Source organism: Amycolatopsis sp. GM8, assembly GCF_021653975.1.
In the GTDB taxonomy this organism is placed as follows: Bacteria; Actinomycetota; Actinomycetes; order Mycobacteriales; family Pseudonocardiaceae; genus Amycolatopsis_E.
In genome coordinates, this window is sequence record NZ_JAJKFK010000009.1 from 1 (window position 1) to 55311 (window position 55311).

Below are 55311 nucleotides of genomic sequence, written 5' to 3' on the forward strand. Positions count from 1 at the left end.
CGTGAGTGTTTCGGTGGTTTTGGCGGTGGGGAAACGCCCGGTCCCATTCCGAACCCGGAAGCTAAGCCCACCAGCGCCGATGGTACTGCACCCGCCAGGGTGTGGGAGAGTAGGACACCGCCGAACTCAAATTGAGAAGCCCCGGGGCTTCGGTCGAGAATCGAGAATTCTCCCGAAGCCTCGGGGTTTTTCTATTGCTGACCCGACAGTATTGCGTCGAGATCCGTGCGGAGGGCGGCCAGCCGGGTAGCTGCCACCGCCCTCGCCTCCGACAACGCCGCTGAAGGCGGCTCGGTCACCTGCAAATACGTCTTGAGCTTCGGCTCGGTACCGGACGGCCGGATCACCACTCGAAGGCCATGACCCGAGATACGGACCGCATCGGTCTCCGGGAGCAGGTCTTCGGTCGAGACGGGGACGCCGGCCAAGGCCACTGGCGGAGCGGTGCGCACCGCTTCGAGCACTGTCGCGCGCACGCTCAAATCCGTCACCCGCAAGGACAACTGCTCGGTCAGGTGCACCCCGTGCCGGACCGCCAGCTCATCCAGCACATCGAGCAGCGACCGGCCCGTCGCTTTCAGCGTCGCGGCAAGATCACAGGCCAGCGCGGCCGCGGCGATCCCGTCCTTGTCCCGCACGAAGTCCGGGTTCACGCACAGCCCCAACGCTTCCTCGTACGCGAACACCAGCCCGTCGCCGGCGCGCGTCAGCCACTTGAACCCGGTCAGTGTCTCCGCATACCGGGCACCGTGCGCCGCGGCGATGCGGCCCAACATCGACGACGACACGATGGTCGTCGCGACCAGCGGATCCGCGGCGCGAGTCGTGTTCAGCACGTGCTCGCCGAGCAGCACCCCGGTCTCGTCCCCGCGCAGCATCCGCCACGAGCCGTCCCGGTCCCGGACGCCGAGCGCGCACCGGTCGGCGTCCGGGTCCAGCGCGATCGCCAGGTCCGCGTCGACCTCCGCGGCCAGCGCGAGCAGCCGATCCGTCGCACCTGGCTCCTCGGGATTCGGGAACGACACCGTGGGGAAATCCGGGTCCGGTTTCGACTGCTCCGCCACCAGGTGCACATCCGTGAACCCCGCACCGGCCAGCGCCCGCTGCAACACATCCGCGCCGACCCCGTGCAGCGCCGTCGCCGCCACCCGCAACGCCCGCGACGTGCCGGCCGGGATCGCCGCGACCCGCGCCAGGTAGGCATCGACGATCTCGTCACCCAGCACCGGAACACCGGTCCGCCGGGCCACATCCACCGCTGGTGGTGCCGCGGCGATCGCGGCCTCGATCTCGCCGTCCGACGGCGGCACGATCTGCGAGCCGCTGTCGTCGTAGAGCTTGTACCCGTTGTCCGCCGGCGGATTGTGCGACGCGGTGATCTGCACACCCGCCGCCGCGCCCAGGTGCTTCACCGCGAAGGCGAGCACGGGCGTCGGCAGTGGACCGGGCAGCAATCGGGCGTCGAACCCCGCCGCGTACAACACCTCGGCCGCTGCCAGAGCGAACCGTTCGGAACCGTGCCGCGCGTCCCGGCCGACGACCACCGTCTGGCGGTCCTTCCCGTGCGCCGCAAGCCAAGTAGCTACCCCCGCAGTGGTCCGGACCACGACGGCGGTGTTCATCCCGTTCGGTCCAGCACGCACCGGACCACGCAGGCCCGCCGTGCCGAACGTCAACGGGCCGCTCATCCTGTCCGCGAGATCCACCAGCGCGTCCGACGATCCGTCCATCGCCTGTGCCAGCACGGTTTCCAGCTCCTGCCGGGTGCCGGGCTCGACGTCTTCGGCAATCCAGGCGAGCGCCGCTTCGCGCAGCCTGTCGTTCACGCCCGCGCCACCAGCTCCCGCAGGAGCGTGCCCATCCGCTCGGCCGCGGCGCGACCGGCCTCGATGACCTCGACGTGGCTCAGCGGCTCACCGGTCATGCCGGCGGCCAGGTTCGTCACCAGCGACAGCCCGAACACCTCGACCCCGGCCGCCCGCGCGGCGATGGCCTCCAGCACCGTCGACATGCCGACCAGATCCGCGCCGACCGTGCGCAGCATGCGGATCTCGGCCGGGGTCTCGAAATGCGGCCCCGGCAGCCCGGCGTAGACGCCCTCCGCGAGGCTCGGGTCGATCTCGCGGGCGAGGTCGCGCAGCCGGTGCGAGTACAGGTCCACGAGATCGACGAAGTTCGCACCGGTGATCGGCGAGGTCGCGGTCATGTTCAGGTGATCGGAGATCAGCACCGGCTGGCCGACTTGGAACCCCTCGCGCAGCCCGCCCGCCGCGTTCGTCAGCAAGACCGTCCGCACCCCGGCGGCGGCCGCCGTCCGCACGTTCTGCACGACCCGGCCGACACCTTTGCCCTCGTACAGGTGCGTGCGGCCGAGGAACACCAGCGCGCGATTGCCGTTGATCCCGACCGAGCGCACCGTGCCGCCGTGGCCGACCGCCTCGGGCTTCTCGAAGCCGGGCAGCTCGCCGAGCGGGATCTCGGTGTCGCCCTCGCCGATGACGTCGGCCGCGGGCCGCCAGCCCGAACCGAGGACCACGGCGATGTCGTGCTTGGCATGCCCGGTGCGCTCGGCGATGGTGGCCGCCGCGGCTTCGGCCAGGTCGGTTTCGCTCATGCCGCGAGCTTAGAGCGGGTGCACACTGCCCTCGCCGCACCGCCCTGTTCGCAATAGGAAGTTAGGGTATCCATATCGAGTAGATTCACAGGAGGGTGCTCGACGATGCGGATGGCGGAGCTGAGCGCGCGGTCCGGCGTTTCGATCGCGACGATCAAGTATTACCTACGCGAGGGACTGCTCCCGCCCGGCGAGCTGACCAGCCCCAACCAGGCGCGCTACGACGAGGCGCACGTCCGCCGCCTCAAACTCGTTCGCGCCCTGCTCGAGATCGGCGGCATGTCCCTGGCGGACGTCCGGGACGTGCTGGACGCGGTGGATCACCAGACCTCGACCCACCAGATCCTCGGCGTCGCGCAGCACGGGCTGCCGACGCCGAAGATGCCGCTCGACGACGAAGACCGCGCGTGGGCGCTGGCCAAGCTCGAACCGATCGCCGAGGCGCACGGCTGGCACCTCAGGCCGGGGGATCCGCTCGTCGAATCACTGCTCGGCACGGTCGCCGCGTTCGAGCATCTCGGCCGCACCGAGCTGCTCGACACGCTGCCGGACTACGCCGAGCTGGCCGAGCGGATGGGGGAACTCGACGTCGGCGTGGTGGCCGAACTGCCCTCGACCGAGTCGATCGTCGAAGGCGCCGTCGTCGGGACCGTCCTCGGCGACGCGTTGTTCGCCGCGCTGCGGCGGATCGCCCAGCGGAAGGCGTCCGAGGGCCGGTTCACCCCGTGATCGAGAACGTCGGCGCCATCCGCTCGTACAGCTCGGCGCGCGCGGTGTTCTCCTGCTCCGTCGGCACCGTCACGCTCACCGCCCACAGGCTTGCGTTGAAGCGGAAGACCTCGGCGAACGTCGTACGGCTGATCTGGCTGCCGTTGCTGCCCTTGTCGAACGTGCGGTAGGTCAGCGCGTAGCCGTCCTTGCCGTCGGTCAGCCGCTCGGCCGGGCGCACCTGGCTGTACGCGAGCCCGCGGCTGGACGCGAGGCCCTTGAGGTACTGGTCGATCGTGTAGCCGGGGAAGAAGCCGCCGATATGGTCGACCGCGAGCATCTGCGCCCCGTCCGGGGAAACCCACTCGACCAGCGTCGACGGGGGCAGGTTGTCCCCGACGCCGGAGCCGGTGAAGCGGGTCCAGTCCTGCGGCACCTCGACCGAGAACGTCGCGTCCTGGCCCCGCACGCTCGACGCGTCACCGGTGCGGCGCTCGAACTTCGTCGGCGGCGGTTCGACGGTCGTCGAGCTGCTCTGCTTCGTCGGCGGGCCGACCGGTTCGGCGCCGATCACCCGGGCCGCGACGAACCCGCCGGCCGCCGAGATCAGGAACAGCAGGATCGTGACGGTCGTCAGCACGGCGGTCGCGGTCACGCCGCGTCCGGGCGCGGCGGGTTTCGGCGCGGGAGCGGGGCCGAAGGGGAGCGGGCCCGGGTCCGACGCCAGTTCCTGGCTCTCCCCCGCGGTCGGCTTGGCCGCGGGCTTCGGCGCCGGCGACATCTCGCGCGTGTCCGTCGCGTCCGCGCGCCGGCCCGCCGCCTGCTGGAACATCTCGGGGCTGAACAGCACCCGCGGCGCCTTGGTGAGCATCGGGTACAGCTGCTGGCGGACCTCCCGCAGCGACAACCGGTCGCGCGGCTCCTTCGCCATCAAGCCGGCGATGACGTGCGCCAGCGGCCCCGGCGACGGCCGCGGCACCTCGCCCTTGACGACCTTGCCGATCGTCTCCAGCGGGTCGCCGTCGGCGTCGTACGGCGGGTGGCCTTCGAGCGTGTTGAACAGCGTTGCGCCCAGGCCCCACAGGTCCGCGCTCGGCGTGACGGCCTTACCCGAGGCCACTTCCGGCGCGATGTAGGCCGGCGAGCCGAGGGTCATGCCCGTGCGGGTCATCGTCGCCTCGGAGACGTTGCGCGCGATACCGAAGTCGGTGAGCTTGATCCGGCCGTCGTCGGCGACCAGCACGTTGCCCGGCTTGACGTCGCGGTGCGTGATCCCCGCGGCGTGCGCGGCCTCCAGCGCGGCGGCGACGGCATCGCCCACGGCGGCGGCCTGTTCCACCGTCAACGGCCCGTGCTCGCGGATCAGCTCGGCCAGGCTGTGCGACGGCAGCAGCTCCATCACGACGAACGGCTCGCCGTCCTCGCGGGCGACATCGTGCAGGATGATCACGTTCGGGTGAGACAGCACGGCGATCGCGCGGGCCTCGCGCAACGTGCGTTCGCGCAGCTCATCGGCCTGCCCGGCGGTCCCGCCGGGCGGCAGGCGGATCTCCTTGACGGCTACCGGGCGTTGCAGGAACTCGTCGTAGGCCGACCAGACGGTACCCATCGAGCCCGAACCCAGCACCGAGCGCAGCCGGTAGCGTCCGGCGATGACGCGGGAGTCCTCGCTCTCGGTGGGCACCCGCATATTGTGGCGGATGCCGCCGGAGGTCACCGCGAGCAGGCTCACACTTGCCGGTCCGGGCGGGCCCCTACCATCGTTGACTATGACTCAGGCTGGGACAACGGGGCCCGATGAGCTGGCACTTGCCGCCGAGTTCGCCACGCCGGGGCGCGCGGAGTGGCAGGAGCTCGTCGCCGGGGTACTCCGCAAGAGCGGGGCGCTGCCGCCGGACTTCGACGGTGCTCCCGAGAGCCTGCTGACCACCGAAACCTACGACGGCATCGACATCCAGCCGCTGTACACCGCGGATGACGAGGCCGGGCACGCCGGATTCCCCGGGATCGCGCCGTTCGTGCGCGGTGCCCGGCCCGAGGGGGTCGTGGACACCGGCTGGGATGTGCGTGTCCTGCACGAGAACGCGGACAACCAGGCCATTCTCGCGGATCTGGAGCACGGCGCGAGTTCGGTGTGGTTGCGTGGCGTGGCGCCGTCTTCGCTGGCCGACGCCCTCGACGGCGTCTACGTCGATCTCGCCCCCGTGGTGCTCGACGCCGGTGCGGACTACGAGGCCGCTGCCGACGCCCTGCTCGCGGTGCTCGCCGAGCGGAACATCCCCGACAGCGAGGTCATCGGCAACCTCGGCGCGGACCCGGTCGGCCTGCGCGCCTGCACCGGCGCCGCGCACGATCTGGCCCCGGCCGCCGAGCTGGCCGCGCGGCTCGCGGCGAAGCACCCGAAGCTGCGGACGATCGTCGTCGACGGGCTGCCATATCACGAGGCCGGTGGTTCGGACGCGCAGGAGCTGGGCGCGGCGATCGCGGCGGGCGTCGCGTACCTGCGGGCGCTCACCGACGCCGGGCTGAGCGTCGACGACGCGGCCGCGCAGCTCGAATTCCGTTTCGCCGCAACGGCGGACCAGTTCCTGACGATCGCGAAACTGCGTGCCGCGCGGCGGTTGTGGTCGCGCGTCACCGAGGTGTCGGGCGGCACGGCGCGCGGGATGAAGCAGCACGCCGTCACGTCGCCCGCGATGCTCACCCAGCGCGACCCGTGGGTGAACATGCTGCGCACGACCGTCGCCGCGTTCGCAGCGGGGATCGGTGGTGCGGACGCGGTCACCGTGCTGCCGTTCGATTCCGCGATCGGCCGGCCCGACGCGTTCGCCCGCCGGATCGCGCGGAACACGCAGGCGATCCTGATCGAGGAGTCCCGGCTCGCCGGCGTGATCGACCCCGCCGGCGGCTCGTGGTACGTCGAGAACCTGACCGACGCGCTGGCGAACGCCGCGTGGCGTGAGTTCACCGAACTGGAGCGCGCGGGCGGGATCGCCGCCGCGCTGGACTCCGGCTTCCTGAGTGATCGGCTCGCCGAAACCTGGGAGAAGCGTTCGCGGCGACTGGCGACTCGCCAGGACCCGATCACGGGAGTCAGCGAGTTCCCCGATCTGGCCGAGAAACCCGTCACGCGGCCACCGATCGCGTCCACTGTGGACGGTGGGCTGCCGAAGCACCGCTACGCCGAGGGGTTCGAGCAGCTGCGTGATCGCTCGGACGCGCACCTCGCCGAGCACGGCCAACGGCCGGCGGTGTTCCTCGCGACGCTCGGACCCGTGGCCGCGCACACCGCGCGGGCCATGTTCGCGTCGAACCTGTTGCAGGCCGGCGGGATCGAGCCGGTCAACCCGGGCGCCGTCGACGACCCGGTGGCGGCCTTCCGGCAGAGCGGCGCGACCGTCGCCTGCCTGTGCGGAAGCGACCGCTCGTACGGCGAACAGGCTCGCGAAGTCGCCGCGGGACTGCGTGCGGCCGGGGCGAAAGCCGTGCTGCTGGCCGGAAAACCGGACGAGTCGTACGGTGAGTTCACCGGGTTCGTCCACATCGGATGCGACGCACTCGCCGTGCTGACCAGCACCCTGGACACGCTGGGAGTCAACTGATGACCATCCCCGACTTCTCCGGTATCGAGCTGGGTGTCCCCGAACCCGGCGGCCAGACCGACTGGGCCGAGGCGCTGCACGCGAGCACCGGCAAGGGGCCCGACGCGCTGACCTGGGAGACACCCGAGGGCATCGGCGTCAAACCCGTCTACACCGCCGACGATCTGTCCGATGTGGACTTCCTGAAGACCTACCCCGGGGTCGCGCCGTTCCTGCGCGGCCCGTACCCGACGATGTACACCACGCAGCCGTGGACCGTCCGCCAGTACGCGGGGTTCTCCACCGCGCAGGAGTCCAACGCCTTCTACCGGCGCAACCTCGCCGCTGGGCAGAAAGGGCTTTCCGTCGCGTTCGACCTGGCCACCCACCGCGGCTACGACTCCGACCACCCGCGCGTCGCCGGGGACGTCGGCATGGCGGGCGTGGCGATCGACTCGATCTACGACATGCGCCAGCTGTTCGACGGCATCCCGCTGGATAAGATGAGCGTGTCCATGACCATGAACGGCGCCGTGCTGCCGGTGATGGCGCTCTACATCGTGGCCGCGGAGGAACAGGGTGTCGCGCCCGAGCAGCTCGCCGGGACCATCCAGAACGACATCCTCAAAGAGTTCATGGTCCGCAACACCTACATCTACCCGCCGCAGCCGTCGATGCGGATCATCTCCGACATCTTCGCGTACACCTCACAGCGGATGCCGCGGTTCAACTCGATCTCCATCTCCGGTTACCACATGCAGGAAGCCGGGGCGACCGCCGATCTCGAACTGGCGTACACCCTCGCCGACGGCGTCGAATACATCCGCGCGGGCCTCGACGCCGGGCTCGGCATTGACAAGTTCGCACCGCGGCTGTCGTTCTTCTGGGCCATCGGCATGAACTTCTTCATGGAAGTCGCCAAAATGCGCGCCGCCCGGCTGCTGTGGGCCAAGCTGGTCAAGCAGTTCTCGCCGCAGTCGAGTAAGTCGCTTTCGCTGCGCACGCACTGCCAGACCTCCGGCTGGTCGCTGACCGCGCAGGACGTCTACAACAACGTGGTGCGCACCTGCGTCGAGGCGATGGCCGCCACCCAGGGGCACACGCAGTCCTTGCACACCAACGCCTTGGACGAGGCACTGGCCCTGCCGACCGACTTCTCCGCCCGCATCGCGCGCAACACACAACTGTTGCTGCAACAGGAATCCGGCACCACGCGCGTGATCGACCCGTGGGGTGGCAGCGCTTTCGTAGAACGGCTCACCTACGACCTCGCGCGCAAGGCATGGGGGCACATCGACGAAGTCGAGTCCGCCGGGGGCATGGCGCGCGCGATCGACGCGGGTATTCCGAAGCTGCGCATCGAAGAGGCCGCGGCCCGCACGCAGGCCCGCATCGACTCCGGGCGGCAGCCCGTGATCGGCGTCAACAAATACCGCGTCACCGAGGACGAACAGGTCGACGTGCTCAAAGTGGACAATGCCGGGGTGCGGGCCCAGCAGCTGGAGAAACTGCGGCGGCTGCGCGAAGAACGCGACGCCGACGTCGTCGAGGACGCCCTGCGGCGGCTCACCGCTGCGACCGACGCCGGAGGCAACCTGCTGGAGCTGGCCGTGAACGCGGCTCGCGCGAAGGCGACCGTCGGCGAGATCTCCGAGGCGCTGGAAAAGGTGTGGGGGCGGCATTCGGGTCAGATCCGTACGATCTCGGGCGTGTACCGGGACGAGGTCGGCAGGACCGCGAACGTCGACAAGGTGCGCGCCCGCGTCGAGAAGTTCGCCGAGAACGAGGGGCGCCGCCCGCGGATCCTGGTCGCCAAGATGGGCCAGGACGGGCACGACCGCGGCCAGAAGGTGATCGCGACCGCCTTCGCCGACCTGGGCTTCGACGTCGACGTCGGGCCGCTGTTCTCCACCCCGGCCGAGGTCGCACGGCAGGCGATCGAAGCCGACGTGCACGTGGTCGGCGTGTCCTCGCTGGCGGCCGGGCACCTGTCGCTCGTGCCCGCGCTGCGCGAGGAGCTGGCGAAACTCGGCCGCGAGGACATCATGATCGTCGTGGGCGGGGTCATTCCGCCGCAGGACTACGACGAGCTGCGCGCGGCCGGCGCGGCCGCGATCTTCGGGCCGGGCACGGTCATCGCGGACGCGGCGCTGGGCCTGCTCGACCAGCTGGAGCAGGCCTGAGTGGCTCGCCCGGTTGACGTCAGCGCCTACGCGAAGGGCGTGCTCACGGGCGACCGGGGCACGCTGTCGCGCGCGATCACGCTCGTCGAGTCGAACCGCGCCGACCACCGCACGCAGGCACAGGAGCTGCTCGTCGAACTGCTGCCGCACGCGGGCGGGGCGCGCCGGGTCGGCATCACCGGGGTGCCCGGAGTCGGCAAGTCGACCTTCATCGACCAGCTCGGCACCGACCTCACCGAGGCCGGGCACCGGGTGGCCGTGCTCGCCGTCGACCCGTCGTCCACCCGCACCGGCGGCAGCATCCTCGGCGACAAGACCCGGATGGCGCGGCTCGCGGTCGACCCGGCGGCGTTCATCCGCCCGTCGCCGACGTCCGGCACGCTCGGCGGCGTCGCCCGCGCGACCCGCGAGACGATCGTGCTGATGGAGGCGGCGGGCTACGACATCGTGCTGGTGGAGACCGTCGGCGTCGGCCAGTCCGAGGTGACCGTGGCGAACATGGTCGACACCTTCCTGTTCCTGACGCTGGCGCGCACCGGCGACCAGCTGCAGGGCATCAAGAAGGGCGTGCTGGAGCTCGCCGACGTGATCGCGGTGAACAAGGCCGACGGCGAGCACGAGCTCGGCGCGAAGCGGGCTGCGCGTGAGCTGGCCGGGGCGCTGCGGATGATCTACGGGCCGGACGCGTCGTGGACACCACCCGTGCTGACCTGCAGCGGGTTGCACGACATCGGGCTCGACGCGGTGTGGCAGCAGCTGGAACGGCACCGCGCGCAGCTGCTCGAATCGGGCGAACTGGACGCCAAGCGCAAGCAACAGCAGGTCGACTGGGTCTGGTCGATGGTGCGTGAGCAGCTGCTCGGGCGGCTCGCCGAGCACCCCGGGGTACGGGCGATCGTGCCCGAAGTGGAACAGGCTGTGCGCGACGGCGCACTCACCGCGACACTCGCCGCGCAGCGAATCCTGGAAGCGTTTTCTTCCCGGACGTGACGGTGTTTGTCGACCGGGTGCCTGACCAGGCAGACTATGTCCTGTCGAGGGAAAGGGCATGGACATGACGAAGCTGCGTGGCGTGCTGGCCGCGCTGATGCTCGGGGTGCTGCTGTCGTTCACCGCGCCCGCCGCCGCTGTCGCCGCACCGGCCCCGGTGCCGACTTCCACCGTCGTACCGCTCGCCGAACAGGCGCAGCCGGGACCGGTCATCGATCCGGCCGACAACGCCCGCGCGAACGCGCAGAAGACGAAAAGCAAGATCGTGGTGGGGGTCATCGCGGCCGTGCTTCTCGGCATCGTCCTGTGGGGACGCAGTATCCGCCGGAAGAAACGCAAGAAGTCCGCCGACCAGGCCAAAGGTAAGTGAAACGGCAACGCTAGTACAGATGGGCCGAAGTACCCCATGCCGTTCAACGCAGATCCACTACCGGCCGTCCCGAGCCCCCCGCAGAGGCGGGGTTGTTGCCCCCTGCATCGTGCAATATTGCGGCAAATGGGTTACACGCTTTTTGCATTTGGAGGTTCGGTGTGACCGTGCTGGACTCATGGCGGGGGCTTGCGGGAAACCCGGACGGGCGCGCGGCCTCTTTCGGGGTATCGGACGCGCTGATCACCGAGGACGGCGTCAGCATGGCACCCGTGACCGACCTCGGTGCGGGGAGAGGACCGTTCTGGCTGGACGCGTGGCTCGGGGAGCACTCCGGTGACCTCGTGGCCTGGCGCCGCCACATCCACGCCAACCCGGAGCTGTCGCGCGAGGAGTTCGCGACGACCAAGATGATCTGCGCCGTGCTGCGCTCGGCGGGCCTCGACCCCCAGGTCCTGCCCGGCGGTACGGGTGTCATCTGCGAGGTCGGCAGCGGGCCCGGCTGTGTGGCGTTGCGGGCCGACATCGACGCGCTACCGCTCACCGAGGCGACCGGGCTGGCGTACGCGTCCGCCACGGACGGTGTCGCGCATGCCTGCGGGCACGACGCGCACACCGCGATCGTGCTGGGCGCCGCGATGGCGCTCGCGTCCGCGCCCGACCTGCCCGGCCGCGTGCGGTTCATCTTCCAGCCGGCCGAGGAGGTCATGCCGGGCGGCGCGCTCGACGTGATCAACGCCGGCGGGCTCGACGGGGTCGACCGCATCTTCGGGCTGCACTGCGACCCGCGGGTGCCGGTCGGCAAGGTGGGCTCGCGGGTCGGGGCGCTGACCTCGGCCGCGGACCTGATCGAGCTGCGGCTGACCTCGCCCGGCGGGCACACGTCGCGGCCGCACCTGACGGCCGACCTCGTGCACGCGCTCGGCGTGATCATCACTGCGCTGCCGTCGCTGCTGTCCCGGCGGGTCGACCCGCGCTCGGGGACCGTGCTGGTCTGGGGCGCGGTGCACGCCGGGCAGGCGGCCAACGCCGTGCCGCAGGACGGCACCCTGCGCGGGACGCTGCGCACGGCCGAGCACGAGGTGTGGAAGGCGCTGGAGCCGCTGGTCCAGTCGTCCGTCGAGTCGCTGCTCGCGCCAACCGGGGTCGGGTTCCAGCTCGACTACCGGCGCGGGGTGCCGCCGCTCGTCGGCGACGAGGACAGCACGGCGATCCTGCAGGCCGGCGTCGAAGCGGCGCTCGGCGAGCATGCGCTGACCGGTACCGAGCAGTCGTCCGGTGGCGAGGACTTCGCGTGGTACCTCGAAAACGTGCCCGGCGGGTTCTTCCGCCTCGGCGTCTGGAGCGGCGAAGGCGAGATGTGCGACCTGCACCGCCCGACGTTCCAGCTCGACGAGCGAGCACTCCCGGTCGGCGTCCGCTGCATGGTCCACACCGCCCTAACCGCCCTAGCCTGACCCCTTCCGCGGCGTGTTTGCCGCTTGCGCTGGCATGTTTGCCGGCCGCGTCAGTGAGTTGGCCGTGTGCGCGGCAAACACGGCTACGCAGCCGGCAAACACGCGGTTTTGCGGCTGTCCACATTGGGTTGGGTTGTCCACAGATTTGGTTGGGGGCCGCCACGACACCGCTGCCAGCATCCAGTCTGAATACGTGTTTGACATTCCGAATTCAGAACATGGGGCAGCGCGGCGGCGGGATCTCGTCAAAGCCCTCGGCGAACACGCGCTTCGCGGCGCGTTGAAGGACGGCGTGCTCGTCCAGATGTGGCGCGGAGTGGTGGTTGACGGGAAGCGGGTGCTCGACCCGGTCACGCGCGCGTCAGCCGCATTGCTCGTAGCGGGCACGGACGCGGTGTTGTCTCGGAATACAGCGGCATTCCTGCATGGCTGCACTGTCGCCGCATCCCTGGATGTCCACGTCACCGTCCCGTACTCGAGCTGGGTCCGCTCCTCCGTCGGCTTGGTTGTTCATCATGACCGGTTCGATGAGGAGGACGTCGTCCAGCGGGCTGGATTACCGATGTTCTCCTTGGACGCGGTCGTCGCCGAACTGTTGTGTTCCGAAGTCCGTTGGAAGGCCCTTGCGTGCCTTGATCAGGCGCTCGCAGGCCTGTCCGGCCGGGACGCGAGCGCGTTCACCAATGCGGTCGATCTGCATTTGATGCGGCGTGATGATCGCCGGGGGCTGCGGAACGCCGAATCCTTGCTGGCGCTGGGAGCACCGGGCGCGGAGTCGCCCCAGGAAAGCCGGCTGCGGCTGCTCCTGGTCGACGCGGGGTTTCCGAATCCGGTGACGCAGCACCCGATTCTCACGTTGAGTGGTGATCTGCTGTACCGGCTCGATTTGGCTTGGCCGGAACTCCGAATCGGCGTCGAATACGACGGCTACGAGGCGCACGAAGGACGAGATGAGTACGACGCCGAGCGCGACCGCCGATTGGCCGGCCGCAGCTGGTCGATCATTCGCGCCCGCAAGGAAGACTTGGCCGATCCTGCCCGGGTTCTCGCCGAGATCAGGCGAGCTTTCTCAGACCGGCGTTACCCGATCAGCGCGTGACGAGCCAACTCACCGACGCAGCGGGCCAACTCGCCGACGTGGGGCGCAAACACGGCGACGCAGCGGGCCAACGCGGGGGGTCAGGTGGCGATGCCGCGGCAGGGGCGGGTGCGCAGGTCGTCGACGTAGTCGGTGGGGGCGCCGGCGGCTTCGGCCGCGTCGGCGAGTACGCCCAGGTAGCGGGCGGAGGGGAGGCCGCCCTCGTAGGCGTCCACGACGTAGAACCAGGCCACGACGGAACCGTCCATCGTCTGTACGCGCAGCCGGATCTTGTTGTGCAGTCCCAGCTCGCCGCCTTCCCAGCGGTCGAGCAGGGCTTCGTCGAGCGGGGTGACGTCGTAGAGCACCACGAAGACCCGCGAGTCCGGATCCTCCACGATGGTCGCGAGCGCGCCTTCCCAGCCGAGGTCCTCGCCGCCGAAGGTCAGCCGCCAGCCTTCCAGCCAGCCCGTGCCCGACGTCGGCGAGTGCGGGGCGCGTTCCATCATCTGCGCGGGTTCCATGTTGGACCCGTAAGCGGCATACAACGGCACCGCGACAGACTAACCGCCCAGCACTCACCCGACCGGACGTACTCCGGGTACGCCCTCCTAAGGTGGACACAGCGGTGCGACGAGGAGGGACAGACGTGACCAGGATCGTGATCATGGGCGGTGGCCCCGCCGGCTACGAGGCGGCGCTGGTGGCCGCTCAGCACGGCGCGAACGTCACGGTGGTCGAACGGGACGGGCTCGGCGGCGCTTGCGTGCTGTACGACTGTGTCCCGTCCAAGACCTTCATCGCCTCCTCCGGCGCCCGCGCGAGCATGCACGGGCTCGCCGAGCTGGGCGTCGTCACCGACATGGCTGACACGAGCATCGATCTGCGCACCGTGCACGGCCGGGTCAAGGGCCTCGCCCTCGCCCAATCGGCTGACATCCGCGCCCGCGTCCAGCGCGAGGGTGTGCGGGTGATCATCGGCGAGGCGCGCTTCCACGACGAGGAACAGGGCCTCGCCCAGCACAAGGTCCTGATCACCCCGCGTTCCGGCGAGCCGGAGGTGCTCGACGCCGACGTCGTGCTCATCGCGACCGGCGCCACCCCGCGCGTGCTGCCCGGCGCGGTGCCCGACGGCGACCGCATCCTCGACTGGCGCCAGCTCTACGACATGCGCGAGCTGCCCGAGCACCTCGCCGTCATCGGTTCCGGCGTGACCGGCGCCGAGTTCGCCTCCGCGTACACCGAGATGGGCGTCAAGGTCACCGTGGTGTCCAGCCGGGACCGCGTGCTGCCGCACGAAGACGCGGACGCCGCCGCGGTGCTCGAGGAGGTCTTCTCCCAGCGAGGCACGTCCGTCGCGAAGCACGCGCGCGCCGACCGCGTCGAGCGAACCGAGAAGGGCGTGTCCGTGCACCTGACGGACGGCCGGGTGATCGAGGCGAGCCACGCGCTGATGACCGTCGGGTCGATCCCGAACACCCAGGACATCGGCCTCGAACGGGTCGGTATCGAGCCTGGCCCGGGCGGGTTCATCACGGTCGATCGGGTGTCGCGCACGAGCGTGCCGGGCGTCTACGCGGCCGGCGACTGCACCGGCGTGCTGATGCTCGCGTCGGTGGCGAGCATGCAGGGCCGGATCGCGATGTGGCACGCGCTGGGCGAGGGTGTCGCGCCGATCAAGCTCAAGACGGTCGCCGCGAACGTGTTCACCCATCCCGAGATCGCCACGGTCGGCATCTCGCAGCACGCGATCGACTCCGGCGAGGTGCCGGCCCGCACCGTCATGCTGCCGCTGGCGACCAACGCGCGGGCCAAGATGGAGGGGCTGCGTCACGGGTTCGTCAAGCTGTTCTGCCGTCCCGCGACCGGTGTGGTGGTGGGCGGTGTGGTCGTCGCACCGTCGGCGAGTGAGCTGATCCTGCCGATCGCGCTGGCCGTGCAGAACCAGCTGACCGTCGAACATCTGGCGCTGACGTTCTCGGTATACCCGTCGCTGTCCGGGTCGATCACCGAAGCCGGCCGCCAGCTGATGCGCCACGACGACCTGGACTGACCCGTCACGGTTCGATGTCGGCAGGCAACCGCTGACCTGGCCGAACGCCTTCACGGAATCATCGCTCTACCGCCCGTGAGGCAACCATGAGATGCACGATCCTCGCCGCCGTCCTGATTCCGGGTCTGGTCACTCTGACCCCCGTGGCCGCGGCCGAAACCACCACCCAGCCGTCCCTGCCGGTGTACCTGCGGCTGTCGGCGTACAGCGGGCACGCGGGGGAGAAGGTGTCCGTCGCCGCCGCGTGTGACGCGGACGCGAGCCCGTTGACCACGTCGGCACTGAGCGTGACGCAGCCGTTGGCCCGCAATGCCGAGGGGCATCAGCCGTGGGCCCTTTTCGCCGAGACGGTCATTCGCGACGTCCGCCCCGGCTCGTACCCGGTGTCGTTCCACTGTGGAGGCGACCCCGTCACGGTGCATTTCACCGTGCTCGCAAGGGAAAAGCGGGCGCAGGTACCGGTGGTGCCCAAGGGTGCGCCACAGGCCGGAGACGGTTCGCTGGCGCCGGCCTGACCCGATCGGGGTCGCTCGGCCCTGTTTTTGTCGGTGCTCGGTGCAAGACTGTGGCTCGTACCACAAGCCCGACCGAAAACAGGAGGTCGACCATGACCACTCGTGACACGCCCTGGCCCGAAGGCACCCCGTGCTGGGTCGATGCGATGGTGCCCGATCCCAAGCGTGCGGCCGATTTCTACGGCCCTCTGCTGGGCTGGAACCTGATCGACCAGGGTGGTGACTACGGCAACTACCTGATCGCCCAGGTCCAGGGCAGAGGCGCGGGCGCGATCGGGCCGAAACCACCGGGCATGGAGGAGATGCCGTCCGTGTGGACCACGTACCTGGCCACCGACAACGCCGACGCGACTGCCGCGAAGATCACCGCGGCGGGCGGCCAGTTGATGATGCCGCCCGGCGACGTGGGTCCGGCCGGGCGGATGGCGATGGCGATCGACCCGACCGGCGCGGTGTTCGGCATCTGGCAGGCCGGGCAGACCACGGGTATCGAGATCGCGAACATCCCGGGCACGCTCGTCTGGAACGAGTGCATGACGCGCGACTTCGAAGCCGCGAAAGCCTTCTACACCAGCGTTTTCGGCTACGAGTACGACGACATGTCCGGCGACGGGTTCCACTACGCCACGGCGAAGGTGAACGGCAACGTCGTCGGTGGGGTCGGGCAGTTGCCCGCGGAGGTACCGGCCGAGGTGCCGCCGCATTGGAGCACCTACTTCGGTGTCACGGACACCGACGCCGCGGTCGCGAAGGTCGGTGAGCTGGGCGGTTCCGTGCTGCGCCCCGCACAGGACTCGACGTACGGGCGGATGGCGCAGGTCACGGACGACCAGGGCGTCCCGTTCAGCGTGATCTCCGTGTCCACCCAGAGCTGACTGGCGGCCGGTGTCGCGCGGGGAGACGGGAGCGCGCGAGGCCGGCCTTCTCAATCCGAAGGGAGGTGCTCGAAACGCTCATCGCAATCGAGGGTGTGCCGCGTGAGAGCGTGGCGGTGCCGGGTCAGGAAGTGTGAGCGTCGTGCTTCTCGCGGTTGGCGAGGACCTGGTCCATGTGGGTTTGTGCCCAGTGCCTGAGGTCGCGTGTCAGGTGGTGGAGTGAGAGGCCGAGGTCGGTCAGCTCGTAGGTGACGGTCACGGGGACGGTTGGCGTCACCGTGCGGGTGAGGAGGCCGTCGTGTTCGAGTGCGCGCAGGGTCTGGGTCAGCATCTTCTGGCTGACTCCCGCCAGTAGGCGCGAGATCTCGGAGTAGCGCATCGCGCGTGCGGCATCCGGGGCACCGGGCTGGTCAGGTTTGTCTGCTGTGTCGCCGCCTAGTGCGCACAGGATCAGCACGACCCACTTGTTCGAGATCCGGTCGAGGAGCTGGCGGCTGGGGCAGGCCGCCAGAAACGCGTTGTACTCCGTCTTCGCCTGCGCCCGCTGGGCGGCCTTCGTTGGCTTCACTGATTCCGCCTCTCGCCTGTGGGTGAGTTACGCACTTCAGAGTGCCTACTCCCCAACGGGAAGTAACTCTCCCATAATCGTCCAGGGAGGCCGAAGACGCCACCCACGGCGAAACGCGAAAGGCACAACGATGAACGCGCCCACCACATCACTTCCCGGCGGCACCTGGACGCTGGGCAACGCAACCATCACCCGGTTCGGTTACGGCGCTATGCAACTCGCCGGCCCGTGGGTCATGGGGCCTCCCGCCGACCACGACGGGGCCCTGGCGGTATTGCGCGAGGTGGTCGCGGCCGGTATCACCCATGTCGACACCAGCGACGCGTACGGACCGCGCGTCACCAACGAGCTGATCGCTGAGGCGCTGCGTCCCTACCCGGAGTCGCTGTTCCTCGCCACCAAGGTGCGGGCGAACCGAGACGCGCAAGGTGGCTGGCCCACGGCCCGGCGACCCGAAGATCTGCGCAAGCAGGTCCACGAGAACCTCCAGTCCCTCGGGGTCGAGACCCTCGATCTGGTCAACATGCGCATGGGCGATGCCGAAGGCCCCAAGCCTGGTTCGATCGCGGAGGCGTTCGAGACGCTCGTCGAACTCCAGCGAGAGGGTCTGATCCGTCACCTCGGGGTCAGCAACGTCACCACCGAGCAGGTCGCCGAGGCGCACGGTATCGCCCCCATCGTGTGTGTGCAGAACATGTACAACCTCGCCCACCGCCACGACGACGACCTCATTGACACGCTCGCCGCCGATGGCATTGCCTACGTGCCGTTCTTCCCGCTGGGGGGCTTCACACCGCTACAGTCCGATGCGCTCTCGGGGGTCGCGGTCCGGCTCGGGGCGACGCCGATGTCGGTCGCGCTGGCCTGGCTGTTGCAGCGCTCACCGAACATCCTGCTCATCCCCGGCACGTCATCGACAGCCCACCTGCGCGAGAACATCGCCGGCGCTGGGCTCTCCCTCTCCGATGAGGACCTGGCCGACCTGGAGAGCATCGGCCACTGAACGACACGCGGGCCGCGCCAGGGGTAGCGACAGGCACGTCACTTCCGCCGGCTCAACGAGCTCGGGCTGGTGGCTGCAGACCACCGCATTGAACCCGGTCGAGCGGTGGTGTCGGCGGTACGGCTGCGAGGGAGCCCCACGCGACACCGTGACACGACGGCTGGCGCAGGAGCCGCTTGAGTGGCGAGCGCAGCTCCGCGCTGGGATTTCGCACGGAGGTGCTCAAAAACCCAAGCCACACAACTGAAAACGGAGCCACTCCCGCGAGGGGAGTGGCTCCGCCGGAACACGATTGCGCTCACTCGACCCAGTCGAAGGTCTTCGTGACCGCCTTCTTCCAGTTGTGATACTGCGCCGCGCGGGTCTCCTCGGCCATGGCCGGAGTCCACTCCTTGTCCTGGGCCCAGTTGTTCCGGATGTCGTCTTCGCTTTCCCAGAAGCCGACCGCCAGCCCGGCCGCGTAGGCCGCGCCGAGCGCGGTGGTTTCGTTGACCACCGGCCGGATCACGGGCACGCCCAGGATGTCCGCCTGGAACTGCATCAGCAGCTCGTTGACGACCATGCCGCCGTCCACCTTGAGCGACTTCAGCGGCACGCCGGAGTCGGCGTTCATGGCATCGATGACCTCACGCGACTGGAACGCCGTGGCCTCCAGCACGGCGCGAGCGAGGTGACCCTTGTTGACGAACCGCGTCAGCCCGACGATCGCGCCGCGCGCGTCGGAGCGCCAATAGGGGGCGAACAGACCCGAGAAGGCCGGCACGAAGTACGCGCCACCGTTGTCCTCGACCGAGCGGGCGTGCTCCTCGATCTCGGCGGCGGTGCTGATCATGCCCAGGTTGTCCCGCAGCCACTGCACGAGCGAGCCGGTGACCGCGATCGAGCCTTCGAGCGCGTACACCGTGTCCTTCGAGCCGATCTTGTAGCAGACCGTGGTGAGCAGGCCGTTCTGCGACATGACCTTCTCGGTGCCGGTGTTGAGCAGCACGAAGTTGCCCGTGCCGTAGGTGTTCTTGGCCTCGCCGGGGGACAGGCAGGCCTGCCCGAACGTGGCCGCCTGCTGGTCGCCCAGGATCCCGGCGATCGGCACCCCGGCCAGCACGCCGCGCTCCCGGACCCGGCCGTACTCCTCCGAGGACGAACGGATCTCCGGCAGCATCGACATCGGGATGCCCATGTCGGCGGCGTGGCCCTGGTCCCAGTTCAGGGTGTCGAGGTCCATCAGCAGCGTCCGGGAGGCGTTCGTCGGGTCAGTGACGTGCACCCCGCCGTCCGGGCCGCCGGTCATGTTCCACAGCACCCAGGTGTCCATGTTGCCGAACAGCAGGTCACCGGCCTCGGCTCGGGCACGGGCGCCGTCCACGTTGTCCAGGATCCACTTGATCTTCGGACCCGAGAAGTACGTGGCGAGCGGCAGCCCGCTCTTGCCCCGGTAACGCTCCTGCCCACCGCCGAGAGCTCCGAGCTCCTCGACGATCTTGTCCGTCCGGGTGTCCTGCCAGACGATCGCGTTGTAGACCGGCTTGCCGGTCGTGCGGTCCCACACCAGCGTCGTCTCCCGCTGGTTGGTGATACCGATCGCGACGATGTCCGTCTGATGCAGGTCGGCCTTAGCGAGCGCGTCGGCCGTCACCGTCCGGGTGTTCGCCCAGATCTCTTCGGCGTTGTGTTCGACCCAGCCAGCCTGCGGGAAGATCTGCTCGTGTTCCCGCTGGTCGGAGGCGACCACCCGGCCCGAGTGGTCGAAGATCATCGCCCGGGTCGAGGTCGTGCCCTGGTCGATGGCGGCGACATAGGAAGTCGGCATAGTGCCCTCCTTGGGGCTGATGGGAATGGGGAAGGTTCATCCGGCGGACTCGTCCTCGGGAATCCGGCCGGGCTCCGGCGCGCTGGCCCGTTCCGCCAGTACCTGACCGATGAGCAGGTCGTAAATCAGAATCCCGACGACACCGCCGACGAGGGGACCGGCTATCGGTATCCACCAATAGTTGCTGAACCAATCACCATCACCCGGAAACGCCTTACTTCCCCAGCCTTCGAAGAAGGTCAGCAGGCGAGGGCCGAAGTCACGGGCCGGGTTGATCGCATAACCGGCGTTGGTGCCGAAGGACAGCCCGATGGCCACCACGACGAGCCCCACCGTGACGGGGGCGAAGTTTCCGCGCGGCGCCTGGTTCCGCACATCGATCAGTGCCGCGATGATGCCGACGAGCAGGGCCGTGCCGACGATCTGGTCCACCAGTGGGCCCCACACCCCGTTGCCGAAGTACTTGGCCGGGAACGTGGCGAAGATCGAGAACGTCGAGAGGGAGTCCGGCCGGGTCACCGGCGGGTGCTGCGCGGCGTTGTAGGCGTCGATCGCGTCGTGGTACACGGCGAAAACCACCGCCGCACCAGCGAAGGCGCCGACCACCTGCGCCACCCAGTAGGGGACCACTTTCCGCCACGAGAATCCACGGCGGACCGCCATGGCGAGGGTCACCGCGGGGTTGAGGTGTGCGCCGCTCACACCCCCCGAGACGTACACGGCGAACATGACGGCAAGGCCCCAGCCCCAAGAGATGATCAACCAGTTGGCGGCTCCGAAATCAACGGTTTGCCGGCCCGAACCAGGCAGGCCGACGACGGCGACGGCGACCGAACCACAACCGAACAGGATGATGATCGCGGTCCCGAGAAATTCTGCGAGCAACTCTCCACCGGTGTTCTGCCGCAGGCGGGTCCATGCCCCCTGCTGCCGATGCGAAACCTGATCGCTCATGGCGCACCTCCGGTTTCCGAGGCATCTTCGCCTCTGGATCTTTCATCGTCCTGCACCTGCCGGGGTTGGACAAGTTGCCCGCAGGTCCGACACGAGCGGACGTGCCATGCTGGTATCGATAGGACGGCCGTACGAAGGGAAGCCAGAGTGACTGAGGCGGAGCTGGGACCGGCCGCACGCGAGGAAACCTGGCGGCGGCTGGCCGAGGAGAAGTTCGACATCGTGGTGGTCGGCGGCGGCGTGGTCGGGGCCGGTACGGCGCTCGACGCGGCGACGCGTGGTCTGCGGGTGGCGCTGGTGGAGGCGCGCGACCTGGCTTCGGGCACCTCGAGCCGGTCGAGCAAGCTGTTCCACGGCGGGCTGCGGTACCTCGAACAGCTCGAGTTCGGCCTGGTCCGGGAGGCACTGCACGAGCGCGAGCTGATGCTGACGACGCTCGCGCCGCACCTGGTGAAGCCGGTGAGCTTCCTGTATCCGCTGTCGCACCGCGTGTGGGAGCGGCCCTATACCGCGGCCGGGCTCTTCCTGTACGACACGATGGGCGGCGCGCGTTCCGTGCCCGGGCAGAAGCACCTCACCCGTGCGGGTGCCCTGCGAATGGTGCCGGCACTCAAACCGAACGCGCTCATCGGCGGAATCCGTTACTACGACGCGCAATCCGACGACGCGCGGCACACCATGACGGTGGCCCGCACCGCGGCCCACTACGGCGCGGTGGTGCGGAATTCCACCCAGGTGGTCGAATTCCTCCGGGAGGCCGACCGGGTGTCGGGCGTGCGGGTGCGGGATGTCGAGGACGGCCGGGAGACAGAGGTCCAGGCCAATGTGGTGATCAACTGCACCGGGGTGTGGACCGACGAACTGCAGCGCCTGTCCGGCAGCCGCGGCCGGTTCCGGGTGCGGGCCAGCAAGGGTGTGCACATCGTCGTGCCGCGGGACCGGATCGTGTCTGAGTCCGGGCTGATCCTGCGGACCGAGAAGTCGGTGCTGTTCGTGATTCCGTGGCGCAATCACTGGATCGTGGGTACGACCGACACCGACTGGAATCTCGACCTGGCGCACCCGGCCGCGACGAAGAACGACATCGACTACATCCTCGACCACGTCAACTCGGTGCTCGCGACACCACTCACACACGATGACATCGAAGGCGTGTACGCGGGCTTGCGGCCGTTGCTGGCGGGGGAGAGCGAGGAAACGTCGAAGCTGTCGCGCGAGCACGCGGTGGCGCGGGTGGCGCCCGGCCTGGTCGCGATCGCGGGCGGCAAGTACACGACGTACCGCGTGATGGCCGCGGACGCGGTGGACGCCGCGACGGTCGACCTGCCGGGCCGGCCACAGTCGTCGATCACCGACAAGGTGCCGCTGATCGGTGCCGACGGGTACCACGCGCTGGTCAACCAGGCCGACCACCTGGCGGCGCAGCACGGCTTGCATCCCTACCGGGTGCGGCACCTGCTCGACCGCTACGGCTCGCTGGTGCACGAGGTGCTCGCGAGTGCGGACGGGAAGCCGGAGTTGCTGCGGCCGCTGGAGAGCGCGCCGGACTACCTCGCGGTGGAAGTGGTTTACGCGGCGAGCCACGAGGGTGCGCTGCACCTGGAGGACGTGCTGGCGCGGCGGACCCGGATCTCCATCGAGTACCCCCACCGCGGGGTGGACTGCGCCGCGCAGGTCGCGATGCTGATGGGGCAGGTGCTGGGCTGGTCGGACGCGACGATCGAGCGCGAGGTCGAGGTCTACACGGCGCGCGTCGAGGCGGAGCGTGACTCGCAGACCCAGCCGAACGACGAGGCCGCGGACGCGAGGCGGTCCTCGGCCCCCGAGGCGAGGGCGCGGCTCACCGAGCCGGTGGGGTAGCCCAGCGTCGGACTCGGCGTCGCGGGCGTCGGACTCGCCGTCTTGAGCGTCCGACTCGGCGTCGTCAGTGTCCGACTCGCGGTTCTGGGCGTCGGGCTCGGCGTCGCGGGTGTCGAATTGGCTGTTCCGAACGTCCGACTCGGCGTCTTGAGTGTCGGACTCGGCGTCGTGGGTGTCGGACTCGCGGGGGTCAGCTTGGGGCGGGGGAGCCGGCGGCGCTCGGGACCGTTTCCGGGGCGCGTTCGTGCAGCACGATCGTGTCCCCGGCCAGGAGGGCCTTCACCGTGACGCGGTTGCCGATCGGGTGCGACATGGGCGCGATCAGCAGCACCCGCTGCGGTCCGTCGGGATGCGGCTGGACCGTGCGCGCCATCTCCTCGTACTCGTCGCTGTAGGACACGAGCCGGCCGTCGTCGGTCGGGAACAGGGTCTCCACAGCGCGCGGCATGACGATGTCCCCCTCGCCCGCCTTCGTCCCGCGCCCTTCGACGAGCAGCGGGCAGTCCGGGTCGGACGACAGCACGTGGTCCGCCTCGATCGTGTCCGCATCGCAGGACAGACCATCGCGGTGCAGCACGCGCGCCCCGCGAAGCTGTGCCGCGATTTGCAGAAGAATTGTTTCCGGCATGTTTCCACCGGTAACCGTGACCGTTTCCCCCGGTGTGACGCCCTCGTTTTTCAGCGTCGTATGCAACCGCCGTAATGTGTCAAAGGTCTCCTGGTAACTCATCGACCGGCTGCGATGGGCGAAGGCGATCTTGTCGCCGCCCTCGCACAGCACGTCGAGGATACGAGTCAGGAACAGACTGGAGCCGCCCACGTTTCCCCCGTTCGGCGCTGAAGCAAGGTTACGAATCCAGATCATCACAAGATCAGACAACGCGAAAGGAATTGTGTCACCCGGCACAAGAGGAAATCAGTTCGAAATCCGATTGTTCAGGTCTGTACCCAAGTTACCAGCTGCTCGCCCGGTTGGTTGGGATCGTCCCCGAGGCCGACGTGCGTGAAGCCGCAGCGTTTGGCGACCGCCGCCGACGCGGAGTTGTCCGGATGGTGCCGGTACAGCACTTCACGCAGTTCGAGCGCGCCGAATCCGAAGCGCACCGCCGCGTTGACGGCCGCGACGCTGATCCCGCGGCCGCGCGCCGACGGGTGCACCCACAGCGCGACCTCGGCGCTGCCATCGGTCAGATCCAGCTCCTTGAGCCCGATCTCGCCGAGCAGCGCGCCCGTCGTCGGCTCGGCGATCGCCCACGAGCAGCGCTCCTCGCGCCGCCATTCGGCCGTCCGCTGCTTCACGTACTGGCCGGCTTCGGCGAGGTTCCGCACGTTGTAGTTGACGATGTAGCGGGAGTGCTCCTCGTCGGCGAACGCTTCGACCAGCGCGGGCCGGTCGTCGAGGCGGTCGTCGGCACGCAGCTGGCGCAGGTAGTACCCGCCCGCGTTGATCTCCACCGGTTCCATGGGGCTAGCGGGACCTCGTTCCGTAGACGAACGCGACCACGACGGGGATGAGGAACACCAGCCACAACCCGCGGGCCACCGTGAAGAACAGCAGCAGGGCGACGATCGCGGCGATCGGCACCGCGCTGGCGCCGAACCGCCGAACGGGTGGCGCGGGCCGAGGGGGCCGAGGGGACACCTGAGGCGCCTTCAGCACGCTGGGATGGGGCTCCGGCAGATCCTCGAACAGCGGCGCCAGATCCGCTCGTGTCCTGGCCGCGGTGACCTTGGCCGACCGGGTGCCGTACTCGTCGAGGTCCAGTCGCCCGGTGCGGACATGCTCGGACAACGCCTCGATCGCTTCGTCGCGCTCAGCGTCGCTGAGCCGCATGTCCGCCACAGACCGATCCTACGACCGTCGGCGGTCGCGATACTCGCGGCGGCGCTCACGTTCGCGATGCCGATCCTTATCCCAGTCCTTGCCCCACAGGCCCTGGCCGATCGCGCCGAACACGAACGGCACCGCGATGAACCACCAGATGTGCGTGGTGATGCCCAGGATGACGGCGCCGACGAACAGCAGCGGGAGCACTCCGGCGGCGAGCCGCTGGCCGAGCGGCCGGTCCATGTAGGAGACCTGGCCGGGCGGCTTCGGGACCGGGGCGGGGGCCTGTTTCGGCGGCTCCCCGAACACCGGATGCGGCGCGGGCAGGTCGGTGAACAGGCCGGCGAGTTCGCCGCGGGTCTTGGCGGCGGCGACCTGGGCCGACCGGTCGCCGTACTCGTCCAGCGTGATCCGGCCGGCGCTCATGTGGTCGCCGAGTGCCTTCATCGCGATTTCCCGGTCGGCGTCACCGATCCGCATTTCGGGTTGGGGTACCTCCACACCACAGATGGTATGCCCCGTCCGGGCGGTTCAGTCCTTGATTTCGAGAAGCGCCGCACCCTGCGTGACCGCGGAACCGACTTCGACGGACAAACCGGTGACCGTCCCGGCCTTGTGCGCGGTGACCGGGTTCTCCATCTTCATCGCCTCCAGCACGACGACCAGTTCACCGGCCTCGACCTGCTGGCCTTCCTCGACGGCGACCTTGACGATGGTGCCCTGCATGGGCGCGGTCACCGCGTCGCCGCTGACCGCGGCCTTCGTGCCGCCGGCCCGCTTGCGGGGTGCCGCCTTCGCCGCCTTCCGCGCGCCACCGCCGCCGAGCGCCAGGTCGCCGGGCAGCGACACCTCGAGCCGCCGGCCGCCGACCTCGACCACCACCGTCTGCCGCGGGTCGGCATCCTCCTCGGCGTCGGCGCCGCCGGTGAACGGCTCGATCTGGTTGTCGAACTCCGTCTCGATCCAGCGGGTGTGCACGCTGAACGACTCGCCGTCACCGATGAACGCCGGGTCGTGCACGATCGCGCGGTGGAACGGCAGCACGGTCGCCATGCCGTCGGCGACCATCTCGTCCAGCGCGCGACGGCTGCGCTCCAGCGCGTTCTCGCGGTCGGATCCGGTGACGATCAGCTTGGCCAGCATCGAGTCGAACTGCCCGCCGATGACGCTGCCGGTCTGCACGCCGGAGTCGACCCGCACGCCGGGGCCCTCGGGGAACACCAGCTTCGTCACGGTGCCGGGCGCGGGCAGGAAGTTGCGGCCGGCGTCCTCACCGTTGATGCGGAACTCGATCGAGTGGCCGCGCGGCTGCGGGTCCTCGGTGAAGCGGAGCTTCTCGCCACGGGCGACCCGGAACATCTCGCGGACCAGGTCGATCCCCGTGGTCTCCTCCGACACCGGGTGCTCGACCTGCAGCCGGGTGTTGACCTCCAGGAACGAGATCGTGCCGTCGGTGCCCACCAGGTACTCGACGGTGCCGGCGCCGGAGTAGCCGGCTCCCGCGCAGATCGCCTTGGCGGAGCTGTGGATCGTGGCGCGCTGCTCGTCGGTGAGGAACGGCGCGGGCGCCTCCTCGACGAGCTTCTGGTGCCGCCGCTGCAACGAGCAGTCGCGGGTGCCGACGACGATCACGTTGCCGTGCTGGTCGGCGAGTACCTGCGCCTCGACGTGCCGCGGCTTGTCCAGGTAGCGCTCGACGAAGCATTCGCCGCGGCCGAAGGCGGACACGGCCTCGCGGGTGGCGGATTCGAACAGTTCGGGGATCTCTTCGATCGTGCGGGCCACCTTCAGCCCGCGGCCGCCACCACCGAACGCGGCTTTGATCGCGATGGGCAGGCCGTACTCGTTCGCGAAGGCGATGATTTCGTCGGCGTTCGCCACGGGTTCTTTGGTGCCGGGCACCAGCGGCGCGCCGGCCTTCATCGCGATGTGCCGCGCGGTGACCTTGTCGCCGAGATCGCGGATCGCCTGCGGGCTCGGCCCGATCCAGGTCAGGCCCGCGTCCATGACCGCCTGCGCGAAGTCGGCGTTCTCCGACAGGAAGCCGTAGCCGGGGTGCACCGAGTCCGCGCCCGACCGCTTCGCGACGTCGATCAGTTTGTCGATGACGAGGTAGCTCTCCGCCGCGGTGGTGCCGCCGAGCGCGAACGCCTCGTCGGCGAGCCGCACGTGCGGGGCGTCGCGGTCCGGGTCGGCGTACACGGCGACGCTGGTCAAGCCCGCGTCCTTGGCCGCTCTGATCACCCGGACCGCGATCTCGCCCCGATTGGCGATCAGGATCTTGGTGACCGGTCCGCCGGTGGCCTGCTCGGGCACGCGCTACCTCCGATGAGTCTCCGTCCGCACCCCGGCGCGGGTTCGCTACCAGCGCGTCCGTGGGCTTCTCCCGAAGTTTACGAGGCGGGTGTCCCCGTGCGGTGAGAGGCGGCTCACGCTTACCCTGACGGGCGGGGGAAGGAGTGGTAGGTGGCAGTACCTCGGTCGGTGGTGGTGACGGCGGTCGTCGCCGCGCTGGTCACCGTGGGTGCGCTGGCCGGCGTCGCTTCGCTGCGCAGCCGTGACCAGGGGCCGCGGCTGGAGGCCGCCGCGCCGGTGGCCGCCCCGCAGAGCGCCGTGGCCGAGTGCGGCGACGGGTTGTGCCGGACACTGGTCACGCAGGCCGTCAACGGCGCCCAGGTGGCGCTGCTCGCGGACGAACAGGGTGGCAACGGCCGGTTCCAGGTCGGCGGCCAGCTGGTCCAGACCAGTATCACCGAGCTGGGCGCGCGAGTCGACGGGAACTCGCTTTCCTGTGTCGCGGCGTCGGTTTCGGCCTGCCTGGTGAGCGCGCCGCTGAACGGCGGGCGGATCGGCGAGGTGCTCGTCGAGCGCGACGGCGACTGGAACCCTGTCGACAAGCCGTATTTCGCCGCCGCGGGCGTCATCGCGCTGAACAACGTGACGGGCACGGACGCGCCGGAGGTGACCGTCGTCGAGTCCTCCCCGGTGCTGGCGCGGGTCTACGCCCTCGACGGGACGCTGACCGGCTGCACGAAGAAGTACTCCTCTTTTTCGCAGATCCGCGGCTGGCCGAACGTCCGACTCATCGCGTCGGACCTGCGGACCTGCTCCTAGGCCGCCCAGAGGTCGATCACGGAGACGCCGACTTCGGCGAGCAGGCGCCGGGTCAGCGGCAGGCTGATGCCGATCACGCTCGACGGGTCGCCGTCGATCCCCTCGACGAACCAGCCGCCGAACCCGTCGAGGGTGAACGCGCCCGCGACATTGAGCGGCTCGCCGGTCGCGATGTAAGCCTCGATCTCGTCCGGCGACATGCCGGCGAAGCGAACGTGGGTCGTGTGGCTGCCGGTCGCCCGCCTGGTCGGCTCACCGTTTTCCAGCCGCAGCACGGCGTGCCCGGTGAGCAGGTCGCCGGTCCGGCCGGCCTGCTGGAGCCAGCGCTTGCGGGCCACCTCGGGTGTGCCCGGCTTGCCGAGCATCTCGCCGTCGATCGACAGCATCGAGTCGCAGCCGACGATCACTGCGTCCGCGTGCGTGCCCGCCACCGTCGCCAGCACCGCCTCGGCCTTCGCGGCCGCGAGCGCGGTGACCAGTTCGCCGGGCGTGGGATCGGTCAGCGTCGCGGCCACGGCGTCCTCGTCGACGCCGGAGACCACGACACTGGGTTCGATCCCCGCCGCGCGAAGGACGCCGAGACGGGCAGGGGACTGGGAAGCGAGAACGAAACGCACGCCCGGAGACTAGCCGCCGGCGCTTCAGGCCCTCGCGGGCTCCGGGTTCGCGGGCACCGGATCCTGGCGGGTGACCCGCTTCATCGCGATCGCGGCGACGGCACCGAGGAGCAGCACCGCGACCGGCAGGATCAGCGCTTCACGCGCCGCGTCGGTCAGCGCGGCGGGCACGTTGCCATGGTTGGCGGCCATTCCCGCGGTGATCCGGGCCTGCAGCAGCACACCGATCGCCGCGCTGCCGAACACACCGCCGACCTGCCGGGACGTGTTGAAGATGCCGGACGCGGCACCCGCGAGCGAGCGGTCGACGGAACTCATCGTCACGTTGCTCATCGGTGCGAAGATGCACCCCGTGCCGAGCCCGGCCAGCAGCAGCGCGGGAGTCAGCGCCCACGGGTTCATCCCGGGCTCCGCCTGGAGCGCGATCACGCCGATGCCCGCGGCGAGCGCGACGAACCCCAGCATCACCAGGTACTTGGCGTTGACCTTGTCCGAGAGACGGCCGACGAACGGCGCCACGATGCCCGAGAGCAGCGACATCGGCGCGGTCAGCAGACCGGCCCGGGTCGGGGACAGGCCCAGCACCTCCTGCACGAACAGCACGATCGGGATGAACATGCCGGTGATCGAGAAACCGATCGCGACCGCGGTGACGGTCCCGGCGGAGAAGTTGCGGCTGTTGAAGACCCGCAACGGGAGCAGCGGCTCGCGCGTGTTGAACCGTTGCCACACAACGAAAGCCACCAGCAGTAGCACGCCGGCGCCGATGATCTCGAAGATGTTCACCGGGCCGAAGACGTTGCCCCAGTTGTATTGCTGGCCGTTCTGGATACCGAACACGAGACAGAACAGGCCGGCGGCCGACAACACGATGCCCAGGATGTCGAAGGAATGCGACTGCTTCGGTTGCCAGTCCGGCACGAGAATCGTGGTGAGCACGATCGCGATCACGCCGATCGGCACGTTCACGAAGAAGATCCACTCCCAGCCGAGCCCGTCGACCAGGATGCCGCCCAGCAGCGGGCCGGCGATCGTGGCGAGACCCGCGACGCCGCCCCACATGCCCATCGCCGGGCCGCGCTTGGCCGGTGGGAACAGGTGCGTGATGAACGCCAGCGTCTGCGGGGTCAGCAGCGCGGCGCCGATGCCCTGCACCGCGCGGGCGGTGATCAGCATTTCGACGTTGCCGGACAGGCCGCACCACAGCGACGCCAGGGTGAACACGGCGAGCCCGGCGAGGAACACGCGTTTCGGGCCGAAGCGGTCACCGAGGCGGCTGGTGAACAGCATCGGCACGGCGTAGGTCAGCAGGTACACGCTGAGCACCCAGACCACGGAGTTCAACGAGGTGTTCAGGTCGCGGACCATGGCGGGAATCGCGATGGTCACGATGGTGGTGTCCAGTAGGATCATGAAGAAACCCAGGCACAGCGCGGAAAGCGCGGCCCACGGGTTAGGCTGTCTGGTCATTCTCGACTTCCTCCACAATGGACAGATGAGTGAGGTGGTCCGGCTTCGCCGCGTTGCCGGGCCAGGGGAGCCGGCCGGATTCGAGATCGGCGACGAGCTGCTCGGTCCAGGCGAGTTCGGACTTGCGCTGGTCGTGGATGAACGCGTAGTCGATCCACCACATCCGGGGCAGGTCCCGCTCCAGAACCTGGCTGATGATGACCTCGTCCGAGGCGATGCGGGCCTTGAGGGCGGTCACGCGCATCTTGAGCTGGTCGACCGCGTCGTCCTTGTCCAGCTCGCTGGCGGCGGAGAGCGCGACCGGGTACTGCGGGTATTCCTGCGCCGGTGTCGCGATCATGTCGCGCGTCTGGTTGGCGAAGGTGTCCCGGCCCTTGCCGGTCATCGCGTAGACGGTGCGTTCCGGGCGGCGCCCGTGCCGCTGAGTGTCGACGACCTCGATGAAGCCTTGGGCCTCGAGGCGCTCGACGGTGTGGTACAGCGAGCCGGGCCGCAGCTTGACCCGGTAGTCGACGCGGCGGTGCCGCATGACCTGGGTCATCTCATAGGGGTGCATCGGCTTCTCGTGCAGCAACTCGAGGATCGCCATCGCGAGAGGCGTGAGCATCTGCTTCGCCGCGGCCACAGTTGGTTAGCCCCTTTCGAAGAATCCCTCCCGTATATTCCACGTGGACTATACGGGAGGGACTGAGGCCCTGTCGAGCTTGGCCTCACGCACCCCCGCCCCCGGCCGCGAGTCCGACGCCTGCGTCGGCGAGTCGGACGTTCGCGTCGGCGAGTCGGACGTCTGGCGCGGCACGAGTGTCGAACTCACCGTCGCGAGTGTCGAGTTCGGCGTCCTGAGTGTCGGACTCGCGGTCTTGGGGGTCGGACTCGCCGGTACGTGCCGGTCGCGCCTGGTGTGTTTGCCGGTCACGCGGGTGAGTTGGCGCCTCGCGCGGGTGAGTTGGCCGCGTGCGGCGCCAACTCACCGACGTGGGCGGCCAACACGCCCGCGTGGCGGGCCAACACGCCCGCGTGGCGGGCAAACACGCCGGTCAGGCGGCGCGGTGGAGGAGGCGGGCCGTTAGCGCGGGAAGGCTGAGGCGCGCCAGGAGCCCGCGCCCGGGTGCAACGGTTGCCGCAGGGAGCGGGCCCGGTCGGCCCAGCGCGATCGGGGCTCGTCGGAAGCGGGCGGGGCCGGTGCGAGAGAGGCCGCCGCCACGACCGCTGTCAGGGCCGCCAGTTCGTCATCGTCCGGGTTGCCCCGCACGATTCGCAGCACCGGCCGCTGCTCGCCGCTCACAGGGGGATGTTCCCGTGCTTCTTGGGCGGCAGCGTTTCGCGCTTTTCGCGCAGCACCGCGAGTGCGCGCACGATGTGGCCGCGGGTGTGGGCGGGCGCGATGACCGAGTCGACGTACCCGCGCTCGGCCGCTTCGTACGGGTTGAGCAGCGCGTCCTCGTACTCCTGGATCAACTCCGCCCGCACCGCATCCACATCGCGACCCTCATCGGCCGCCTTCGCGAGTGTCTTGCGGTACACGATGTTCGCCGCGCCCTGGGCGCCCATGACCGCCACCTGCGCGGTCGGCCACGCGAGGTTCAGGTCCGCGCCGAGGTGCTTGGAACCCATCACGTCGTACGCGCCGCCGAACGCCTTGCGCGTGATGACCGTGACGAGCGGGACCGTGGCCTCGGCGTAGGCGTAGATCAGCTTGGCGCCGCGGCGGATGATCCCGTTCCACTCCTGGTCGGTGCCCGGCAGGAACCCCGGCACATCGACGAACGTCAGCACCGGCACGTTGAACGCGTCGCAGGTGCGCACGAACCGGGCGGCCTTCTCGGACGCGTCGATGTCGAGGCAGCCGGCGAACTGGGTGGGCTGGTTCGCCACGACCCCGACCGCGTGCCCGTCGACCCGGCCGAACCCGACCAGCACGTTGGGCGCGAACAGCTCGTGCACCTCGAGGAACTCCCCGTCGTCCAGGACGCGGGTGAGCACCTCGTGCATGTCGTACGGCTGGTTCGGTGAGTCGGGGATCAGCGTGTCCAGCTCCCGGTCGGCGTCGGTGACACCGTCCGCAATGGACTCACCGGCCGCTTCGGACGAGCCGTAGACCGGCGGGTCGGACAGGTTGTTCGAGGGCAGGAACGACAGCAGTTCCTTCACGTACGCGATCGCGTCTTCCTCGTCCGAGCCGAGGTAGTGCGCGTTGCCCGACTTCGTGTTGTGCGTGCGCGCGCCGCCGAGCTCCTCGAACGTGACCTCCTCACCGGTCACCGTCTTAACCACGTCCGGACCGGTGATGAACATGTGCGAGGTCTGGTCCACCATCACCACGAAGTCCGTCAGCGCGGGGGAGTAGACGTGCCCGCCCGCGTTGGCGCCCATGATCAGCGAGATCTGCGGGATCACGCCCGAAGCGTGGGTGTTGCGGCGGAAGATCTCGCCGTACAGGCCGAGCGACACCACGCCTTCCTGGATGCGCGCGCCGCCGCCCTCGTTGATGCCGATGATCGGGCGGCCGGTCTTGATCGCCAGGTCCATCACCTTGACGATCTTCTCGCCGTACACCTCACCGAGTGAACCGCCGAACACGGTCACGTCCTGGCTGAACACGCACACCGAACGGCCGTCGATGGTGCCGTAGCCGGTCACCACGCCGTCGCCGTAGGGCCGGTTCTTCTCCTGCCCGAAGTTCGTCGACCGGTGCCGCGCGAGCTCGTCCAGCTCCACGAACGAACCCGGGTCCAGCAGCAGGTCGATCCGTTCGCGGGCGGTCTTCTTGCCCCTCGCGTGCTGGCGTTCCACCGCGCGGGCCGAACCGGCGTGCACCGCTTCCTCGTACCGCAGGTAGAGGTCGGCGAGCTTGCCGGGCGTGGTGTGGATGTCGGGCTCGTCCGGCGGTGGCGTCCCGATCGGCTCCGTCGCGCTGCTGCTCATACGTCCGGAGCTTAACTACGACGCAAGGGGCGCGTGTGTGGCGTGAACCTCACCGCTGGGCGAGCGCCGACGCGAACAGCTCCTTCAACCGGGCCGGCCACGCGGCCAGTTCCGTGTCCGCCCGCTCGGCCGGCACGACGTGGGTCAGCTCCACGCGGGTGCCGAAGTCCGGATCGGCGAACAGTTTCCAGCGGACGCCTTCGATCGGTTCCAGCGATTTCCGCACGATGGGCTGGGCTTCCTCGACCGGCTTCCACACCAGGTCGAGGGCGAAGTGCAGCTCGGCCCTGTCGGCGATGTCGACGCGGGTTCCTTCGGCGAGGCCGAAGACGTCGAGGTAGTGCTCCATCGCGGGGAGCCACTCGGTGAACGGCTCCGCCTCGCGCCCTTCGAGTCGCGCGTCCAGCGCGCCGAGGCAGTGGTCCCAGCCCGCCGCGTTGCGACCAGCCGCGAGGCGACCGAGCTCGCCACCGCCGAGCGTCTGCGAGAAGTAGAGGACACAGCCGTCACCGTCCGGCACGAGTTCGAACCGCAGCACGTCCTTGTTCCACCTGAACGCGTACACCTTCGGCGGGTCGAGTTCGAGGATCTCGCCGCCGCGGTCACCGTCGATCGGGGCCGCGTCCGGGAAGGTGAAGGTCATCGGCGCGCCGATCTTCAGCTCGGTCTCGACGGCGGCCGGGAACCAGTGCGTCATCTCTGCCGGGTCGGTGATCGCCCGCCACACCTTCTCGACGGGATGCTTGAACCGCCGCTCGAACCGCAGCACCGTGCTCTCGTCGAGGGTCTCCATCTTCGCGTCCATCTACTCGTCTCCTTGCTGGTCCAGGTGTCGTTCGAGGGCGTCGAAGCTGGCTTCCCACATCCGCCGGTACGGGGCGAGCCAGGAATCCAGCTCGACCAGCGGCTGCACCCGCAGCCGGTACCAGCGGCGTTGCGCGTCCTGTCGCACCTCGACCAGGCCCGCCTCACGCAGGACCTTCAGGTGTTTCGACACGGCGGGCTGGGTCAGCGAAAGCCGCTCGACCAGGTCGCCCACCGGGCGCTCCCGCACGCGCAGCAGGTCGAGGATCTCGCGGCGCCGGGGTTCGGCCAGCACCTCGAACGTTGATGCCATGACGGTAATATAACTACTGAGGCATGTTCGCTGTCAAGAACCGGCCCGGCGTGAGGCCGTAGTAGCGCTTGAACCAGCGCGTCAGGTGACTCTGGTCGGCGAAGCCCGCGCTCGCCGCCGCTTCGGCGGGCGTGTGGCCGTCGACGAGCAACCGCCGCGCGGCGCGCAGACGGAGCTGGCGCTGGTAGTCGCTCGGCGCAAGTCCATAGGCAGCAACAAAAGCGCGGTGCAACGCGAAACGGCTGCAGCCCGCGGCCTCGGCGAGATCGTCCGCGCGAAGGTCTTCGGCGCAGGCGGCGTCGAGCAAATCCCGTGCCCGCTTGACTTCCACGGGCAGGTACCGGGTGCGCGCGGGACGGGTCGAGCCGCGGCGGACCAGTGCGCGGACGGCCGCGTGCACGGCTTCGTCCTGTGCCAGCCGACTTTCCCCGAGTGTCCCGTGTAGATGGTGGAGGGTGTCGGCGAGCACGGTGTCGTCGAGTACCGGCTCGGCGAACAACGGCAGACCTGTCGGCCGATCTGCCGTGTCCCGCAACACATCCGCGATCAGCTGGGGTCCGATGTGGACCATTCGGTAGGTGAAGCCCGCCGGTAGCGCGGCCTGGCCGTCGTGCGGATCGTCCGGGTTGAACGCCATCACCATCCCGGCCGCGCTCGTGCGTGCCGCACCCCGGCAGGTGAACGCCTGCGCGCCGGACTCGGTCACGCCGAACGAGTAGGTCTCGTGGCTGTGCCGGTGATACACGTGCCGCTCGAAATGGGCGTGCATCGCCTCCAGCGGCCGGTCGCCCGCCCGCCAGTAGCTCGCCCAGTCGGTCACCCGCCCATTGTCCCGCACGAGCGTTCAAGACGGCCGGGTCTCAGCGGGACGACGATGCCGGCATGAACACGAAGATCGCCGTGGTGGTGCGGGAAGACCTCGCTCAATGGCAGCGGCTCAACGTGACGGCGTTCCTGGTCAGCGGGGTCGCCGCGCGGTTCCCGGAAACGGTCGGCGCCGAGTACGGGGACGCGTCGGGGCAGCGATACCTGCCGATGTTCGGGCAGCCGGTGCTCGTGTACCAGGCCGATGCCGGCGCGGTGAAAATCGCACACCAGAAGGCCATCGAGCGGGAGCTGGCCGTCGCGGTCTACACCGAAGAACTGTTCGCCACCAGCAATGATGTCGACAACCGAGCCGCTGTGCGCGCTGTGCCGACCGAAAAGCTTGCGCTCGTCGGCATCGCGATTTACGGCGGGCGGAATGCGGTCGACAAGGCACTCAAGGGGCTTTCGTTGCATCCTTGAAACCGCGGAGGAGGAGTTCCAGCCCCTCGCGGAATTCCTCCTCCGCCCGGATCCCGCGGGCGGCCTTCGCCGTTTCCGCCAGCACCGGGAAATGCTTCTGCTCGCTCAAAACCGTCGTGCCCGCGCCGTCGAGCGGGCTGTAGTAGCCGGTCTGCAGGGCGCCGAGCACGTAGCTCAGGTACGCGCGGAACGCGATCGCCCGGTTCTTGCCGGTGAATCCCGCTTCGCCGAGTACGCCGAGCACGATCTCGCCCCATTGCCGCGAGACGATGGAGTTCTGCCGGTGGATCAACAGCAGCGGCACGACGGCCGGATGCGCGCCGACGGCCTGGCGGACCCGTTCGCCGAGGATATGCAGCCGCGTGAACGGGTCACCCGCCGGTAGTTCGAGTTCGGTGTAGCTGAGCACGCTGTCGACGACGAGTTGTTCGAGTTCGCCACGGTCGTTGACGTAGCGGTAGAGCGACATCGTGCCCATGCCGAGTTCCTTCGCGACCGCGCGCATCGACAGGCCGTCGAGCCCGTCGCGGTCGAGGACCGTAAGGGCTGCGGCGGCCAGCTGGGTCGGGTTGAGCGAGCGAGGTCGTGGCATGGCGCTTGACAGCGTACAGGGTACGCGTAACGTCGTAAGCGTACAGCGCACGCCTACGAGGGAGTCAGCATGCGAGAGTTCGAGACCGTCACCGGCGGGCAGATCACCGTCCCCGACCCGGATTGCCTGGTACATCTCCAGTTCCGCCGCTTCGCCGGATGCCCGGTGTGCAACCTTCACCTGCAGTCGGTGCGGCGGCGGCACGACGAGATCGTCCGGGCCGGGATCCGTGAGGTCGTCTTCTTCCACTCGCCGGTCGACGAGCTGCGCGAACACGTGACCGAGCTGCCGTTCGCGGTGGTCGCGGATCCGGACAAGCGGGTTTATGTCGAGTACGGCGTGGAATCCGCGCCGCGTGCGCTGCTCGACCCGCGAGCGTGGGGCCCGATCGCGCGCGCGATCTTCCTCGGGCTCGTGCGCCGGGCGCCGCTGCCTTCGCGCAGCCCGGTGGGCGGCCGGCTCGGTTTGCCCGCGGACTTCCTGATCGCCCCGGACGGTGCGGTCGTCGCGAGCAAGCACGGCGAGCACGCGTACGACCAGTGGTCCGTCGACGAAGTTCTCGCGTACGCCGATGAGTTCCGGGCCGCGCGCGAGTCCAACCGGAAAAGGACCGACGAATCGAGGAGCAGAGGATGAGCCTGCCGCAGGTCGTTTCCCGGGAAGACTGGCTGGTCGCACGCAAGGAACTGCTCGCACGGGAAAAGGCCGCGACGCGGGCGCGCGACGAGCTCAACGCCGCGCGGCGCGGCCTGCCGATGGTCGAGATCGAGAAGGAATACGTGTTCGAGGGCCCGTACGGGCAGGTCAGCCTGCTGGACCTGTTCGAGGGGCGCCGGCAGCTGATCGTGCAACATTTCATGTTCGGCCCGGATTGGGATTCCGGCTGCCCGGGTTGCACGGCGGGGAGTGACGAGATCTCGGCCGGCCTGCTCGCGCATCTCGGCGCGCGGGACACCACGCTCGCCGCGATCGCTCGTGCGCCCTGGGAAAAGGTCTCGGCTTACCGGGCGGAGCGCGGCTGGCAGTTCCCGTTCTATTCTTCGTACGGCAGCGATTTCAACTACGATTTCCATGTCACGCTGGACGATTCGGTGCTGCCGGTCGAGTACAACTACCGCACCGCGGCCGAACACCGGGCGGCGGGCACGGCCGGTTATGTCGACGGTGACCAGCCCCTCGAACGCCCCGGTCACAGCTGTTTCCTGCGGCTCGGTGACGACGTCTTCCACACGTATTCGACGTACGGCAGGGGAGACGAATCACTCGGCGGTTCGTACTATTTCCTCGACCTCACGGCGCTCGGTCGTCAGGAGGACTGGGAGGAACCAAAGGGCCGCGCGGAAAGCGTCAGAGCGGCGATTCCCGATTTCGCGGAGTGACGTTTCCCAAGGCCGTTATCGGCTGCGGGCCTTTACGTGCATTCGCTCTCCCTGGGGGCCGAACAGGCTCAGGAACTCCGCCGGGCGGGAGTCGGCGTTGCCGAACCAGTGCGGCACATGCGTATCGAACTCCACGACCTCGCCCGCGCGCAGGACGACGTCGTGTTCCCCGAGTACGACGCGCAGTTTGCCGTTCAACACGTACAGCCACTCGTATCCCTCGTGCGTCCGCAGGTCCGGCTCGGTGCGGCTGCCGCCGGGCAGGATGTGCTTGAACGCCTGCAGCCCGCCCGGGTTCCGGCTCAGCGGCACGATCGTCATCCCGCCCCGCACCATCGGCCGCAGGTGCACCCGCGGATCCCCGGTCGGCGGCGCGCCGACCAGCTCATCGAGCGGCACCCGGTGCGCCCGCGCGAGCGGCAGCAACAGTTCCAGGCTCGGCTTGCGGCTGCCCGACTCCAGCCGCGAAAGGGTGCTGACCGAGATCCCCGTCGCCTCGGACAGTTCCGCCAGCGTCGCCCCGTTCTGCTTGCGCAGCGCCCGCAGCCGGGGGCCGACGGCGGTGAGCACCTGATCGAGTTCGGTCATCCTGCTATTGCAGGTTCGGCAAGTCGTTTTGTCAAACGACGCGGTGTGGCCTACGAGACACCCGGCGCGGGAAGGGATTCCCGGCGGGCGGATGTTGTGCGAATTGGACGCCGGGAAAGGCCCCGGCCGTCCGAGCCGCCCAGGCCGCTGGTGGACCTGCCCGACTCGCATACGAGATGGTGATGCCGCCATTCGTGGCGGCGTGGAGGTTTTCGGCAATGTCTGTCAACGCGCGTTACGGAATCAACGTACTCGGTATTCTCGCCGGTGCTTTCGTCGCGATCGCAGCCGTGGCATTCACGGCCCCGGTCGCCGGCTGGCTCGGGTTCGGTGTCTTCACCGGGCTGACCGTCATCGGCGCACTCGGTGCGGTGTTCGCCAAGCGGGTGTCCGCGCGGATCGGGCACGGCGTACTCGGCCTGGTGGGCCTGTGGTCGCTGATCGCGGCACTGGTCTTCACCACCCCGGCGCTCGTGTTCGCCGACGCGCTCGCCGTGGTCCTGGTCGCGCTGGTGGACCTGACCGTGCACGAGCTGTCGACCGAGCGGGTCGTGCACCAGCTGGAGGTCCGGACCACCGAGCCCGTCGCGAAGGCTGTTGCCTGACGCTGTCCCCGGAAACGCCCGGCGCCGTCGACGCGCCGGGCGTTCTCATACCCCGGTCGTCGAGCCAGGACGCACGATCATCAGCACCACCACGACGGCCCACGTCAGCGCGAACAGCCCGGTCACCATCGCGAGGTTCGGACCACTGACCTCCGCGTCGTGTTCCAGCGCCGCGAGTACCCGCCGCTGGCCCGGCACGATCACCACGGCGAGCAGGACGGCCGCGATCGCGGTGAGCGCCATGGAAATCAGCAGCCACGTCTCGGTCAGCACATGCATCTGCGCGGCGAGCCCGATCCCGAAGATCGGCACCGCGAGACCGGCGACCGCATAGCCGCTGCTGATCCGGTGCAGCACCCGCAGCACACCGATTTCCTTGGTCCGCGCGTGCCGCGGGAACAGGCTCGCGGCGACGGTCACCGGTCCGATCAGCACGATCGAGGCCAGCACGTGAATGCTCAACATGACCTTGTTCATGGTCCACCTCCTGGTTTCAACCAGACTGTATCTGATGGTTTGAGCCTGCCTGAAACCGGACGGTCTGCGAAGATGCGAGATGTGACCCAGCCGCCCGCCGCCAGTCCCGCGATGCTGCTCGTCCTGCTCGGCCGGCGGCTGCGCACGCGGATGGACGATGCGTTGCGGGAGCAGGGGTTGTCGCTGCGGCATCTTTCGGCGCTGGGACATCTGGCCGGGCTGCCCGGCCTGTCCTACAGCGAACTCGCTCGCCGGGCCGGGATCACGGTGCAGAGCATGCAGTCGACGCTCGCGCAGCTGGAAGCGCTGGACGCGATCGAGCGCCGCAGCGAACCCGGTCGCGGTCGGACGGCTGAACTGCACGTGACGCCCGCTGGTGAGGCGCTGCTCGCCAAGGGGCGCGACATCGTGCGTGCTGCCGATGAGGCTTTGCTTTCGGCCTTGGGGGAGGACGAGGGTGCTTTGACGATGATGTTGTTACGTGGACTGAGGGCTGTCGACTAGAAACCCGCAGTGTCTTATATTGGGTACCGTGAGTTTCTTAACTGACGGGAGACGGCATGCGCGCCAAGGGCATCACGTACGACACCGGGTTCATCAATCTCGGCACGAACACCCGTGACCGGTTCGATCCCGAGGTGGTCGAGCACGAGATGCGGGTGATCCGCGACGAGCTGCGCTGCACGGCGGTCCGGGTCACCGGCGGCGATCCGGACCGCTTGGAGCTCGCCGCGAAGCACGCCGCCCGCCTGGGGCTCGAAGTGTGGTTCTCGCCGTTCACCTGCGACCTGACCCAGGACGAGATGCTCGACCTGCTCGCCGACTGCGCGGATCGCGCCGAGCGCCTGCGCCGCGAAGGCGCCGAGGTCGTGCTCGTCACCGGCGCCGAGCTGAGCCTGTTCAACGTCGGCTTCCTGCCGGGCGAGACGTGTATGGACCGCATCGACGCCCTGCTGAAGCCCAACCCGGACCTGCCGCGCCTGCTGGCCGGGCTGCCCGCGCAGGTCAACGAGTTCCTCGGCAAGGCCGCGGCGCTCGTGCGGGAGCGGTTCGGCGGGCGGATCACCTACGCCTCGATCCCGCTGGAACGCGTCGACTGGGCACCGTTCGACTTCGTCGCGGTGGACGCCTACCGGTCCGCCGACGTCGCCGGCCAGTACCGTCACGGGATCAGAACCCTGGTGGCGCAAGGAAAACCGGTCGCGATCACCGAGTTCGGCTGCGCGACCTACCGGGGTGCGGCGGACCAGGGCGCCCGCGGCGGCATGATACTCACCGACGAGGGCAAACGTCTCGACGGCGAGTACCTCCGCGACGAACACGAGCAGGCGACCTACCTGCGCGAACTCCTGGACATCTTCGTGGACGAGGGCGTCGACTCGGCGTTCGCCAACACCTTCGCGTCCTACCATCTCCCGCATCGCGCCGAGCCGCGGGAGGACCTGGACCTGGCGAGCTACGGCGTGGTGAAGGTGCTCGAAGACGGTACGTGGCAACGGAAAGCGGCGTTCGGGGCGCTAGCGGGCGAGTAGCTCCCGCAGTGCCTTGATCACCTCGGCCGGCGACTCCTCCGCCATGAAGTGGCCCGACGTGACGGTGCGATGGTCCAGGTCCGGCGCCCACGCGCGCCAGATCGCGGCGGCCTCGTAACCCAGGGCCGCGCCCCAGTCCTGCTGCAGCACGGTCACCGGCATCCGCAACTGGGTGCCGGTCTGCCGGTCGGCCGTGTCGTGCGCGACGTCGATACCGGCCGAAGCCCGGTAGTCGGCGACGATCGAGGCGACCGCATTCCTCGACGCCGCAAGGTAAGCGGCGCGCACGTCGGCGGGAAATGGGCGCTTGCCCCAGCTGTCGAGGAAGTGCTCGAAGAACGCGTCCGCGCTCGCGCTGATCATCGTCTCGGGCAAGCTCGGCGGCTGCGCCATCAGGTACAGGTGGAATGCGACGGCCGCGTTCGCCCCGTGCAGGACGTCCCACATGTCCAGTGTCGGCAACACATCCAGCGACGCGAGATGCGTGACGGCGTCTGGATGGTCGAGGCCCGCGCGGATCGCGACGAGCGCGCCGCGGTCGTGCCCAGCGAGGGCGAACCGCTCGTGCCCGAACGCACGGGCGACCGCGACGACGTCCGCGGCCATGGTGCGCTTCGCGTAGGTCTCCCCAGTGTCGGCGGGCTTGTCGCTGTCGCCGTAGCCGCGCAGGTCGGGGCAGATTACGGTGTGGTCGCCCGCGAGGTCGGCGGCCACATGCCGCCACATCAGGTGGGTCTGCGGGAAACCGTGCAGCAGCACGATCGGGCTGCCCGAACCGCCCACGGCGACGGTGAGGGCGACACCGTCGGCGACCGGAACCCGCTGGTAGTCGAAACCGGGAATCTTCATGGCGCCGACCCTGCCCGGGCTCGATCAGCAACCGGTCAGCAGCGACGCAACGGCTACAGTGCGTGTGTGCGGTTCGGTGTCCTGGGTCCACTCGTCGCCGAGGCCGACCATGGCCCGGTGGACCTCAAAGGGCCGCGCCATCGCGCCGTGCTGGCCCGGCTGCTGATCGCCCGCGGCCGGGTCGTCCCGGTGGATCGCCTGGTCGACGACCTGTGGGGAGACCCTCCGGACGGAGCTGTCGGCGCGATCCAGACGTTCGTGTCGACGCTCCGGCGCGCCCTCGAACCCGGCCGTGCGCCGCGAACCCCCGCGCGACTGCTCGTGACCGAGCCGCCCGGTTACGCATTGCGAGCGGAACCCGGTGCCGTCGACGCCTGGCGGTTCGAATCGCTCGTCACCTCGGGACCCCGCACACTGTCGCGAATGGACGAAGCGCTGGGCCTGTGGCGCGGCCCCGCGTATGCGGAGTTCGCCGACCAGGCCTGGGCGCGCGCGGAGATCGCTCGCCTCGACGAACTCCGCGCACTTGCCGAGGAACGCCGTGCCGAAGCGCTGCTCGCCCTCGGCCGTGCCGCCGAAGCGGTGCCGGATCTGGACGCGCACGTCAAAGCTCATTCGTTGCGAGAAGACGGGTGGCGGCTACTCGCCCTCGCGCTGTATCGCGCCGGGCGGCAGGGCGACGCGCTGGCCGCGTTGCGCCGGGCGCGGCAGGTGCTGGTCTCGGAGCTGGGCATCGACCCCGGGCCCGGTTTGCGGCGCCTGGAGGCCGACATCCTCAGCCAGGCACCGAATCTGACTCCGGTGCAGCGGACGCAGCTCGTCGGGCGTGATCGTGAGCTGGCCCAGTTGCGAGTGGCGGCTGCCGGAGTTGCCCGTGGGCGGTTGGGGCTGGCGCTGGTCTCCGGCGACGCGGGGGCGGGCAAGACCGCGCTCGTGGAAGCGCTTTCCGACGAGCTGGGTTGGACCACAGCATGGGGCAGGAGTCCCGACGGTGCACCGGAATCCTGGCCGTGGACCCAGATCCTGACCGGACTCGGTGCGCCCGCGGCCGATCCGGTGGTCGCCCGGTTCCAGTGGTATCGCGCAGTGGCGTCTGATCTCGCCGAGGTCGCGCGGCGGGCGCCGTTGCTGCTGGTGCTCGACGACCTGCACGCAGCGAGTGCGGAGACGTTGGCGCTGTTGGGTTTCCTGGTCAGCGAGCCGATGCCGGAGCGGGTGCTCGTGGTCGCGACCCACCGCACCACCGACATTTCCCCGGCTCTGGCAGAGTTCCTCGGCCGGGCCGCACGCGTCGAACCGACGCGAATCTACCTCGGCGGGCTCGACCGGGACGCGGTGTCCGAACTCGTGCGCACGATCGCCGGGCGGGACGTGGACGACGAGACAACCGGCGTGATTTCGCAGCGCAGTGGCGGAAATCCGTTCTTCGTACGCGAACTGGCATGCTTGATCGACAGTGGACTCACGTCGGTGCCACCGGGAGTGCGCGATGTGGTCCGCTATCGCGTGGCTCGGCTGCCCTCGGAGACTCAGGCCGTCTTGCGCCGCGCGGCCGTTATCGGGCGTGACGTCGATCTCGACGTACTGGAAGGGCTTACCGGGGACGTGCTCGACGCGGTGGAAACCGCGGTGCGGCACGGGTTTCTCGTCGAAAGTGAGCCGCGACGGTTCCAGTTCGCGCATGCTCTGGTGCACGACGCGGTGTACGACAGCCTCTCGCGCACACGCCGCGTGCGATGGCATGCCGACGTCGCCGAGGCGCTCGAACAACTGCGGCCGGACGACGTCGAATCGTTGGCGCACCACCATTTTCTGGCCGGAAACTCGGCTGCCGTGCACTATTCGCGGGCTGCCGCGGAAGAGGCCGAGCGGCGGTTCGCGCCGCATGAAGCGGCGCGGCTGTGGCAGCAGGCGCTCGCTGCGGACGACGGTTCCGACGTCCGGACCCGGCTCGACCTGACGATGGGCCTGGTGCGGGCGCTCGCCGTGACCGGCGGTCTGGAGCAGGCGCGGCACCGCCGGGCCGAAGCGATCGAGATCGCGGACTCGCTCGGTGATCCCGCGCTGACGGCTCGCGTGATCGGGGCGTTCGATGTGCCCGCCATCTGGACCGAACACGACGATCCCGCGCTCGCCGAGCGGATCGTCGAGGTCGTGGAGCGGACACTGGCGGCGGTCGACGATCCCGCGGACCGGAGCCGGCTGCTGGCCACGCTCGCGCTGGAAGCACGGGCCGGCGGGGGAGAGCGGGCGCGGAACGCGGCGCTGGAAGCGGAGGCGATCGCACGCGAGCTCGGCGACCCGACGGTGCTCGCGTTCGCCCTCAACGCACGGTTCATGCAGTCGTTCGAACGCGCCGGGCTCGCACCCGAGCGGGCGCGAATCGGGGCGGAACTGGTTGAGCTGGCCCGGCGGCACACGCTCGTGACGTTCGAGGTGCTGGGGCACCTGATTCTGGTGCAGGCTTACTCCGCGCTGGCCGATTTCCCGGCGGCCGACCGGCATGCGGACGCGGCCGACCGGCTCGGCGAGCAGTACCAGATCCCGCTGATCGGCGTGTTCACCCAGTGGTACCAGGCACTTCGGGCTTCGCTCCGTGGTCCGGCGGAGGCGGCGTACCGGGCCGCGGCGGCGCGGCTGACCGGCACGGGAATGTCCGGAGTGGATAATGGGATTCTGGCTTTCGCCTTGCTCTGCCAGCAAGTTCGGCGCGGCGAGCCGGTCGCCGACGGGGATTTCGGTGGTTATGAAGCCTGGTGCCGGCCGCTGCTCGGCGACGATGGCCCGATTCCGCCGTCACCGCGCGATCTGCTGTTCGAGGCCCGCACCTGTCTCCACGCGATCGTCGTGATCAGGCGCTCGGATCGCGCCGCGATGGAGCGCTGCTACACGGAGCTGCTGCCCGCCGCGGGTGAACTCGCCGGGGCCGGCAGCGGTCTGGTGACACTGCGTCCGGTCGCGTACTACCTGGGCGAGCTGGCCACCGCCCTCGGCGATCCGCACGCCGCCGAGCACTACCGCCGGGCGGAGGAGATCGCCCGCTACGAGGATTCCTCCGCTGGCGCGTGAGACGCGATGACCGCGCTCATCGCGCGCTGGAAATGCTCGCGATCGGCCGGCGCGAGGGGCGCGAGCAGCTCATTGAGCGCCGCGTTCGAGTCGGCATGGAAGGCGACAGCTGCCACGTGGCCGCTACCGGTGAGCATGACCCGCAGGGCACGGCGGTCGTTCGGGACGGGCGTCCGCTGGACGAGGCCGCGCCGCTCGGCGCGGTCCACGAGGCCGGTGAGCGCCGCCTTCTCCACGCCGAAGGACTGCGCCAGGTTCGCCATCCCGCGCGGGCCCAAGGCCAGCACGCACAAGAGCCGAGCCTGGTTCGGGGTCAGGTCGTGCCGCTCGGCGGTCCGCGAAGACACCGTGCACCAGGCGGGACAGCTCGATCAGCCCGCCCGCCGGATCGTCCGTCGCACCAAGGAAACGCACGAAAATATCGTACCCACGACCTATAGTTAATGGCACGAACAGTCCATGCCATGAACAAGTTTGGAGGCCCGGACATGTCCTTCCAGTCGAGGAATGGAACTCGCGGTGCGCGGCAGCCGAGCGGGCCGCTCCTGCGCTGGGGCAACAAGCTGATGGCGAACCGGATCCGCCGCAAGGGCGCCAAAGGCGGCAAGACGCTGGTGCTCACGACCATCGGTGCCAAGAGCGGCGCCGAGCGCGCGAACCCGGTCGCCTGGTTCCCGGGCGACGGCGGCAGCTGGCTGATCGTGGCGTCGGCGGGCGGAGCGCCGAAGAACCCGGCCTGGTACTACAACCTCGCCGCGCATCCCGACCAGGTCCGGATCGAGGTCGGCGGCCGCACGGTGGACGTCACCGCCGAGCAACTCCAGGGTGCGGAACGCGACAAGGCCTGGCAGCAGATCACCGCCGCCGCGCCGGGATTCGGGCGATACCAGGAAAAGACCGACCGCGAGCTGCCGGTCATCGTGCTGACCGCCCGATAGCGCGGCCGGTTTTCCGTTTTCGGCAGGGAAAAATCATCGCCGCTGGCGCTACCGTGGTCTGTTCAGGGAAGCGAGGAGGCCACGATGAGCACTGTCCGGAACACCGACATGAAGCTCGAAGTGATCGTCATCCCCGTCTCGGATGTCGACCGTGCCAAGGAGTTCTACACTCGGCTGGGGTGGCGGCTGGACGTCACGCCCCCCGGCGTCGTCCAGCTGACGCCGCACGGCTCGTGGTGCTCGATCCACTTCGGTCCCGGCGTCACCTCGGCCACGCCGGGCTCCAGCAGGGCGTTCCTGGTCGTCTCCGATATCGAGGCCGTCCGGGACGCGCTGGTCACCGCCGGTATCGAGGTCGGCGACATCTTCCACATCGGCCCGGACGGCCCGGCGCCCGGCGTGGACCCGGGGCGCGGCACCTACCGGTCGCGGGCCGAATTCAGCGATCCCGACGGCAACCAGTGGGTGCTGCAGGAGATCACCGACCGGCTGCCCGGGCGCGTGGACGCGGACGTGACGTCCTACAGCTCGGCGAGCGACCTGGCGGAGGCGATGCGGCGGGCGTCGGTCGCGCACGGCGAACACGAGAAGCGCACCGGCGAGGCAGACGCGAACTGGCCCGACTGGTACGCCCGGTACATGGTCGCCGAACAAGCCGGCACGGAGCTGCCGAAATGAGCACCCCACGGGACGGGGCGCTCGCCGGGCAGACCGTCGTGCTGATCGGCGGCAGCGCGGGCATCGGCTTCGAGACAGCGCGGCGCGCCAAGGCCGAGGGCGCCGAAGTCGTGCTCACCGGCCGCCATCCCGAGCGGCTCGAGCAGGCGGCGCGCGAGCTCGGCGGTGCGCGGTCGGCGGCTTTCGACGCCACCGACACGGCGGCGCTGGCGAGTTTCTTCCAGGACCTGCCGGCACCGATCGACCACGTGCTGGTCACGGCCGGCGGCCCGCACTACGGGCCGCTGCTGAAGATGAGCGGCGCCGAGGTGAGCGAGGCGCTCAGCGACCACATCGTGCTGGCGCTGGAGGTCGCGCGCAACGCCGCCGGCCGGATGCGGCCCGGCGGCGCGCTGCTGCTCATGGGCGGCACCGGCGGCCGCCGCATCGGGCACGGCCTCGGCATCGTGTCCGCCGCCACCGCCGCGCTGCCCCCGTTCACCGCGGCCCTCGCGCTGGAGCTGGCGCCGGTGCGCGTCAACCTCATCGCCGCCGGCTTCGTCGACACCCCGTTGTCGGCGTCGCTGCTCGGGGATCAGCTCGACGAGCGCCGGGACGAGCTGCGCTCGACACTCCCGATCGGCCGCGTCGTCGGCCCCGAGGACGTCGCCGCGCTCGCCGTCCACCTCATGACCAACACCGCGCTCACCGGTGCGACCTACGACATCGACGGCGGGCAGCAGTTCGTCTGGTGAACAACCGAGGGAGCCGAAATGAGTGTTGTCGTGATCGCCACGGCTTTTCCTCTGGCCGAATACCGCGCCGAGGTGGTCGCGGCTTTCGAGGCGGCGATCGTCCGGGTGCACGACGAACCGGGCGTCGAGCTGTACGCGCTGCACGAGGGACCCGACCGGCTGGTGATGATCGAGAAGTACGAGTCGGACGAGGCCCGCGCCCGGCACGGAAAGGGCGCGGCGCTGGCCGAGCTGCTGGACGCCTTGAAGGGCAAGCTCGGCAGCAGCCTCAACGTGCAGGTCCTCACTCCGCACCCGGCCGGAAAGCCGGAGAAGGGCACGCTCTGACCACCCGTGCCCGCGCATCACCAGGCCGTCACGACAGCCTCTGCGAGCTCTTCCGGCCGGGACAGGAAGGGCGCGTGGGACGTGTCGAGCGCGATGACCCGGGTCGTCGTGGCGGAAACGGCGTCGACGTCCCGGACGAAGCGGCGTTGCAGCGGCTCGGGGATCGCCCGGTCCTTGGCGCAGACGACATACGTATGGGGAACACCGCCGTAACGTCCCCGCGTCACCGCCACCTTCTCCGCGGGGAAGTGCACGGGAGTGTCGGTGCCCAGCAGTGCGATGGCGGCGTCGGCGGTGGTGACATCGACATCACCGTAGAAGGCTTCGCGCAGCCCCTTTCGGCGCTCGGGATCCCCCGGGTCGTGACGCAGCGCGCCCGCCGTGGCCGGGTCGGCGACCAGCAGACCGGAGACCAGTTCACCGGCAGCTTCGCTGCTGGTGAACAGTTCCGCCACCGATGCGGTGATCGGGACGTAGGCGCTGACGTAGACCAGGTGGGCGAACAAGTCGGGAGCCAGCTCGGCCGCCGCGGTGGCGATCACCCCACCCAGACTGTGGGCGACCACGACACAGGGCTCACCGCCGCCAACCACGCGGATTTGATCGACGAGCGCCCCGGCGGCGGCGTCCGTGGTGACGTGGGCGACCGGTGACGGCTCAGCGGCGAACGCGGCCTGGTCGAACGGACGCGCCCACCGCGCGGCCGGTGCCCTGCCGTTCAGCCCGTGCCCGAGCAGGTCCACGGCGACCGACGGCACACCACGGGCGGCCAGGTGCGCCGTCACCGGCGTCCAGCACCAACTCCCGTGCCAGGCGCCATGAACCAGCAGCATGGTACGCATCAGACGTCCTTTCGTCCTTCTGGTAGATCTTGAGACGCTTGGACTCAACCAAAGGTGAACGCGTAACGCTGTCGCGATCCGCTCCGGGCAGTGTCGCGATCCCAGGGAAGGCAGGCCATGCGCGACAAGCCCGTGCCCGGCCTCGCGGAAGTCACCTCGCCGCTGTTCGCCAGCGAGGCGATGACGGGTTGGAAATCGCTCGTCCTCAACGAGCAGGTCCACGATCCCGTCGTCGCCGATGCCCTGGCGCCCGTGGCCGACGCGTACTGCATCGTGGTGGTGACCGGTGGCGAGGCCTTCCTCGAGTCCTGGGACGGGCAGGGGTGGTCCGGCGCGGAGTACCGGCCCGGCACCGTGGCGCTCATCTCGCCCGGGCGCGCCACCCGGTTTCGCTGGCGCGCCCTGGGCCCCGACCCACTGAGGACCGCACACCTGCTGCTCCCGCACGACGCGATGCGCACGGCCGCACGAGAACTCGGCCTCGGCCGCCGGGCGATGACGCTCCGCGACAGCGCCTACCTGTCCGATGCCCCCATCGCCGCCACCACCCACGCGCTGCTGGATGCCGGGCGCTCAGGTGCCGCCGAAGCCTACGTTCACTCGGCCGCCGCATTCCTGGCCATGCACATGCTCACCCGATACGCCGCGACGTCCGTCGCCGTGGACGAACTGACCCCGCGCGTGCTCGGCGTGTTCCGCGACGCCGTCGGGAGAACCACGTCGCTGCGGGAACTCGCCGCCCTGGCCGGTGTCGGCGAAGCCCGCCTGGCCCAGGTCGTCCGGGAGGCCACCGGGCAGTCGCCGTGGAACCATCTCATCACCTTGCGCGTCGCCGAGGCCAAACGACTCCTGGCCACCACGGCCCTCCCGGTGACCGAAATCGGCTACCGGTGCGGGTTCGCCACCCCGTCCCACTTCGCGGCGTCGTTCCGCCGCGCGACCGGCACTACCCCGACCCGCTGGCGCGCGACCACCGCCTGACCACGACCTCGCCATCCCGTTGTCACTCGGTGCTTTCCCGGGCAATCAACGTGTGCGGGGCGATGAACTCCTCCGCCGGTAACGACGGGTCCTCGATGCGGGCGGCGAGGCGAGCCACGGCGGTGCGCGCGATGAAGGGGGTATCCAGCGAAACGGTGCTCAATGACGGGCGCGAATAACGCCCCTCCTCGATGTCGTCGACGCCGATGATCGCCACGTCTTCGGGGACGCGCAGGTCCGAGTCGAAAACAGCGCGGATCGCGCCCATCGCCAGCAGGTCCGAGTAGCAGAAGATGCCGTCCGGACGCGGAGACTGGCGCAGTAGGGACGCCGCGGCGGCGTAGCCGGCGGCGCGGCCGTAGTGGGCCGCCGTGCGCTGCAGCGCGTCCACCGGCTCCAACCCGTGCTCCTGCAACGCCTTCCGGAATCCCTCCGTGCGCTGCAACGGCGTCGTGTACGTCTCCTTCGGCTGGGCGCCGATGGCCGCGACGCGGGTGCGGCCCCGGTTCAGCAGGTGGGAGGTCGCGTCGCGGGCGGCGACGATGTTGTCGATCGCGACGTGGTCGAAGCGGTGGTCGAAGACGTGCTCGCCGAGCAGGATCAGCGGCGAGGCCCTGGCCGGGTCGACATCGCGGAGTTCGTCCCTGGTCGCCAGTGGCGCGAAGAGCATCCCGTCGAACAGGTTGCGCCTGCCGCCGCCGCGCAGCAGCTGGCGTTCCCGCTCGTGGTCGTGGCCGGTCTGGTCGATCATGACCTGGAAACCGAGGTGGCCGGCGGCGTCGATGACCTCGCGGGCGAGCTGGCTGAAGTACGGCACGTCGATCTCCGGCACCACGAGCGAGAGCACGCCGGTCTTGCCGGTGCGCAGCGTCCGTGCGACCGGGTTCGGGACATAGCCCAGCTCGTCGATGGCCCGCAGCACGCGCTGGCGCATCTTGTCGCTCACGTGCTCGTAACCGCTGACCACGTTCGACACCGTGCGCACCGAGACCTGCGCCCAGGCCGCCACGTCCCGCAACGTCGCCGCCAAGGGACCTCCTCTCGTCAGTCCACCATCCTAGCTTTTGCAACGTGTGCAAGCATGTCGTACAGTTTGCGTACGTTGGCAAAGTGGCGCGCCGACCTCGCGCCGCGCTGCCGCTTCGCACAAAGGAGTGCCATGAGGACCACACCCGGCAGGAGCGCCCGCGGCGCCCGCCTTCTCACCCGTCGCGGTGCCGCCGTCGCCGCCGCTGCCCTGCTCGTCACCGTGCTCAGCGCCTGCGGCCCGGACATCGGTTCCGGCGGTGATTCGTCAGCGAGCGGCTCCGTGCTGCAGGCGCCGGCGGACAACTCGCCGAAGGGCGAGATCACGATCTGGGACCGCTCCGGTGACCTGTTCAAGGTTTTCGACGCCACGATCAAGGAATTCAACAAGAAGTACCCCGGCATCACGGTCAAGCACGAGGCTGTCGACATCGACTCGAAGCTCCAGAACACCTTGATCACCGGCACGGACGTGCCCGACGGCGTCTTCCTCGACGACGCCAAGGTCGGCAGCTACGTCGACCACCTCTGGAACCTCCAGGACGTGCTCGCGCCCTACAGCAAGGACATCGCGCCGCAGAAGGTCGCCGTCAACACCGTGCACGGCGGCATCTACGGCGTGCCGTTCGATCTCGACCCCGGCCTGCTGTTCTACAACGCGAAAGCGCTGAGCGCGGCCGGCATCGACCCGAACGGGATCAAGACCTACGACGACCTCCTCGCCGCGGCGAAGAAGTACCAGCAGTACAAGCCCGGCGCCAAGCCGATCCACCTGGAGCAGGACGCCTTCAACAGCCAGCTCCAGCTCGAGATGTACGCCAGCCAGTTCGGCACCAGCCTCGCCGACGCCAACGGGGCGCTGCGGCTGGATTCCGCGCCGTACCACCAGATCCTGACGTGGCTCGACACGGTGCGGAAGGACGGGCTCGGCACCCGCGCGGAGTACCTCAAGCCCACTGACGTCGGCGCGCTGGACTCCGGCGACGAGGTCTTCTACCCGTGGGCGATCTGGTTCGACTTCGCCCCGCAGCAGCAGTTGACCGCGACGAAGGGCGACTGGCGCGCGATGCCGCTGCCGGCCTGGTCCCCGGGTGGCGCGCGCAGCGGCGCGATGGGCGGGGCGTCGTTCGTGATCCCCAAGGACGCGAAGAACCCGCAGCTGGCCTGGCTTTTCTACCGCTTCCTGACGTTCGAGCAGGCCGGCTACAGCGCGGTCTACGGTCCGAACGCGGTCTACCCGGGTGGGCTGAACACGTCGATCCCGTCGTACCGCCCGGCGGCGGATCCGGCCAAGCCGCTGTTCCGGCCGATCGACGCGATGGGCGGCCAGGACGTCTGGAAGACGGCCGTCGAAGCCAGCCAGGAGATCCCGGGTGGTGCGCCGATCCCGTCGTGGTGGGCCGCCGCCGTCGACTACCTCGGCACCGACCTGCAGAAGATGCTGGACGGCAGCCTGACCCCGCAGCAGGTCATCGACCAGGCCGGCAAGGACATCCAGACCAACCTCGTCGAGCGCAAATGACCACCCGGCCCGTGCCGGTCCGTGCGGTGAAGGTGTTCCGGGACGAACAGCGAGCCGAACCGGCGACCACCGCGGCGCCCCGCGCCCGGCGCACCTTGCCGTGGCGGCGCCGGCTCGCGCCGTATGCGTTCGTGCTGCCGTTCGTGGCGGTCTTCCTCGCCTTCAGCGTCTACCCGCTGTTCTTCACGCTGCGCCTGAGTTTCACCGACTGGCACGGGGCCGGTGCCGCGCACTGGGTCGGTCTCGGCAACTACCGCTACCTGCTGACCAACGACGCGTTCTGGGCATCGCTCGGGAACTCGGGGGTGCTGTGGCTGCTGATCGTGCCGGTGCAGCTGGTCCTGGCGGTGATCGTCGCGGTGCTGCTCGGTGCCATCAAGCGGCTGCGCGGCTTCTACCGGGTGACGTTCGTCGTGCCGTTCGTGACGCCGCTCGTCGCGGTCGCCCAGATCTGGATCGTGCTGTTCGACCAGAACTACGGCCCGGTGAACACGGTGCTCGGCGCGCTCGGCCTGCCGCAGGTCGGCTGGCTCGTCGACAGCATGTGGGCGAAACCGACCCTGGCCCTGCTCTTCCTTTGGAAGACAACGGGTTTCGTCGTCCTGATCGTCCTTTCCGGACTGCAGCAGATCGACGGCGGCCTGTACGAGGCGGCGTCGCTCGACGGCGCCGGCCGCTTGCGGCAGCTGTGGAGCATCACCGTCCCGCTGCTGCGCCGCTCCCTGATGTTCTGCGTCGTGCTGCAGACGCTGGCGGTGTTCCAGATGTTCGTCGAACCGTACGTGGTGACCGGCGGCGGCCCCTACACCTCGACCACGACGGCCGGGCTCTTCCTGTTCAAGCACATCAACAGTGGGGACCTGGGCACCGGAGCGGCGAACTCGTTCCTCCTGGTGATCGTCGTGATGGCACTGTCGCTGCTGTTCGTCCGGCTGCTCCGAGCGGAGGACTAGACCATGACCACCCTCGACGTCCGCGCCCGGCGGACCACCGGCCGCCCGCGGGCCGGTGCCCACGTGTTCCTGCTCGTGCTGACCGTGGCCCTGCTCGCGCCGGTGGCGTGGGCCGTCCTGTCGTCGTTCAAGCCCGCGGGCGAGATCATCCGGGACCCACTCGGGTTCGACCCGGCGACCCTCACGTTCGCCAACTTCCGCGGGATGTTCCAGGACGTGCCGATCGGCAGCGGGTTCCTGAACACCGGCGTCGTGCTGGTCGCGAAGGGCGCCATCACGATGTTCTGCGCCCCGCTGGCGGCTTTCGCGTTCGCCAAGTACAGCTTCCGCGGCAAGAACCTGATCTTCGGCACCGTCCTGCTCACCCTGATGCTGCCGGTGATCGTGCTCATCATCCCGCTGCTGCTGGAGATGAAGGAGCTCGGCTGGGTGAACACCTACCAGGCGCTGATCCTGCCCGGCTCGGTCGACGCGTTCGCGATCTTCTGGATGCGCCAGGTGATCGCGGCGGTGCCCGACGAGCTGCTCGACGCGGCCCGCGTCGACGGCTGCGGCGAGTTCGCGATCTTCCTGCGCGTGATCGTGCCGGCGATCCGGCCGGGCCTGGCCGGTCTCGGCGTGCTGACGATCATGAACATCTACAACGATTTCGTCTGGCCCGTCGTCGCGGCCAGCTCGAGCCGGATGGCCACCCTCCAGGTGGTCCTGTCGACCCTTGCCCAGAACATCAAGGGAAATCGGGTGGGAGCGGACTACGCGACCGTCACCGGTGAGCTGCTCGCCGCCGCGTCGATCGCGCTCATCCCGCTCCTGATCCTGTTCATCGTGCTGCAGAAGCACTTCATCAACGGCATCCTCGCCGGAAGCGTAAAGGGCTGAGACACCATGACGATTGCTGAGAACGCCGTCGAGCCGCTCGCCGCGGAGGCGCCGCCGCGGCCGGGATATCCGCGGCCCGACCGGGACCGTTCCGGTCGGTGGCTGAGCCTCAACGGCAGCTGGCGGTTCACCGCCGACGACGGTGCGCCCACGTCGGTCACGGTCCCGTTCGCTTGGGAGACAGCGGCTTCCGGTGTCCAGCGCACGTGGCTGGAGCGCGCGGTCTACTCGCGCGTGGTCACCGCCCCGGCCGAATGGGCGGGGCGCCGAGTGGTGCTGTGCTTCGGCGCCGTGCACCACCGGGCGACCGTCGCACTCGACGGGGTGGAGATCGGCTCGCACGTCGGCGGGCACAGCTCGTTCGAGTTCGACGTCACCGATCTGCTGTTCCCGGGCCGGCCGGCGGAGCTGACGGTGGATGTCGAGGCACCGGCGGACAAACGCGAGATCCCGCACGGCAAGCAGCGCTCGATTCCGCGGGACGACTACGACGGTGTGTCGTTCACCCCGACGTCCGGGATCTGGCAGAGCGTCTGGCTGGAGGCGCGAGGACGCACATACGTCGCCGACGTTTCCCTGCGCGGGGATTCGCTCACCGGGTTCGACATCGCCGGTGAACTCGCCGGTGACGCGCCGGACGCCGCGCGCGTCGTGGCGCGGCTGGAGGGCCGCGAGACCGTGCTTTCCGTGCAGGGCGGGCGATTCACGGGCCGGCTGGCCCTCGACGCTCCTCAGTTGTGGAGCCCTGAGTCGCCGCATCTCTACGCGGTCGAGCTCAGCGTGGGCGAAGGAGAGGAAGCCGATCACCTGACCGTGACCGGCGGGCTGCGGCGGATCGAGACCCGTGGCGAAGCGCTCTATCTCAACGGGGAACGGTTCTATCTGCGTGGTGTGCTCGACCAGGGGTACTGGCCGGAGACCGGGCTCACCGCGCCGGACGACGAAGCGCTGGTGGCCGACCTCGAACTCGCCCGCGAACTCGGTTTTTCGTTGGTGCGCAAGCATCTCAAGTTCGAGGAACCGCGGTGGCTCGACTACGCCGACCGCATCGGGATGCTGGTGTGGGCCGAGCCGCCGTGCCCGAGCCGGTTCAGCCCGGCCGCGGCGGCGGGGTTCGAGGCGCAGCTGCCGGACCTGGTCCGGCGCGACGGCAACCACCCGTCGATCGCGATCTGGGGGCTGTACAACGAAGAATGGGGGCTGGACTGGGACATCCCGGGCAGCCCCGAGCGCGCGGCGGCCGCGGCGCACGCCTACGACATCCTGCGTTCGCTCGACGACACCCGGCCGATCGTCGAGAACTCCGGCTGGGCGCACGTGAAGACGGACCTTGTCGACTGGCACTACTACGACGAGAATCCGCGCAGCTGGGCGGAAAACGTCGCCGCGCTGGCGGAGGGCGCGCGGGAGACGTTCCCGGTGCCGCTCCAGCCGGACCTCAGGGTGGACAAGCCTCTCTACGGCTCCACCAGCTTCCCCCGATCCGGCGTGCCGGTGCTCAACAGTGAGTACGGCGCCGGATTCACCAGCCTGGAGCGGGCCTGGCACGTGCGGTGGCAGACGCAGGAGATCCGCCGGCACGACCGGTTCGCGGGGTACATCTACACCGAGCTGACCGACATCGAGCACGAGATGGCCGGCCTGCTCGACACCCACCGCAGGCGCAAGGACTGGGGCGGCCTGAATCCGGCCGACGCGTTCGCCCCGACCACGCTGGTCGTCGACATCGTCCCCGCGCACGCCGGCGCCGACATCCCGGTGCCGGCCGGGCCGCTGACCGTCGACGTGCACGTCTCGCACACCGGCAAGACCCCGATCACGGGCACCCTGCACGCGGCCTGGGGCGCTTCGGGTTCGCGCGGACTCCCGTCCGCCGTCGCGGATTCCCGGGAGGTGCGGGCGACGCCGTTCCAGCTCACCGAGGCGGTCTCCCTGCGGGTGCCGGCGCCGGGTGGCCCCGCGCGGCTGCAGCTGTGGCTGGTGGCCGACGGCCGGGTGCTGGCGCGGACGTTCGTGGACGCCGCGGTGGTGGAGGAACCGAACCGGCGCGGCGTCTGACCGGGAACGAAGGAAGGGTGGCCGGCTCCGCGGAGCCGGCCACCCTTTCTCATGCCTGCCGGGTCAGGCTGGGACGTGCCAGACCTGCGTGAACAGGCCGTTGCAGTCGTAGATCTGGAGTTGCGTGCCGTCCGCGGTCTGGGCCTGGGGATCGTCAAGGCAGCGGCCCGACTGCGGGTTGTAGATCGAGCCGTCCGCGCGGGCCTGCCATTGCTCCCCGCCCGTGCCGAGGCAGTCGCGCAGTTCGACCTTGGTGGAGTTGGCCGTGCCGTTGCCGACGATGTTGAGGCACTTGTCGTAGGCGCGGA

At 69.5% G+C, this 55311-nt stretch carries 57 protein-coding genes and 1 rRNA gene (1 of these 58 only partly in view); 30 read left to right on the forward strand and 28 right to left on the reverse strand.

From position 1 onward, the window contains the following. The first annotated feature begins 9 nt into the window (after nucleotides 1-9). A 5S ribosomal RNA gene (gene rrf, locus LOZ83_RS32945) occupies nucleotides 10-126 on the forward strand. A gap of 65 nt (nucleotides 127-191) precedes the next feature. Here rrf and LOZ83_RS32950 read toward each other — a convergent pair. Further along, the gene (locus LOZ83_RS32950) at nucleotides 192-1826 is read right to left on the reverse strand and encodes a phospho-sugar mutase (RefSeq protein WP_236795674.1); all 1635 of its coding nucleotides are present in this window, start codon (nucleotides 1824-1826) and stop codon (nucleotides 192-194) included. Further along, nucleotides 1823-2614: a purine-nucleoside phosphorylase gene (locus LOZ83_RS32955; RefSeq protein WP_236795675.1), complete on the reverse strand. Its 792-nt coding sequence runs from the start codon at nucleotides 2612-2614 to the stop codon at nucleotides 1823-1825. Before LOZ83_RS32955 ends, LOZ83_RS32950 begins: the two co-directional genes overlap by 4 nt. A 105-nt stretch (nucleotides 2615-2719) precedes the next feature. On the opposite strand from LOZ83_RS32955, the gene LOZ83_RS32960 reads away from it, so the two are divergent. Next, nucleotides 2720-3343 carry a MerR family transcriptional regulator gene (locus LOZ83_RS32960; RefSeq protein WP_236795676.1) on the forward strand — a complete coding sequence of 208 codons (624 nt, stop codon included), beginning with the start codon at nucleotides 2720-2722 and terminating at the stop codon, nucleotides 3341-3343. Here the strand turns inward: LOZ83_RS32960 and LOZ83_RS32965 are convergent. After that, entirely contained in the window at nucleotides 3333-5012 is a 1680-nt protein-coding gene (locus LOZ83_RS32965) for a serine/threonine-protein kinase (protein WP_374202753.1), read from the reverse strand. The genes LOZ83_RS32960 and LOZ83_RS32965 overlap by 11 nt on opposite strands. Before the next feature lie 79 nt (nucleotides 5013-5091). Here LOZ83_RS32965 and LOZ83_RS32970 point away from each other — a divergent pair, with 79 nt between their 5' ends. The 6 genes from LOZ83_RS32970 (at nucleotide 5092) to LOZ83_RS32995 (ending at nucleotide 13002) form a co-directional block, all read left to right on the forward strand. Beyond that, on the forward strand, nucleotides 5092-6924 hold the full coding sequence (locus tag LOZ83_RS32970; RefSeq protein ID WP_236795677.1) for a methylmalonyl-CoA mutase family protein: 1833 nt from the start codon (nucleotides 5092-5094) through the stop codon (nucleotides 6922-6924). Next, nucleotides 6924-9086 (forward strand): methylmalonyl-CoA mutase, encoded by a 2163-nt coding sequence (gene scpA / locus LOZ83_RS32975; RefSeq protein ID WP_236795678.1) that lies wholly within the window; start codon nucleotides 6924-6926, stop codon nucleotides 9084-9086. Before LOZ83_RS32970 ends, scpA begins: the two co-directional genes overlap by 1 nt. Beyond that, a complete protein-coding gene (gene meaB, locus LOZ83_RS32980; protein WP_236795679.1) occupies nucleotides 9087-10076 on the forward strand; it encodes a methylmalonyl Co-A mutase-associated GTPase MeaB in 990 nt (329 codons plus the stop codon). 58 nt (nucleotides 10077-10134) lie between these two features. Further along, nucleotides 10135-10446 (forward strand): hypothetical protein, encoded by a 312-nt coding sequence (locus LOZ83_RS32985; RefSeq protein ID WP_236795680.1) that lies wholly within the window; start codon nucleotides 10135-10137, stop codon nucleotides 10444-10446. A 161-nt stretch (nucleotides 10447-10607) separates the two neighbouring features. Further along, entirely contained in the window at nucleotides 10608-11903 is a 1296-nt protein-coding gene (locus LOZ83_RS32990) for a M20 family metallopeptidase (protein WP_236795681.1), read from the forward strand. Nucleotides 11904-12036: 133 nt separating this feature from the next. Then, a complete protein-coding gene (locus LOZ83_RS32995) occupies nucleotides 12037-13002 on the forward strand; it encodes a DUF559 domain-containing protein (protein WP_236795682.1) in 966 nt (321 codons plus the stop codon). An 80-nt stretch (nucleotides 13003-13082) separates the two neighbouring features. Here the strand turns inward: LOZ83_RS32995 and LOZ83_RS33000 are convergent, their stop codons facing one another. Beyond that, nucleotides 13083-13535: a gamma-glutamylcyclotransferase gene (locus LOZ83_RS33000; RefSeq protein WP_236795683.1), complete on the reverse strand. Its 453-nt coding sequence runs from the start codon at nucleotides 13533-13535 to the stop codon at nucleotides 13083-13085. A gap of 95 nt (nucleotides 13536-13630) precedes the next feature. Between LOZ83_RS33000 and LOZ83_RS33005 the strand changes: the two genes are divergently transcribed. The 3 genes from LOZ83_RS33005 (at nucleotide 13631) to LOZ83_RS33015 (ending at nucleotide 16424) form a co-directional block, all read left to right on the forward strand. Beyond that, nucleotides 13631-15034 (forward strand): NAD(P)H-quinone dehydrogenase, encoded by a 1404-nt coding sequence (locus LOZ83_RS33005; RefSeq protein ID WP_236795684.1) that lies wholly within the window; start codon nucleotides 13631-13633, stop codon nucleotides 15032-15034. Nucleotides 15035-15120: 86 nt separating this feature from the next. After that, on the forward strand, nucleotides 15121-15549 hold the full coding sequence (locus LOZ83_RS33010; protein WP_236795685.1) for a hypothetical protein: 429 nt from the start codon (nucleotides 15121-15123) through the stop codon (nucleotides 15547-15549). Nucleotides 15550-15641: 92 nt separating this feature from the next. Beyond that, nucleotides 15642-16424, forward strand: a complete 783-nt coding sequence (locus tag LOZ83_RS33015; protein WP_236795686.1) for a VOC family protein — start codon at nucleotides 15642-15644, stop codon at nucleotides 16422-16424. A 124-nt stretch (nucleotides 16425-16548) separates the two neighbouring features. Here LOZ83_RS33015 and LOZ83_RS33020 read toward each other — a convergent pair whose 3' ends face one another. After that, entirely contained in the window at nucleotides 16549-16992 is a 444-nt protein-coding gene (locus tag LOZ83_RS33020) for a helix-turn-helix domain-containing protein (RefSeq protein WP_236795687.1), read from the reverse strand. Between the two features lie 130 nt (nucleotides 16993-17122). On the opposite strand from LOZ83_RS33020, the gene LOZ83_RS33025 reads away from it, so the two are divergent. Then, entirely contained in the window at nucleotides 17123-17995 is an 873-nt protein-coding gene (locus tag LOZ83_RS33025) for an aldo/keto reductase family oxidoreductase (RefSeq protein ID WP_236795688.1), read from the forward strand. A 298-nt stretch (nucleotides 17996-18293) separates the two neighbouring features. Here the strand turns inward: LOZ83_RS33025 and glpK are convergent, their stop codons facing one another. Both glpK and LOZ83_RS33040 read right to left on the reverse strand, forming a co-directional pair. Continuing rightward, entirely contained in the window at nucleotides 18294-19802 is a 1509-nt protein-coding gene (gene glpK / locus LOZ83_RS33035) for a glycerol kinase GlpK (RefSeq protein WP_236795689.1), read from the reverse strand. 36 nt (nucleotides 19803-19838) lie between these two features. Next, nucleotides 19839-20756: an MIP/aquaporin family protein gene (locus tag LOZ83_RS33040; RefSeq protein WP_236795690.1), complete on the reverse strand. Its 918-nt coding sequence runs from the start codon at nucleotides 20754-20756 to the stop codon at nucleotides 19839-19841. A gap of 147 nt (nucleotides 20757-20903) precedes the next feature. Between LOZ83_RS33040 and glpD the strand changes: the two genes are divergently transcribed. Continuing rightward, on the forward strand, nucleotides 20904-22616 hold the full coding sequence (gene glpD, locus LOZ83_RS33045; RefSeq protein WP_236795691.1) for a glycerol-3-phosphate dehydrogenase: 1713 nt from the start codon (nucleotides 20904-20906) through the stop codon (nucleotides 22614-22616). Between the two features lie 190 nt (nucleotides 22617-22806). Here the strand turns inward: glpD and LOZ83_RS33050 are convergent, their stop codons facing one another. From LOZ83_RS33050 to LOZ83_RS33070, 5 genes are all read right to left on the reverse strand, one after another. Beyond that, nucleotides 22807-23481 carry a hypothetical protein gene (locus LOZ83_RS33050; protein ID WP_236795692.1) on the reverse strand — a complete coding sequence of 225 codons (675 nt, stop codon included), beginning with the start codon at nucleotides 23479-23481 and terminating at the stop codon, nucleotides 22807-22809. Between the two features lie 71 nt (nucleotides 23482-23552). Next, the gene (locus tag LOZ83_RS33055) at nucleotides 23553-24080 is read right to left on the reverse strand and encodes a GNAT family N-acetyltransferase (RefSeq protein WP_236795693.1); all 528 of its coding nucleotides are present in this window, start codon (nucleotides 24078-24080) and stop codon (nucleotides 23553-23555) included. 4 nt (nucleotides 24081-24084) lie between these two features. Then, complete coding sequence (locus tag LOZ83_RS33060; protein WP_236795986.1) at nucleotides 24085-24450, reverse strand: DUF1707 domain-containing protein; 366 nt, start codon at nucleotides 24448-24450, stop codon at nucleotides 24085-24087. A gap of 18 nt (nucleotides 24451-24468) precedes the next feature. Then, nucleotides 24469-24945, reverse strand: a complete 477-nt coding sequence (locus tag LOZ83_RS33065; RefSeq protein ID WP_236795694.1) for a DUF1707 domain-containing protein — start codon at nucleotides 24943-24945, stop codon at nucleotides 24469-24471. A gap of 30 nt (nucleotides 24946-24975) precedes the next feature. Further along, complete coding sequence (locus tag LOZ83_RS33070) at nucleotides 24976-26760, reverse strand: acetyl/propionyl/methylcrotonyl-CoA carboxylase subunit alpha (RefSeq protein WP_236795695.1); 1785 nt, start codon at nucleotides 26758-26760, stop codon at nucleotides 24976-24978. A 150-nt stretch (nucleotides 26761-26910) separates the two neighbouring features. On the opposite strand from LOZ83_RS33070, the gene LOZ83_RS33075 reads away from it, so the two are divergent. Beyond that, complete coding sequence (locus tag LOZ83_RS33075; RefSeq protein WP_236795696.1) at nucleotides 26911-27558, forward strand: hypothetical protein; 648 nt, start codon at nucleotides 26911-26913, stop codon at nucleotides 27556-27558. Here LOZ83_RS33075 and LOZ83_RS33080 read toward each other — a convergent pair. From LOZ83_RS33080 to LOZ83_RS33115, 8 genes are all read right to left on the reverse strand, one after another. Beyond that, nucleotides 27555-28175, reverse strand: coding sequence for a nucleoside triphosphate pyrophosphatase (locus LOZ83_RS33080; RefSeq protein ID WP_236795697.1), 621 nt, complete (start codon nucleotides 28173-28175; stop codon nucleotides 27555-27557). The two genes, LOZ83_RS33075 and LOZ83_RS33080, sit on opposite strands and share 4 nt — an antisense overlap. Before the next feature lie 24 nt (nucleotides 28176-28199). Further along, nucleotides 28200-29645, reverse strand: coding sequence for a DHA2 family efflux MFS transporter permease subunit (locus tag LOZ83_RS33085; protein WP_236795698.1), 1446 nt, complete (start codon nucleotides 29643-29645; stop codon nucleotides 28200-28202). After that, nucleotides 29629-30270 carry a PadR family transcriptional regulator gene (locus tag LOZ83_RS33090; protein ID WP_236795699.1) on the reverse strand — a complete coding sequence of 214 codons (642 nt, stop codon included), beginning with the start codon at nucleotides 30268-30270 and terminating at the stop codon, nucleotides 29629-29631. The genes LOZ83_RS33085 and LOZ83_RS33090 overlap by 17 nt, the downstream gene beginning before the upstream one ends. 441 nt (nucleotides 30271-30711) lie before the next feature. Continuing rightward, nucleotides 30712-30930 (reverse strand): acyl-CoA carboxylase subunit epsilon, encoded by a 219-nt coding sequence (locus LOZ83_RS33095; RefSeq protein ID WP_236795700.1) that lies wholly within the window; start codon nucleotides 30928-30930, stop codon nucleotides 30712-30714. Further along, nucleotides 30927-32570, reverse strand: a complete 1644-nt coding sequence (locus LOZ83_RS33100) for an acyl-CoA carboxylase subunit beta (RefSeq protein WP_236795701.1) — start codon at nucleotides 32568-32570, stop codon at nucleotides 30927-30929. Before LOZ83_RS33100 ends, LOZ83_RS33095 begins: the two co-directional genes overlap by 4 nt. Before the next feature lie 49 nt (nucleotides 32571-32619). Beyond that, complete coding sequence (locus LOZ83_RS33105; protein WP_236795702.1) at nucleotides 32620-33375, reverse strand: SRPBCC family protein; 756 nt, start codon at nucleotides 33373-33375, stop codon at nucleotides 32620-32622. Next, nucleotides 33376-33687 carry a helix-turn-helix transcriptional regulator gene (locus LOZ83_RS33110; RefSeq protein ID WP_236795703.1) on the reverse strand — a complete coding sequence of 104 codons (312 nt, stop codon included), beginning with the start codon at nucleotides 33685-33687 and terminating at the stop codon, nucleotides 33376-33378. 13 nt (nucleotides 33688-33700) lie between these two features. After that, on the reverse strand, nucleotides 33701-34507 hold the full coding sequence (locus tag LOZ83_RS33115; RefSeq protein ID WP_236795704.1) for an AraC family transcriptional regulator: 807 nt from the start codon (nucleotides 34505-34507) through the stop codon (nucleotides 33701-33703). Nucleotides 34508-34569: 62 nt separating this feature from the next. Here LOZ83_RS33115 and LOZ83_RS33120 point away from each other — a divergent pair, with 62 nt between their 5' ends. Next, entirely contained in the window at nucleotides 34570-34974 is a 405-nt protein-coding gene (locus LOZ83_RS33120; RefSeq protein ID WP_236795705.1) for a DUF2000 domain-containing protein, read from the forward strand. Here the strand turns inward: LOZ83_RS33120 and LOZ83_RS33125 are convergent. Further along, nucleotides 34949-35566, reverse strand: coding sequence for a TetR/AcrR family transcriptional regulator (locus LOZ83_RS33125; RefSeq protein WP_236795706.1), 618 nt, complete (start codon nucleotides 35564-35566; stop codon nucleotides 34949-34951). The genes LOZ83_RS33120 and LOZ83_RS33125 overlap by 26 nt on opposite strands. Nucleotides 35567-35635: 69 nt before the next feature. Here LOZ83_RS33125 and LOZ83_RS33130 point away from each other — a divergent pair, with 69 nt between their 5' ends. Further along, nucleotides 35636-36202 (forward strand): peroxiredoxin-like family protein, encoded by a 567-nt coding sequence (locus LOZ83_RS33130; RefSeq protein WP_236795707.1) that lies wholly within the window; start codon nucleotides 35636-35638, stop codon nucleotides 36200-36202. Beyond that, entirely contained in the window at nucleotides 36199-36945 is a 747-nt protein-coding gene (locus tag LOZ83_RS33135; RefSeq protein WP_236795708.1) for a DUF899 domain-containing protein, read from the forward strand. Before LOZ83_RS33130 ends, LOZ83_RS33135 begins: the two co-directional genes overlap by 4 nt. Nucleotides 36946-36960: 15 nt before the next feature. On the opposite strand, the gene LOZ83_RS33140 is transcribed toward LOZ83_RS33135, so the two are convergent. Further along, entirely contained in the window at nucleotides 36961-37533 is a 573-nt protein-coding gene (locus LOZ83_RS33140) for a helix-turn-helix domain-containing protein (RefSeq protein WP_236795709.1), read from the reverse strand. Nucleotides 37534-37751: 218 nt separating this feature from the next. Between LOZ83_RS33140 and LOZ83_RS33145 the strand changes: the two genes are divergently transcribed. Then, complete coding sequence (locus LOZ83_RS33145) at nucleotides 37752-38138, forward strand: hypothetical protein (RefSeq protein ID WP_236795710.1); 387 nt, start codon at nucleotides 37752-37754, stop codon at nucleotides 38136-38138. Nucleotides 38139-38183: 45 nt separating this feature from the next. Here the strand turns inward: LOZ83_RS33145 and LOZ83_RS33150 are convergent, their stop codons facing one another. Further along, nucleotides 38184-38615: a DUF2269 domain-containing protein gene (locus tag LOZ83_RS33150; RefSeq protein ID WP_236795711.1), complete on the reverse strand. Its 432-nt coding sequence runs from the start codon at nucleotides 38613-38615 to the stop codon at nucleotides 38184-38186. Nucleotides 38616-38696: 81 nt separating this feature from the next. Between LOZ83_RS33150 and LOZ83_RS33155 the strand changes: the two genes are divergently transcribed. Together LOZ83_RS33155 and LOZ83_RS33160 are read left to right on the forward strand one after the other, a co-directional pair. Next, complete coding sequence (locus tag LOZ83_RS33155; protein WP_236795712.1) at nucleotides 38697-39119, forward strand: MarR family winged helix-turn-helix transcriptional regulator; 423 nt, start codon at nucleotides 38697-38699, stop codon at nucleotides 39117-39119. A gap of 56 nt (nucleotides 39120-39175) precedes the next feature. Beyond that, the gene (locus tag LOZ83_RS33160; protein WP_236795713.1) at nucleotides 39176-40147 is read left to right on the forward strand and encodes a hypothetical protein; all 972 of its coding nucleotides are present in this window, start codon (nucleotides 39176-39178) and stop codon (nucleotides 40145-40147) included. Here LOZ83_RS33160 and LOZ83_RS33165 read toward each other — a convergent pair. Next, nucleotides 40133-40996, reverse strand: a complete 864-nt coding sequence (locus LOZ83_RS33165) for an alpha/beta fold hydrolase (protein ID WP_236795714.1) — start codon at nucleotides 40994-40996, stop codon at nucleotides 40133-40135. The two genes, LOZ83_RS33160 and LOZ83_RS33165, sit on opposite strands and share 15 nt — an antisense overlap. A gap of 66 nt (nucleotides 40997-41062) precedes the next feature. Between LOZ83_RS33165 and LOZ83_RS33170 the strand changes: the two genes are divergently transcribed. Continuing rightward, entirely contained in the window at nucleotides 41063-44065 is a 3003-nt protein-coding gene (locus LOZ83_RS33170) for a BTAD domain-containing putative transcriptional regulator (protein ID WP_236795715.1), read from the forward strand. On the opposite strand, the gene LOZ83_RS33175 is transcribed toward LOZ83_RS33170, so the two are convergent. Further along, nucleotides 44038-44412: a MarR family winged helix-turn-helix transcriptional regulator gene (locus tag LOZ83_RS33175; RefSeq protein WP_236795716.1), complete on the reverse strand. Its 375-nt coding sequence runs from the start codon at nucleotides 44410-44412 to the stop codon at nucleotides 44038-44040. The two genes, LOZ83_RS33170 and LOZ83_RS33175, sit on opposite strands and share 28 nt — an antisense overlap. A gap of 117 nt (nucleotides 44413-44529) precedes the next feature. Here LOZ83_RS33175 and LOZ83_RS33180 point away from each other — a divergent pair, with 117 nt between their 5' ends. From LOZ83_RS33180 to LOZ83_RS33195, 4 genes are all read left to right on the forward strand, one after another. Continuing rightward, complete coding sequence (locus LOZ83_RS33180) at nucleotides 44530-45003, forward strand: nitroreductase family deazaflavin-dependent oxidoreductase (protein ID WP_236795717.1); 474 nt, start codon at nucleotides 44530-44532, stop codon at nucleotides 45001-45003. Between the two features lie 84 nt (nucleotides 45004-45087). After that, nucleotides 45088-45681 (forward strand): VOC family protein, encoded by a 594-nt coding sequence (locus LOZ83_RS33185; protein ID WP_236795718.1) that lies wholly within the window; start codon nucleotides 45088-45090, stop codon nucleotides 45679-45681. Then, nucleotides 45678-46415, forward strand: coding sequence for an SDR family oxidoreductase (locus LOZ83_RS33190; RefSeq protein WP_236795719.1), 738 nt, complete (start codon nucleotides 45678-45680; stop codon nucleotides 46413-46415). Before LOZ83_RS33185 ends, LOZ83_RS33190 begins: the two co-directional genes overlap by 4 nt. A gap of 18 nt (nucleotides 46416-46433) precedes the next feature. Then, complete coding sequence (locus LOZ83_RS33195) at nucleotides 46434-46742, forward strand: putative quinol monooxygenase (protein ID WP_236795720.1); 309 nt, start codon at nucleotides 46434-46436, stop codon at nucleotides 46740-46742. Nucleotides 46743-46759: 17 nt separating this feature from the next. On the opposite strand, the gene LOZ83_RS33200 is transcribed toward LOZ83_RS33195, so the two are convergent. After that, nucleotides 46760-47584 carry an alpha/beta fold hydrolase gene (locus tag LOZ83_RS33200; protein ID WP_236795721.1) on the reverse strand — a complete coding sequence of 275 codons (825 nt, stop codon included), beginning with the start codon at nucleotides 47582-47584 and terminating at the stop codon, nucleotides 46760-46762. A 117-nt stretch (nucleotides 47585-47701) separates the two neighbouring features. Here LOZ83_RS33200 and LOZ83_RS33205 point away from each other — a divergent pair, with 117 nt between their 5' ends. After that, nucleotides 47702-48565, forward strand: a complete 864-nt coding sequence (locus tag LOZ83_RS33205) for an AraC family transcriptional regulator (RefSeq protein WP_236795722.1) — start codon at nucleotides 47702-47704, stop codon at nucleotides 48563-48565. A gap of 22 nt (nucleotides 48566-48587) precedes the next feature. On the opposite strand, the gene LOZ83_RS33210 is transcribed toward LOZ83_RS33205, so the two are convergent. Beyond that, nucleotides 48588-49595 (reverse strand): LacI family DNA-binding transcriptional regulator, encoded by a 1008-nt coding sequence (locus tag LOZ83_RS33210; protein WP_236795723.1) that lies wholly within the window; start codon nucleotides 49593-49595, stop codon nucleotides 48588-48590. 129 nt (nucleotides 49596-49724) lie between these two features. Here LOZ83_RS33210 and LOZ83_RS33215 point away from each other — a divergent pair, with 129 nt between their 5' ends. Genes LOZ83_RS33215 through LOZ83_RS33230 form a run of 4 tightly spaced genes read left to right on the forward strand, consistent with a single transcriptional unit; the run spans nucleotide 49725 to nucleotide 55003 of the window. Then, nucleotides 49725-51113 carry an ABC transporter substrate-binding protein gene (locus tag LOZ83_RS33215; protein ID WP_236795724.1) on the forward strand — a complete coding sequence of 463 codons (1389 nt, stop codon included), beginning with the start codon at nucleotides 49725-49727 and terminating at the stop codon, nucleotides 51111-51113. Further along, nucleotides 51110-52066, forward strand: coding sequence for a carbohydrate ABC transporter permease (locus LOZ83_RS33220; protein WP_236795725.1), 957 nt, complete (start codon nucleotides 51110-51112; stop codon nucleotides 52064-52066). Before LOZ83_RS33215 ends, LOZ83_RS33220 begins: the two co-directional genes overlap by 4 nt. Before the next feature lie 3 nt (nucleotides 52067-52069). Further along, a complete protein-coding gene (locus LOZ83_RS33225; protein ID WP_236795726.1) occupies nucleotides 52070-52945 on the forward strand; it encodes a carbohydrate ABC transporter permease in 876 nt (291 codons plus the stop codon). Nucleotides 52946-52951: 6 nt separating this feature from the next. Further along, nucleotides 52952-55003: a glycoside hydrolase family 2 protein gene (locus LOZ83_RS33230; RefSeq protein ID WP_236795727.1), complete on the forward strand. Its 2052-nt coding sequence runs from the start codon at nucleotides 52952-52954 to the stop codon at nucleotides 55001-55003. A gap of 63 nt (nucleotides 55004-55066) precedes the next feature. On the opposite strand, the gene LOZ83_RS33235 is transcribed toward LOZ83_RS33230, so the two are convergent. After that, a protein-coding gene (locus tag LOZ83_RS33235; protein ID WP_236795728.1) for a ricin-type beta-trefoil lectin domain protein crosses the window boundary here: on the reverse strand, nucleotides 55067-55311 show its 3' end. Its footprint extends 1435 nt past the window's final position; 245 of the gene's 1680 nt are visible here — the last part of the coding sequence; its start codon lies beyond the right edge, outside the window; it ends in the stop codon at nucleotides 55067-55069.

Excerpts from the sequence above, each read along its gene's own strand:
- LOZ83_RS33100 (WP_236795701.1), bottom strand. The coding sequence starts at position 32,570 with ATGAGCAGCAGCGCGACGGAGCCGATCGGGACGCCACCGCCGGACGAG.
- LOZ83_RS33130 (WP_236795707.1), top strand. The coding sequence starts at position 35,636 with ATGCGAGAGTTCGAGACCGTCACCGGCGGGCAGATCACCGTCCCCGAC.
- LOZ83_RS33015 (WP_236795686.1), top strand. The coding sequence starts at position 15,642 with ATGACCACTCGTGACACGCCCTGGCCCGAAGGCACCCCGTGCTGGGTC.
- LOZ83_RS33230 (WP_236795727.1), top strand. The coding sequence starts at position 52,952 with ATGACGATTGCTGAGAACGCCGTCGAGCCGCTCGCCGCGGAGGCGCCG.
- LOZ83_RS33160 (WP_236795713.1), top strand. The coding sequence starts at position 39,176 with ATGCGCGCCAAGGGCATCACGTACGACACCGGGTTCATCAATCTCGGC.
- LOZ83_RS33145 (WP_236795710.1), top strand. The coding sequence starts at position 37,752 with ATGTCTGTCAACGCGCGTTACGGAATCAACGTACTCGGTATTCTCGCC.
- LOZ83_RS33120 (WP_236795705.1), top strand. The coding sequence starts at position 34,570 with ATGAACACGAAGATCGCCGTGGTGGTGCGGGAAGACCTCGCTCAATGG.
- LOZ83_RS33205 (WP_236795722.1), top strand. The coding sequence starts at position 47,702 with ATGCGCGACAAGCCCGTGCCCGGCCTCGCGGAAGTCACCTCGCCGCTG.
- LOZ83_RS33225 (WP_236795726.1), top strand. The coding sequence starts at position 52,070 with ATGACCACCCTCGACGTCCGCGCCCGGCGGACCACCGGCCGCCCGCGG.
- LOZ83_RS33200 (WP_236795721.1), bottom strand. The coding sequence starts at position 47,584 with ATGCGTACCATGCTGCTGGTTCATGGCGCCTGGCACGGGAGTTGGTGC.
- LOZ83_RS33165 (WP_236795714.1), bottom strand. The coding sequence starts at position 40,996 with ATGAAGATTCCCGGTTTCGACTACCAGCGGGTTCCGGTCGCCGACGGT.
- LOZ83_RS33040 (WP_236795690.1), bottom strand. The coding sequence starts at position 20,756 with ATGAGCGATCAGGTTTCGCATCGGCAGCAGGGGGCATGGACCCGCCTG.
- LOZ83_RS32965 (WP_374202753.1), bottom strand. The coding sequence starts at position 5,012 with ATGCGGGTGCCCACCGAGAGCGAGGACTCCCGCGTCATCGCCGGACGC.
- scpA (WP_236795678.1), top strand. The coding sequence starts at position 6,924 with ATGACCATCCCCGACTTCTCCGGTATCGAGCTGGGTGTCCCCGAACCC.
- LOZ83_RS33150 (WP_236795711.1), bottom strand. The coding sequence starts at position 38,615 with ATGAACAAGGTCATGTTGAGCATTCACGTGCTGGCCTCGATCGTGCTG.
- LOZ83_RS33055 (WP_236795693.1), bottom strand. The coding sequence starts at position 24,080 with ATGGAACCGGTGGAGATCAACGCGGGCGGGTACTACCTGCGCCAGCTG.
- LOZ83_RS33110 (WP_236795703.1), bottom strand. The coding sequence starts at position 33,687 with ATGGCATCAACGTTCGAGGTGCTGGCCGAACCCCGGCGCCGCGAGATC.
- LOZ83_RS33135 (WP_236795708.1), top strand. The coding sequence starts at position 36,199 with ATGAGCCTGCCGCAGGTCGTTTCCCGGGAAGACTGGCTGGTCGCACGC.
- LOZ83_RS33025 (WP_236795688.1), top strand. The coding sequence starts at position 17,123 with ATGAACGCGCCCACCACATCACTTCCCGGCGGCACCTGGACGCTGGGC.
- LOZ83_RS32970 (WP_236795677.1), top strand. The coding sequence starts at position 5,092 with ATGACTCAGGCTGGGACAACGGGGCCCGATGAGCTGGCACTTGCCGCC.
- LOZ83_RS33105 (WP_236795702.1), bottom strand. The coding sequence starts at position 33,375 with ATGGACGCGAAGATGGAGACCCTCGACGAGAGCACGGTGCTGCGGTTC.
- LOZ83_RS33010 (WP_236795685.1), top strand. The coding sequence starts at position 15,121 with ATGAGATGCACGATCCTCGCCGCCGTCCTGATTCCGGGTCTGGTCACT.
- LOZ83_RS33195 (WP_236795720.1), top strand. The coding sequence starts at position 46,434 with ATGAGTGTTGTCGTGATCGCCACGGCTTTTCCTCTGGCCGAATACCGC.
- LOZ83_RS33060 (WP_236795986.1), bottom strand. The coding sequence starts at position 24,450 with ATGCGGCTCAGCGACGCTGAGCGCGACGAAGCGATCGAGGCGTTGTCC.
- LOZ83_RS32955 (WP_236795675.1), bottom strand. The coding sequence starts at position 2,614 with ATGAGCGAAACCGACCTGGCCGAAGCCGCGGCGGCCACCATCGCCGAG.
- LOZ83_RS32960 (WP_236795676.1), top strand. The coding sequence starts at position 2,720 with ATGCGGATGGCGGAGCTGAGCGCGCGGTCCGGCGTTTCGATCGCGACG.
- LOZ83_RS33190 (WP_236795719.1), top strand. The coding sequence starts at position 45,678 with ATGAGCACCCCACGGGACGGGGCGCTCGCCGGGCAGACCGTCGTGCTG.
- LOZ83_RS33180 (WP_236795717.1), top strand. The coding sequence starts at position 44,530 with ATGAACAAGTTTGGAGGCCCGGACATGTCCTTCCAGTCGAGGAATGGA.
- LOZ83_RS33215 (WP_236795724.1), top strand. The coding sequence starts at position 49,725 with ATGAGGACCACACCCGGCAGGAGCGCCCGCGGCGCCCGCCTTCTCACC.
- LOZ83_RS33085 (WP_236795698.1), bottom strand. The coding sequence starts at position 29,645 with ATGACCAGACAGCCTAACCCGTGGGCCGCGCTTTCCGCGCTGTGCCTG.
- LOZ83_RS33140 (WP_236795709.1), bottom strand. The coding sequence starts at position 37,533 with ATGACCGAACTCGATCAGGTGCTCACCGCCGTCGGCCCCCGGCTGCGG.
- LOZ83_RS33050 (WP_236795692.1), bottom strand. The coding sequence starts at position 23,481 with ATGATCTGGATTCGTAACCTTGCTTCAGCGCCGAACGGGGGAAACGTG.
- LOZ83_RS33220 (WP_236795725.1), top strand. The coding sequence starts at position 51,110 with ATGACCACCCGGCCCGTGCCGGTCCGTGCGGTGAAGGTGTTCCGGGAC.
- LOZ83_RS33185 (WP_236795718.1), top strand. The coding sequence starts at position 45,088 with ATGAGCACTGTCCGGAACACCGACATGAAGCTCGAAGTGATCGTCATC.
- LOZ83_RS33125 (WP_236795706.1), bottom strand. The coding sequence starts at position 35,566 with ATGCCACGACCTCGCTCGCTCAACCCGACCCAGCTGGCCGCCGCAGCC.
- LOZ83_RS32985 (WP_236795680.1), top strand. The coding sequence starts at position 10,135 with ATGGACATGACGAAGCTGCGTGGCGTGCTGGCCGCGCTGATGCTCGGG.
- glpK (WP_236795689.1), bottom strand. The coding sequence starts at position 19,802 with ATGCCGACTTCCTATGTCGCCGCCATCGACCAGGGCACGACCTCGACC.